This is a genomic window from Pseudomonas fildesensis, from assembly GCF_001050345.1.
GTDB lineage: Bacteria > Pseudomonadota > Gammaproteobacteria > Pseudomonadales > Pseudomonadaceae > Aquipseudomonas > Aquipseudomonas fildesensis.
The window spans coordinates 1-57028 of the sequence record NZ_LFMW01000004.1 but is presented as its reverse complement, the minus strand read 5'-3'; the positions used below and the strand labels follow the sequence as shown (position 1 = coordinate 57028).

At 60.2% G+C, this 57028-nt stretch carries 51 protein-coding genes and 1 tRNA gene (1 of these 52 cut by a window edge); 24 read left to right on the top strand and 28 right to left on the bottom strand.

From position 1 onward, the window contains the following. From ACR52_RS06665 to rpsU, 6 genes are all read right to left on the bottom strand, one after another. Positions 1–377, bottom strand: the 5' portion of a protein-coding gene (locus ACR52_RS06665) for an Lrp/AsnC family transcriptional regulator (RefSeq protein ID WP_048722099.1). 70 nt of this gene lie to the left of the window's left edge; the window shows 377 of its 447 coding nt (coding positions 1–377); it begins with the start codon at positions 375–377; its stop codon lies beyond the left edge, outside the window. Positions 378–527: 150 nt separating this feature from the next. After that, positions 528–604, bottom strand: a tRNA-Ile gene (locus ACR52_RS06660). A 15-nt stretch (positions 605–619) separates the two neighbouring features. Beyond that, the gene (locus ACR52_RS06655) at positions 620–4363 is read right to left on the bottom strand and encodes a bifunctional diguanylate cyclase/phosphodiesterase (protein WP_048722096.1); all 3744 of its coding nucleotides are present in this window, start codon (positions 4361–4363) and stop codon (positions 620–622) included. Positions 4364–4497: 134 nt separating this feature from the next. After that, entirely contained in the window at positions 4498–6348 is a 1851-nt protein-coding gene (rpoD, locus tag ACR52_RS06650) for an RNA polymerase sigma factor RpoD (protein ID WP_048722094.1), read from the bottom strand. 67 nt (positions 6349–6415) lie between these two features. Continuing rightward, positions 6416–8386, bottom strand: a complete 1971-nt coding sequence (gene dnaG / locus ACR52_RS06645) for a DNA primase (RefSeq protein ID WP_048722090.1) — start codon at positions 8384–8386, stop codon at positions 6416–6418. Positions 8387–8830: 444 nt separating this feature from the next. Beyond that, positions 8831–9046, bottom strand: a complete 216-nt coding sequence (gene rpsU / locus ACR52_RS29200) for a 30S ribosomal protein S21 (RefSeq protein ID WP_002551877.1) — start codon at positions 9044–9046, stop codon at positions 8831–8833. 203 nt (positions 9047–9249) lie between these two features. Between rpsU and tsaD the strand changes: the two genes are divergently transcribed. Then, positions 9250–10275 (top strand): tRNA (adenosine(37)-N6)-threonylcarbamoyltransferase complex transferase subunit TsaD, encoded by a 1026-nt coding sequence (tsaD, locus tag ACR52_RS06635; RefSeq protein WP_048722084.1) that lies wholly within the window; start codon positions 9250–9252, stop codon positions 10273–10275. Positions 10276–10308: 33 nt separating this feature from the next. Here the strand turns inward: tsaD and plsY are convergent, their stop codons facing one another. Further along, positions 10309–10878 (bottom strand): glycerol-3-phosphate 1-O-acyltransferase PlsY, encoded by a 570-nt coding sequence (plsY, locus tag ACR52_RS06630; RefSeq protein WP_048722082.1) that lies wholly within the window; start codon positions 10876–10878, stop codon positions 10309–10311. A 74-nt stretch (positions 10879–10952) separates the two neighbouring features. Here plsY and folB point away from each other — a divergent pair, with 74 nt between their 5' ends. Together folB and folK are read left to right on the top strand one after the other, a co-directional pair. Next, entirely contained in the window at positions 10953–11306 is a 354-nt protein-coding gene (folB, locus tag ACR52_RS06625; RefSeq protein WP_048722079.1) for a dihydroneopterin aldolase, read from the top strand. After that, complete coding sequence (gene folK / locus ACR52_RS06620) at positions 11297–11815, top strand: 2-amino-4-hydroxy-6-hydroxymethyldihydropteridine diphosphokinase (RefSeq protein WP_048722078.1); 519 nt, start codon at positions 11297–11299, stop codon at positions 11813–11815. The genes folB and folK overlap by 10 nt, the downstream gene beginning before the upstream one ends. Before the next feature lie 158 nt (positions 11816–11973). On the opposite strand, the gene ACR52_RS06615 is transcribed toward folK, so the two are convergent. From ACR52_RS06615 to ACR52_RS06565, 11 genes are all read right to left on the bottom strand, one after another. Further along, a complete protein-coding gene (locus tag ACR52_RS06615) occupies positions 11974–13203 on the bottom strand; it encodes a multifunctional CCA addition/repair protein (protein WP_048722075.1) in 1230 nt (409 codons plus the stop codon). Between the two features lie 63 nt (positions 13204–13266). Beyond that, positions 13267–14832, bottom strand: a complete 1566-nt coding sequence (locus tag ACR52_RS06610) for a SpoVR family protein (protein WP_048722073.1) — start codon at positions 14830–14832, stop codon at positions 13267–13269. Next, positions 14829–16100 (bottom strand): YeaH/YhbH family protein, encoded by a 1272-nt coding sequence (locus ACR52_RS06605; protein WP_015886179.1) that lies wholly within the window; start codon positions 16098–16100, stop codon positions 14829–14831. Before ACR52_RS06605 ends, ACR52_RS06610 begins: the two co-directional genes overlap by 4 nt. Before the next feature lie 113 nt (positions 16101–16213). Continuing rightward, positions 16214–18136, bottom strand: coding sequence for a PrkA family serine protein kinase (locus tag ACR52_RS06600; protein ID WP_048722062.1), 1923 nt, complete (start codon positions 18134–18136; stop codon positions 16214–16216). Positions 18137–18421: 285 nt separating this feature from the next. After that, positions 18422–18751: a thiosulfate sulfurtransferase GlpE gene (gene glpE, locus ACR52_RS06595; protein WP_048722058.1), complete on the bottom strand. Its 330-nt coding sequence runs from the start codon at positions 18749–18751 to the stop codon at positions 18422–18424. A 32-nt stretch (positions 18752–18783) separates the two neighbouring features. After that, the gene (locus tag ACR52_RS06590; RefSeq protein WP_048722056.1) at positions 18784–19635 is read right to left on the bottom strand and encodes a symmetrical bis(5'-nucleosyl)-tetraphosphatase; all 852 of its coding nucleotides are present in this window, start codon (positions 19633–19635) and stop codon (positions 18784–18786) included. Continuing rightward, the gene (apaG, locus tag ACR52_RS06585) at positions 19635–20015 is read right to left on the bottom strand and encodes a Co2+/Mg2+ efflux protein ApaG (protein ID WP_048722054.1); all 381 of its coding nucleotides are present in this window, start codon (positions 20013–20015) and stop codon (positions 19635–19637) included. Before apaG ends, ACR52_RS06590 begins: the two co-directional genes overlap by 1 nt. 175 nt (positions 20016–20190) lie before the next feature. After that, entirely contained in the window at positions 20191–21003 is an 813-nt protein-coding gene (gene rsmA / locus ACR52_RS06580) for a 16S rRNA (adenine(1518)-N(6)/adenine(1519)-N(6))-dimethyltransferase RsmA (protein ID WP_048722052.1), read from the bottom strand. Next, positions 21000–21989, bottom strand: coding sequence for a 4-hydroxythreonine-4-phosphate dehydrogenase PdxA (pdxA, locus tag ACR52_RS06575; protein ID WP_048722049.1), 990 nt, complete (start codon positions 21987–21989; stop codon positions 21000–21002). The genes rsmA and pdxA overlap by 4 nt, the downstream gene beginning before the upstream one ends. Then, entirely contained in the window at positions 21986–23326 is a 1341-nt protein-coding gene (locus ACR52_RS06570; RefSeq protein ID WP_048722046.1) for a peptidylprolyl isomerase, read from the bottom strand. The genes pdxA and ACR52_RS06570 overlap by 4 nt, the downstream gene beginning before the upstream one ends. Beyond that, on the bottom strand, positions 23301–26075 hold the full coding sequence (locus ACR52_RS06565) for an LPS-assembly protein LptD (RefSeq protein ID WP_048722044.1): 2775 nt from the start codon (positions 26073–26075) through the stop codon (positions 23301–23303). Before ACR52_RS06565 ends, ACR52_RS06570 begins: the two co-directional genes overlap by 26 nt. Positions 26076–26205: 130 nt before the next feature. Here ACR52_RS06565 and ACR52_RS06560 point away from each other — a divergent pair, with 130 nt between their 5' ends. Genes ACR52_RS06560 through ACR52_RS06550 form a run of 3 tightly spaced genes read left to right on the top strand, consistent with a single transcriptional unit; the run spans position 26206 to position 28671 of the window. Continuing rightward, positions 26206–27231 (top strand): aminoglycoside phosphotransferase family protein, encoded by a 1026-nt coding sequence (locus ACR52_RS06560; RefSeq protein ID WP_048722042.1) that lies wholly within the window; start codon positions 26206–26208, stop codon positions 27229–27231. Beyond that, entirely contained in the window at positions 27228–27902 is a 675-nt protein-coding gene (gene murU / locus ACR52_RS06555) for an N-acetylmuramate alpha-1-phosphate uridylyltransferase MurU (protein WP_048722039.1), read from the top strand. Before ACR52_RS06560 ends, murU begins: the two co-directional genes overlap by 4 nt. Position 27903: 1 nt before the next feature. Continuing rightward, the gene (locus ACR52_RS06550; RefSeq protein WP_048722036.1) at positions 27904–28671 is read left to right on the top strand and encodes a TerB family tellurite resistance protein; all 768 of its coding nucleotides are present in this window, start codon (positions 27904–27906) and stop codon (positions 28669–28671) included. Between the two features lie 119 nt (positions 28672–28790). On the opposite strand, the gene ACR52_RS06545 is transcribed toward ACR52_RS06550, so the two are convergent. Then, positions 28791–29765 (bottom strand): alpha/beta hydrolase family protein, encoded by a 975-nt coding sequence (locus tag ACR52_RS06545; RefSeq protein ID WP_048722034.1) that lies wholly within the window; start codon positions 29763–29765, stop codon positions 28791–28793. Positions 29766–29842: 77 nt separating this feature from the next. Between ACR52_RS06545 and ACR52_RS06540 the strand changes: the two genes are divergently transcribed. The 14 genes from ACR52_RS06540 to ACR52_RS06475 all read left to right on the top strand — a co-directional run bounded on the left by ACR52_RS06540 (position 29843) and on the right by ACR52_RS06475 (position 45301). Beyond that, positions 29843–31837 (top strand): sensor histidine kinase, encoded by a 1995-nt coding sequence (locus ACR52_RS06540; protein ID WP_048722031.1) that lies wholly within the window; start codon positions 29843–29845, stop codon positions 31835–31837. Positions 31838–31855: 18 nt separating this feature from the next. After that, a complete protein-coding gene (locus tag ACR52_RS06535) occupies positions 31856–32485 on the top strand; it encodes a response regulator (RefSeq protein WP_048722028.1) in 630 nt (209 codons plus the stop codon). Between the two features lie 335 nt (positions 32486–32820). Continuing rightward, positions 32821–33933 (top strand): ABC transporter ATP-binding protein, encoded by a 1113-nt coding sequence (locus tag ACR52_RS06530; RefSeq protein ID WP_048722026.1) that lies wholly within the window; start codon positions 32821–32823, stop codon positions 33931–33933. A 45-nt stretch (positions 33934–33978) separates the two neighbouring features. Next, positions 33979–35019 (top strand): ABC transporter substrate-binding protein, encoded by a 1041-nt coding sequence (locus ACR52_RS06525; protein ID WP_048722025.1) that lies wholly within the window; start codon positions 33979–33981, stop codon positions 35017–35019. A gap of 373 nt (positions 35020–35392) precedes the next feature. Next, entirely contained in the window at positions 35393–36640 is a 1248-nt protein-coding gene (locus ACR52_RS06520; protein ID WP_048722022.1) for an ABC transporter permease, read from the top strand. Positions 36641–36652: 12 nt separating this feature from the next. Continuing rightward, complete coding sequence (locus tag ACR52_RS06515; protein WP_017739612.1) at positions 36653–37477, top strand: ABC transporter permease; 825 nt, start codon at positions 36653–36655, stop codon at positions 37475–37477. A gap of 185 nt (positions 37478–37662) precedes the next feature. Continuing rightward, complete coding sequence (locus ACR52_RS06510; RefSeq protein WP_048722019.1) at positions 37663–38811, top strand: iron-containing alcohol dehydrogenase; 1149 nt, start codon at positions 37663–37665, stop codon at positions 38809–38811. 73 nt (positions 38812–38884) lie between these two features. After that, the gene (gene rpe / locus ACR52_RS06505) at positions 38885–39559 is read left to right on the top strand and encodes a ribulose-phosphate 3-epimerase (protein ID WP_048722017.1); all 675 of its coding nucleotides are present in this window, start codon (positions 38885–38887) and stop codon (positions 39557–39559) included. Continuing rightward, positions 39556–40374 carry a phosphoglycolate phosphatase gene (locus tag ACR52_RS06500; RefSeq protein WP_048722013.1) on the top strand — a complete coding sequence of 273 codons (819 nt, stop codon included), beginning with the start codon at positions 39556–39558 and terminating at the stop codon, positions 40372–40374. The genes rpe and ACR52_RS06500 overlap by 4 nt, the downstream gene beginning before the upstream one ends. Before the next feature lie 70 nt (positions 40375–40444). Continuing rightward, positions 40445–41926, top strand: a complete 1482-nt coding sequence (trpE, locus tag ACR52_RS06495) for an anthranilate synthase component I (RefSeq protein WP_048722011.1) — start codon at positions 40445–40447, stop codon at positions 41924–41926. Between the two features lie 19 nt (positions 41927–41945). Next, positions 41946–42539: an aminodeoxychorismate/anthranilate synthase component II gene (locus ACR52_RS06490; RefSeq protein ID WP_048722008.1), complete on the top strand. Its 594-nt coding sequence runs from the start codon at positions 41946–41948 to the stop codon at positions 42537–42539. Between the two features lie 9 nt (positions 42540–42548). Continuing rightward, positions 42549–43598 (top strand): anthranilate phosphoribosyltransferase, encoded by a 1050-nt coding sequence (gene trpD / locus ACR52_RS06485; protein WP_048722006.1) that lies wholly within the window; start codon positions 42549–42551, stop codon positions 43596–43598. Next, on the top strand, positions 43595–44431 hold the full coding sequence (trpC, locus tag ACR52_RS06480; protein ID WP_048722004.1) for an indole-3-glycerol phosphate synthase TrpC: 837 nt from the start codon (positions 43595–43597) through the stop codon (positions 44429–44431). Before trpD ends, trpC begins: the two co-directional genes overlap by 4 nt. A gap of 174 nt (positions 44432–44605) precedes the next feature. Further along, positions 44606–45301, top strand: coding sequence for a lipoate--protein ligase family protein (locus ACR52_RS06475; protein ID WP_048722002.1), 696 nt, complete (start codon positions 44606–44608; stop codon positions 45299–45301). Here ACR52_RS06475 and crp read toward each other — a convergent pair. Then, positions 45298–45942, bottom strand: a complete 645-nt coding sequence (crp, locus tag ACR52_RS06470; RefSeq protein ID WP_048722989.1) for a cAMP-activated global transcriptional regulator CRP — start codon at positions 45940–45942, stop codon at positions 45298–45300. The genes ACR52_RS06475 and crp overlap by 4 nt on opposite strands. A 247-nt stretch (positions 45943–46189) precedes the next feature. Between crp and ACR52_RS06465 the strand changes: the two genes are divergently transcribed. Further along, positions 46190–46612 carry an OsmC family protein gene (locus ACR52_RS06465; RefSeq protein ID WP_005792019.1) on the top strand — a complete coding sequence of 141 codons (423 nt, stop codon included), beginning with the start codon at positions 46190–46192 and terminating at the stop codon, positions 46610–46612. A gap of 82 nt (positions 46613–46694) precedes the next feature. Here the strand turns inward: ACR52_RS06465 and coq7 are convergent, their stop codons facing one another. The 6 genes from coq7 to hemJ all read right to left on the bottom strand — a co-directional run bounded on the left by coq7 (position 46695) and on the right by hemJ (position 51174). Next, positions 46695–47342, bottom strand: a complete 648-nt coding sequence (gene coq7, locus ACR52_RS06460; RefSeq protein ID WP_048721995.1) for a 2-polyprenyl-3-methyl-6-methoxy-1,4-benzoquinone monooxygenase — start codon at positions 47340–47342, stop codon at positions 46695–46697. Between the two features lie 146 nt (positions 47343–47488). Beyond that, the gene (locus ACR52_RS06455; protein WP_048721993.1) at positions 47489–47827 is read right to left on the bottom strand and encodes a histidine triad nucleotide-binding protein; all 339 of its coding nucleotides are present in this window, start codon (positions 47825–47827) and stop codon (positions 47489–47491) included. 46 nt (positions 47828–47873) lie between these two features. After that, entirely contained in the window at positions 47874–48662 is a 789-nt protein-coding gene (locus tag ACR52_RS06450) for an SDR family NAD(P)-dependent oxidoreductase (RefSeq protein WP_048721991.1), read from the bottom strand. Positions 48663–48726: 64 nt separating this feature from the next. Beyond that, complete coding sequence (locus ACR52_RS06445; RefSeq protein ID WP_048721989.1) at positions 48727–49689, bottom strand: DUF805 domain-containing protein; 963 nt, start codon at positions 49687–49689, stop codon at positions 48727–48729. 69 nt (positions 49690–49758) lie between these two features. After that, positions 49759–50721 carry an NAD(P)H-dependent flavin oxidoreductase gene (locus ACR52_RS06440; RefSeq protein ID WP_048721986.1) on the bottom strand — a complete coding sequence of 321 codons (963 nt, stop codon included), beginning with the start codon at positions 50719–50721 and terminating at the stop codon, positions 49759–49761. Positions 50722–50745: 24 nt separating this feature from the next. Next, on the bottom strand, positions 50746–51174 hold the full coding sequence (gene hemJ / locus ACR52_RS06435) for a protoporphyrinogen oxidase HemJ (RefSeq protein WP_048721984.1): 429 nt from the start codon (positions 51172–51174) through the stop codon (positions 50746–50748). Positions 51175–51310: 136 nt separating this feature from the next. Between hemJ and argC the strand changes: the two genes are divergently transcribed. Together argC and erpA are read left to right on the top strand one after the other, a co-directional pair. Then, the gene (gene argC / locus ACR52_RS06430) at positions 51311–52345 is read left to right on the top strand and encodes an N-acetyl-gamma-glutamyl-phosphate reductase (protein ID WP_010206935.1); all 1035 of its coding nucleotides are present in this window, start codon (positions 51311–51313) and stop codon (positions 52343–52345) included. Positions 52346–52499: 154 nt separating this feature from the next. After that, the gene (gene erpA, locus ACR52_RS06425) at positions 52500–52850 is read left to right on the top strand and encodes an iron-sulfur cluster insertion protein ErpA (protein ID WP_020292766.1); all 351 of its coding nucleotides are present in this window, start codon (positions 52500–52502) and stop codon (positions 52848–52850) included. Between the two features lie 65 nt (positions 52851–52915). Here the strand turns inward: erpA and ACR52_RS06420 are convergent, their stop codons facing one another. Together ACR52_RS06420 and ACR52_RS06415 are read right to left on the bottom strand one after the other, a co-directional pair. Further along, positions 52916–54007, bottom strand: coding sequence for an anhydro-N-acetylmuramic acid kinase (locus ACR52_RS06420; RefSeq protein ID WP_048721981.1), 1092 nt, complete (start codon positions 54005–54007; stop codon positions 52916–52918). Positions 54008–54010: 3 nt separating this feature from the next. Further along, on the bottom strand, positions 54011–55429 hold the full coding sequence (locus ACR52_RS06415) for a peptidoglycan DD-metalloendopeptidase family protein (protein WP_048721977.1): 1419 nt from the start codon (positions 55427–55429) through the stop codon (positions 54011–54013). A 210-nt stretch (positions 55430–55639) separates the two neighbouring features. Here ACR52_RS06415 and tyrS point away from each other — a divergent pair, with 210 nt between their 5' ends. Further along, the gene (gene tyrS, locus ACR52_RS06410) at positions 55640–56845 is read left to right on the top strand and encodes a tyrosine--tRNA ligase (RefSeq protein ID WP_048721975.1); all 1206 of its coding nucleotides are present in this window, start codon (positions 55640–55642) and stop codon (positions 56843–56845) included. Positions 56846–57028: the final 183 nt, after the last annotated feature.

Sequence of the window (57028 nt, the reverse complement as noted above, 5' to 3'; positions counted from 1 at the left end):
ACGCTGCCGATCTGGTCCAGCAGTTGGTCCAGTTGCTCCGGCGAATCGGTGCGCAGCCAGGCCACGTAATCGAACTCGCCGCTCACCGCGCACAACTGTTGCACCTGCGCCATGGCGCTCAGCCTGCGCAGCACCTCTTTGCCCGAGCGGGGTTGCACGGTGATCCCCACATACGCCTGCAAACCGCCATCCGCCACACGTTGGCCCAAGCGTACGCCGTAACCGGTGATCACCTGGGTTTTCTCCAAACGCGCCAGACGCGACGTGACTGTAGTGCGCGCGATACCCAACTGCCGGGCGAGCATGGCCACACTTTCGCGGGCGTTGATCTGCAGCGCGGCGATCAGTTGGCGATCGATTTCATCGAGGGCGGGCAAGGGCTACTCCGGTACAGGCGGTGATGGGGGCATGTTACAGGTTTGCGTTGGCGACGAGGGTGTGGACGTTTTGTGGACGCCCTTATCGTTTTATTGGGCGGGAGTAATACGCCAGATACACAAAAGCCGCGCAATGCGCGGCTTTCAAGTTGGTGGGCCCAGTAGGACTCGAACCTACGACCAAGGGATTATGAGTCCCCTGCTCTAACCAACTGAGCTATAGGCCCTCAGTAGGTCGCGGATTATAGCGATGGTTTCTCCGCTGTGCTATCCGAAAAATCCTCAATCCTCATACGAAGGAAGGTCGAGGCAAAAAGCGCCGGCGGCAAGGGCAGGCTGACGATGTAGCCTTGCATTTGTTCGCAACCTTCGGCAGCCAGGAAGGCTTGTTGTGCGGCGTTTTCCACGCCTTCGGCAATGATGGTGAATTGCATGCTGTGGCCCAGGGCGATGATGGCGCGCACGATGGCGGCGTCGTGGGGGTCGTCGGGCAGGCCGCGGACGAAGGATTGGTCGATCTTCAGGAAGTCCAGCGGCAGCCGCTTGAGGTAACTGAGGGACGAGTAGCCGGTACCGAAGTCGTCAATTGCCAGCTGTACGCCCAGGCGCTTGAGCTGGTGCAGCACTTCCAGCGCTTCTTCGGCCTGGCTCATGATGAAGTTCTCGGTGATCTCCAGTTGCAGGCAGCCAGGTTCCAGGCGGTAGTCGCGCAGCAACTGTTCGATGCGAGCCAGCAAGCCGGGGTGACGCAGTTGTGCGCCGGCGAGGTTGACCGACAGCGGGCCGAAATCCTCAAAGGAGCCTTGCCAGGCGTGCAGTTGCTGGCAGGCTTGTTCAAGTACCCAATCGCCAATCTGCAGGATCATGCCGTTCTCTTCGGCGAGGGCGATGAAGTGTTCGGGCGGCACGTCGCCGAAGGTGGGGTGATGCCAGCGGAGTAGGGCTTCGGCACCGATCAGTTCTTGGGTCACCAGGCTGAGTTTTGGCTGGTAATACAGGCTCAGCTCTTCACGTTCGATGGCGCGGCGCAGTTCGTGCTCCAGTGCCACGCGCTCCTTGGCCTGGGTGGTGAGGTCGTGGGTGTAGCTTTCGACCCGGTTACGGCCTTTGGCCTTGGAACGGTACATCGCGGCGTCGGCGTTTTTGACCAGGGTTGCGACGTCGGTGCCGTCCTGGGGGTACAGGCTGGTGCCGATGCTGGCGCTGATAAAGAACTCGTGTTCGCCGGCCTGGAACGGCGGGGTGAAGCAGGCCAGCAGTTTATTGGCCAGATATTGGGCATCACTGGCGTGTTGAAGGCCGGGCAGCAGGATGATGAATTCATCACCGCCCAGGCGGGCGACGGTATCGATGTCGCGCAGTTGTTCCTTGAGGCGTACTGCGATGTCTTTGAGCAGCAGGTCGCCGATGGGGTGGCCGAGGCTGTCGTTGATGTGTTTGAAACGGTCCAGGTCGAGAAACAGCACCGCGCCCTGTTTGCCGGTTTCCTGATGGCCGTTGAGGGCGGCCTGTAATCGACTTTCGAACAGTGTCCGGTTGGGCAGGCCGGTCAGTGGGTCGTGGTGCGCCTGGTAGTCGAGGCGGGCCTGGGCCAGCTTGAGGCTGGAGATGTCGGCAAACACGGCGACGAAGTGCGTGATCAACTGATCACGGTTGCGCACGGCGCTGATGGTCAGCCAGCTGGGGTACAACTCGCCATTCTTGCGGCGGTTGGAGATCTCGCCCTGCCAGTGACCTTGTGCGGTCAATTGGTGCCACATGGCGGCATAGAACGCGCTGTCATGCAGGCCGGAGGCGAGCAGGCGCGGGGTATGGCCGAGGGCTTCGGCTTCGCTGTAACCGGTGATCTCGCTGAAGGCGCGGTTGACGGCGCTGATGTTCTGCCGGGTGTCGGTGATCAACACTCCTTCGGCGGTGCTTTCGAAGACGGTGGCGGCCTGTTGCAGTTTTTCCTGCATCAGATGGCGCTCGGTGATGTCCCGGGCGATGGTCAACATGCAGTCTTCATCGCCGATGGGCAGTGGGCGGCTAGACACTTCACAAAGCCGAATCTGCCCGTCGCTGCGGCGTATATGGCACATGAAGTCGCGCACGAACCCGTCACGTTGCAGTAACTCCAGCATGTGCTTGCGTTCGTTAAGGTCGACCCAGATGCCCAGGTCCAGGGTCGACTGGTCGAGAGAGGTGGCGCTGGCAAAGCCGGTAATGCGGGTGAAACCCTCGTTCACCTCGATCAGCAAGCCATCGCGCTGACGGCTCAGCAGCAAACCATCGGGTGACGCATGGAAAGCCTTGGCAAATTTTTCTTCGGAGGTTTGCAACTGCTGCTGGGTTTCCTTGAGCTGGGTGATATCACGCACCACCACCACCAGGGCTTCGGTGGTGTCGAGTTGGAATGGCTCGGCGGAAATCAGCCCGGTAAACGCTTGGCCATTGCTGCGCAGAAAAGGCATCTCCAGGTTGCGAATGCTGGTGGTCTGTACCCGTTGCAGCAAGTCCGGGCCGATGCCTGGGATGCCCCAGATATTCAGTGCGCTGGCGGTTTTGCCGATCACGTCTTCAGCCTTGAGGCCCACTTGGTCTTCGAACGCTTTGTTGACCTCCAGCAGGCAACCGTCCGACAGCCGCGCGATAACCAATATGTCAGGGCACTGCTGGAACACGGAGGCAAACTTCTGCTCGGAGAGTTGCAGCGCTTCTTCCGTGCGTTTGGCTTCGCTGATATCGATCATCAGACCGCGCAGAACGGGCTCCTGGCCGTGCTCGATCAGGCTGACAATGTCACGTACCCACAGGCACCGGCCGTCGGCTGTGATTACACGGTAATCGACGCTGTGATCGCGGTTCGCACGGGTTTCGCGATAGCAGTACGCTTCTGTTCGTGTCAGGTCTGCGGGGTGGATGATGTTGCGCCAGAAACCCGGAATCAGCCAATGGGCACGGGGATAACCCAGTAGATCCTCGGCATGTGGCGACACGTAGCTGTAGGTGAAATCGGCGACGCTGGCCTCCCAGGCGATGGCGGACAGGCTCTCCACCAAGCCGCGATAGTGGTATTCGCTGCTGCGCAGTTCTTGTTCGAGGGCCACGCGGCGGGCAATTTCCGAGCTGAGCCGGCGATTGATCCTGATCACGATGGCCAATACGGTGCTTAGCAGCAGTGCGGCGGGCAGGCCGTACATCAACAGGTCTGCCCAAAATGTGTGGTGATCGGTGAGGCTGCCGACCCAGCGTTGCTGGATGGCTTCGGTCTCCTCGGGGCTGAGGTCGGCCAGGACCTTGTCGAGGATAGCCACCAGCATTTTGTTATCGCGAGGCACGCCCATCGCCAGTTGGTAGCGATAAGGCGTTTCGCCACTGACGTACAGACCGTCGAGCTTGAGCTGGCGTAGGCTCCAGACGCTTGAGGCCAGATCGCCGACCACCGCATCCACTGCGTCGGTGGCCAATGCTTGCAGAGTCGAACTGACGTTTGGCATCGCCACCAGGTTGAGATCGGGGTGGTGGGTGCGCAGCAATTCGTGGGGAGCGTAATTTTCCACCACGGCGATCTTCAGCCCATAAAGGTCTTTAAGGTTGCGCGGTTGGGCGCCTCCTTCGTGGGCAAGGATGACGATGGGGAAGTCCAGATAGGGGCGCGTGAACGCCATGAAACTCTGGCGCTCGGGGGTGGACATGATGCCAGGCAGCAGGTCTAGCTGGTTGCTCCGGGCCAGCTCCAGTACGGCGCTCCAGTTAACCGGCTCGATCAGCTTAATCCTGACGCCCAGACGGTCCTGGATCAGGCGTACATAGTCCGCTGCCAGACCTTGGTAACGGCCGTCCTCATCACGGTATTCGAAGGGTGGCCATGACGCGTCCACCCCCAGGCGCAGCTCCTGATGGTCCGCCAACCAGCCACGCTCGTCATCAGTAAGCGTCAACGCGCCAGCCGTTGCGGTCCAGGTCAGCAGCGACAGCAGTATCACGGTCGGCAATCTGGGCATAACGGTCTCGTTATGGCACGGGGAATGTCTCGAGTGTAGACGGGCATTGCGGGGGTGGGGTTTTGCGGGGCAGTTAATCTATAGAAAGAAATCTATAGAAAGCAAAACCCCCGGCCTGGGCCGGGGGTTCTGGGTCACTCGTCGAGGAAGGAGCGTAGATGCTCGCTTCGCGTCGGGTGGCGCAACTTGCGCAGCGCCTTGGCTTCGATCTGACGGATCCGCTCACGCGTCACGTCAAACTGCTTACCGACTTCCTCAAGGGTGTGGTCGGTATTCATGTCGATGCCGAAACGCATGCGCAGTACCTTGGCTTCACGGGCAGTGAGGCCGGACAGTACGTCGCGAGTCGCTTCTTTCAAGCTCTCAACGGTGGCGACATCGATTGGCGACTGCATCGTCGAGTCTTCGATGAAGTCACCCAGATGGGAGTCTTCGTCATCACCGATCGGGGTTTCCATGGAGATCGGCTCTTTAGCGATCTTCAATACCTTGCGGATTTTATCCTCAGGCATTTCCATGCGTTCGCCCAGCTCTTCCGGGGTCGGTTCGCGACCCATTTCCTGCAACATCTGCCGGGAAATACGGTTGAGCTTGTTGATCGTCTCGATCATGTGCACCGGAATACGGATGGTGCGGGCCTGGTCGGCAATCGAGCGAGTGATCGCCTGACGGATCCACCAGGTGGCATAAGTCGAGAACTTGTAACCGCGACGGTATTCGAACTTGTCCACAGCCTTCATCAAGCCGATGTTGCCTTCCTGGATCAGATCGAGGAATTGCAGGCCACGGTTGGTGTACTTCTTGGCGATGGAGATCACCAGACGCAAGTTCGCTTCAACCATCTCTTTCTTCGCGCGGCGGGCCTTGGCCTCACCGATCGACATGCGACGGTTGATGTCCTTGATCTCGGCAATCGTCAGACCGGTTTCGGTCTGCAGCGCGATCAGTTTCTGCTGGCAACGGATGATGTCGGGCTGCAGGCGACCAATGGCTTCAGCGTATTTCGCCTTGCCCTTGGCCAGTGCGTCGGTCCAGCTTTCGTCAACTTCGTTGCCCGGGAACTGGCGCAGGAAGTCGGTACGCGGCATGCGCGCATCACGAACGCAGAGCTGCATGATTGCACGCTCTTGTGCACGCAGACGCTCAAGGGCGCTACGAACACGCTCAACCAGGCCTTCGAATTGCTTCGGCACCAGCTTGATCGGCATGAACAGCTCGGCCAGCAGCACCAGCTCGGCAATCGCCAGCTTGTTGGAGCGACCGTGCTTTTTCAGGGCCTTGCGGGTGACTTCCATTTGATCGGAAACCGCACCGAAACGCTGGGCGGCGATGATCGGGTCTGGACCGCTTTCGACTTCATCTTCGTCATCGCTGCTGGCTTCAGCATCGTCGTCTTCGGCTTCGTCGTCCGCTTTCACGGCTTTCGGGTCGACAGGCGGCGGTACTTCGGCAGCGGGTGGCGCAATGCCGTCGTCCGGGTCGATATAACCGCTCAGGACGTCGGACAGGCGGCCACCTTCGGTGGTGACACGAGTGTACTCGGAGAGAATGTGGTCAACCGTGCCAGGGAAGTGCGCAATTGCGCCCATCACTTCACGGATACCCTCTTCAATACGCTTGGCGATTTCGATTTCGCCTTCGCGTGTCAGCAACTCGACGGTACCCATTTCACGCATATACATGCGCACAGGGTCAGTCGTGCGACCGATGTCGGTCTCCACCGCGGCCAACGCGGCAGCGGCTTCTTCAGCGGCTGCCTCGTCGGTATCGGCGTCGGCCAACATAAGGGCGTCCGCATCCGGAGCACTCTCGTGTACGGGGATCCCCATGTCATTAATCATGCGGATGATGTCTTCAACCTGCTCTGGATCTGAAATATCCTCAGGCAGGTGATCGTTGACCTCTGCGTAAGTCAGATACTTCTGCTCACGACCAAGGGTGATCAACTCTTTGATACGAGACTGCTGTTGCGCTTTTCCGGACATAACACCCTATCCACTGAAGGTCTTGGCGGGCAAAAAACAAGCCGAGGATTATACCCGAGCTATGACCTCACGCGCCAGCTGAGGTCGGGTTTGATGCGGAAACATTCTGTTTTAAGAGGTCGCGCATCTGTTTTGCTATCTGAATTTGCTCTTCAGCCGATAATCCCGGCTGCTTTGCTCTCTTGATGAGTTCATCGAGGGTCTGCGTGTGCTGGCCCGCGGATAACCTATTAATGGTGTCTAAAAACTGTTGTTCAAGGTTGTCGCCGTCAATTAGCCACTCCTTTTCCGCGAGTGCCTTCAATAAGCGACCCTGTTCTGTGCCATGCCAACGAGCCATCAACTGAATTGAGTTTAGCTTAGGATTTTTCTGCACGGCCCCGATCAGGGCTATCAGCACCTGGGCGTAGGTATTGCTCTCGTTGGCAAAATGATCGGCGCTTTCAACCTTTCCTGCCAATTGTGGGTGGTGGATCAGTGTGCGCAACGCAATCAGCGTTGGGGCTTCCACTGCCACGGGCGTACGCGGAGCGTAGGATTCATCGCGATCACCGCGCTTGCCGTTCTTGCTCCACGGTTTCTTGTCCCATTTCTTGCCGCCGGCGCCGGGCTTCTTCGGTGTCCACTCTTGCTGGGGCGTATACGCCTCCTGCGGCTGGTGGAAGTCGGAATAGTCCGGCATGGCGTCGTAGTCCATGCCTGGGTCGTAGGCGGGCGGCGCATCTTGCGGTGCGCTGTGCACCAGCTGGCTGACTGCTTCGCCACTCAATCCGGTAATTTCCAGCAGGCGCTGACGCATCAGGGTGCGCAGGTTGGCGCCCGGGACCTTGTCGATCAGCGGCGCCGCAAGGGTGGCCATGTGGGCTTTGCCTTCGAGGGAGCGTGGGTCGGCTTCTTCGGTCAATTGCTGGAAGAAGTAATCCGCCAGCGGCTGCGCGTGCTGGATGATGCGCGCGCGGAATGCGTCGGTGCCTTCGGAGCGGACCAGGGTGTCCGGGTCTTCGCCTTCGGGCAGGAACAGAAAGCGCGCACGACGCCCATCCTGCAGGCTCGACAGCGTGGCTTCGAGGGCGCGCCAGGCGGCGTTGCGGCCGGCCTGATCGCCGTCGAAACAGAACAGCACGCTGGGCACGACGCGGAACAGGCGTTTCAAGTGTTCTTCACTGGTGGCGGTGCCCAGGGTCGCCACGGCGTTACGCAGGCCTTGCTGGGCCAGGGCGATCACGTCCATATAGCCTTCAACCACGATGATCTCATCGAGGTTGCGGTTGTTCTTGCGCGCTTCGAACAGGCCGTAGAGTTCCTGGCCCTTGTGGAATACCGCGGTTTCCGGGGAGTTCAGGTACTTGGGCTTGTCGTCCCCGAGTACTCGGCCGCCAAAGGCGATGATCCGGCCACGGCTGTCGCGGATCGGGAACATCACGCGGTCGCGGAAGCGGTCATAGCGCTTGCCGGTCTCGGCGTTTTCCACCAGCAGCCCGGCGTCGATCATGGCTTTCTGCTGCAGGGTGTCGCTGCTCAGGTGCTTGTAGAGGTTGTCCCAGCCCGGCGGGGCGAAGCCGAGGCCGAAGTCCCGGGCGATTTCACCGGTGAGGCCGCGACCCTTGAGGTAATCGACGGCGGCCTTGCGCTGCGGATGGCTTTTAAGCGCCTGACGATAGAAGTCAGCGGCGGCCGTCAGCAGCGGGTACAGCGGCGAATCGGTGGGTTGCCGCGGTTTGTGCGGGCGACCACTTTCTTCGCGGGGGATTTCCATGCCGGCGGCTTTCGCCAGGTCCTCGATGGCCTGGGGGAAGTCCAGGTTATCGTGGTCCATGAGGAAGCCGAGGGCGTTGCCGCCCGCGCCGCAGCCGAAGCAGTAGTAGAACTGCTTATCGGGGCTGACGCTGAACGATGGGGTCTTTTCCTTGTGAAACGGGCAGCAGGCGGTGTAGTTCTTGCCGGCTTTTTTCAGTTGCACGCGCGAGCTGACAACATCGACGATGTCGGTGCGGTTCAGAAGGTCGTCAATAAAGCTCTGGGGAATCAGCCCGGCCATGGCGTTCTCGTCATCACTGCGTGTAAATGAGGGCCCGCGAAGCGTTCAAGCGCACGTGTTGTGTGGCTCGACCATCAATCGTCTGCTTGGGCTGCATGGAAGTGTATCTGCCGAACATTTACTGACGTTAGATTCTAATCAGTCTTTGGCGTGGAAATGTTGCCCTGACGTCCGGTCTTGGCCAATGGTAGGCCTCGGAAGCGCATCGGTGGGCACAGTCGACCTGTTGATCGCCTGTTTAAAAAATAAGTGTGCTCGTCAGTAGCCTTGTTAGGCTCGTCAGAAGAGACGTGCACCGCTGGCAAAAGAGCCAGTCCTGACGTTTGAAGCAGTGTCTCGGTCGCGTGTGCGGCGTCGACGGTGAAGCATCAAGCGATATCCGCAAATGCCAACAGCCCGGCTGAGGGCCGGGCTTGGCAGAAGCTTGCTACGAACGTCTGTGTATTAGTACAGACGAACGGCGCGGCGCTGCTCGCGCTGAACTTTCTTGGCGTGACGCTTAACAGCGGCTGCTGCCTTGCGCTTACGCTCAGAAGTTGGCTTCTCATAAAATTCGCGGCTACGAACTTCAGCCAGAACACCGGCTTTTTCGCAGGAGCGCTTGAAACGACGCAGAGCTACGTCGAAGGGTTCGTTCTCTTTTACTTTGACGGCTGGCATCCAGAGCTACCTTCTTTCATTACCGGGAATCAACGTTCTCGTCGCAAAAAATTCGCGGCTGAGGTCGTCGGTTTTTAAGGGTTGCGGATGTTAACCCCTCATTGTCCGGAATGCAAAGCCTCTGATCGAAAACCGCTAGTCGGGAGGGGGAGTGGCGACTATTATGCGCGCCTTCGAATTCAGCCTCTACAAGGCGCAAACCCATGCTAGTACTGGGACTTGAAACCTCCTGCGACGAAACCGGTGTCGCACTATACGACAGTGAACGCGGGCTCTTGGCCGATGCACTGTTCAGTCAGATCGACCTTCACCGTGCCTATGGCGGCGTGGTGCCGGAGCTTGCCAGTCGCGATCACGTCAAGCGCATGCTGCCGCTGATTCGCCAGGTGCTGGACGAGGCGGGTTGCGTGCCCACCGAGATCGATGCCATCGCCTACACCGCCGGCCCTGGATTGGTCGGAGCCCTGCTGGTTGGGGCCTCTTGCGCCCAGGCGCTGGCTTTTGCCTGGGGCATTCCAGCCCTGGGTGTGCATCATATGGAAGGCCATTTACTGGCCCCGATGCTGGAAAAAACACCGCCGCAGTTCCCGTTCGTCGCTTTGTTGGTTTCGGGTGGACATACGCAGCTGGTTCAGGTCGACGGGATCGGTCAATACACGCTGTTGGGTGAGTCCCTGGACGACGCCGCGGGAGAAGCGTTCGACAAGACCGCGAAGATGATGGGCCTCAATTACCCCGGCGGCCCGGAAATCGCTCGCCTCGCCGAAAAGGGCGTCGTCGGCCGCTTTACCTTCCCGCGTCCGATGTGCGATCGCCCAGGCTTGATGTTCAGCTTCAGCGGCTTGAAAACCTCCGCGTTGAACACCTGGCAGCAGAGCGTCAGCGCCGGGGACGACAGTGAGCAAGCCCGTTGCGACATCGCGCTGGCGTTCCAGCAGGCCGTGGTGGAGACTTTGACCATCAAGTGCAAGCGCGCCCTGAAACAATCGGGCATGAAGCGCCTGGTGATCGCAGGGGGCGTCAGCGCCAACAAGGCGTTGCGCACTTCGCTGGAAAAAATGCTCGGCGACATGAAGGGCGATGTGTTCTACGCCCGCCCTGAGTTCTGCACCGACAATGGTGCGATGATCGCCTATGCCGGTTGTCAGCGCCTGCAAGCCGGGCAGCACGAAAGCCTGGCTATCAGCGTGCAGGCACGCTGGCCGATGGAGCAGCTTTCACCGTTGTAAGTGCTCAATGTGAGCCGGGCTCATCGAGCGTATTTAAAAATGCCGTTCGCGCCCGGCAAACAGGTCGCGTAAATTGCCCCGGTGGCGCCAGACGATCAACAGTGTCAGCACGCTCATCGGCAGCAGCGCCGCTGGTTCCTGCCAGGCCAGCAAAGGCAGGGTGAGCGGGGTGGCGATCAACGCGGCCAATGAGCTGGTGCGGGTCAGGTAGAACGTCAGCAGCCAGGCGACAATGGCCAACAATGCCGCGGGTGGGTAAATCCCCAGCAGCATGCCGGCCGCCGTCGCGACACCTTTGCCACCGCGAAAGCGGAAGTACAACGGAAACAAATGGCCCAGGACGGCGCAGACGCCGATCCAGGCCTGTTGTTGCAGGGCAAGGCCGGCGAGGCTGGCGATCAGTACGGGCAACAGGCCCTTGCAGAGGTCGCCCAGCAGCGTCAATACGGCGAGCTTCTTGCCGGCCAGGCGCAACATGTTGGTGGCGCCGGCATTGCCTGAGCCACTCATTCGCGGGTCGGGATTTCCCGTCAGGCGGCTGAGCAATATGGCGAAGGACAGCGAGCCGAGCAGGTAGGCGAGAGTCGCCAGTAACCAAAACATGCTAACTATTCCGGGCGAGGACGCCCTGATTCTAACGGGGCATCGCGCCCTTGTCGTGCTGCGGAGAAGAGTGCTTGGACAGAGTGTTTATCGAAGGCCTGGAAGTCGACACCGTGATCGGGGCCTACGACTGGGAGCGCGGCATCCGACAATGCCTGCGCCTGGACCTGAGCTTCGCCTGGGACAACCGCCCGGCCGCCGCCGGTGACGACCTGACCTTGGCGCTGGATTACGCCAGCGTGTCCGCGCGCATTCAAGCCTTTGCCGAGCACGCCCAATTCCAGCTGGTGGAAACCTTCGCCGAGCGCCTGGCCGAAGTGCTCATGAGTGAATTCCAGATTCCCTGGTTGCACCTCAAGTTGACCAAGCCAGGTGCCGTGCCGGCTGCCAAGGGCGTGGGCGTGGAGATCGAGCGCGGATGTCGCTAACTCAGGTTTACCTTGGCCTTGGCAGCAATATCGAGCGCGAGACTCACCTGTGCGCCGGCCTCGACGCGCTGGCTGGCTTTTTGACGGACGTGCGCTGTTCGGCGGTGTTCGAGAGCCAGCCGGTGGGCATCAAGAGCGGGCCGTTCTTCAATCTGGTGGTGTCGGCGTATACCGACCTGCCGTTGATGGAGCTGGATCGTCGGTTGAAGTTTATCGAGGCGGACAACGGCCGCTATGCGCCAGATCGCAAGGGGCTGCCGTTGGATATCGACGTGCTGCTGTATGGCGAGTTGGTGGGTAACTTCGATGGTTTGATCCTGCCTCGGGCAGAGATCCTGAAAAATGCGTTTGTGCTGTGGCCGTTGTCGTTGATGGCGCCGCAACGCGTGCATCCTGAGGCGGGCAAAACCTTGGCGGCATTGTGGCGCGACGCGCAGATTGATCAAGTCCTGGCGCCTGTCAGTTTCGAATGGCAGGGCCAGCAACTCACCCCGGACGCGCTCTTGTAGGCGCCGAGCTTCTTGTGGCGAGGGAGCTTGCTCCCGCTGGGCTGCGAAGCGGCCCCAAATAAGAAGACCGCATTCTCCCTGCCAAGACTCAACAGTAGGGTTTAGGGCCGCTGCGCAGCCCAACGGGAGCAAGCTCCCTCGCCACAGGAGGGCAGCGTCTAGAGAATGGGCTGTTCTTTGTAGGCCTTCAGCGCTTTCAGGCGTTCGCGCTTGAGCGCTTCGCCAAGCTCGGGGCCTTTGAAGCCTTTCTCAAGCAACGGCGCCACTGGCACTTCACGTGCGGCCTTGGCTGCACCGCGCAAATAATCAGCCTGTGGATAACTTCGCTGCTCAAGCCCCTTGCGGCCCCGTGCGTCCATTTCGCATGCCGCCACAAATTCTTCAAAACGCTGCGGCCGCCGGTACACGTCAAAACTCTGCAGCAACTCCAACAATGTCGAAGCTTTCAGCTCCAGCGCACGATGGCCATGGGTATGGTATTGGCCCACCAACAGCGCCAGTTCCTGGCAATCCCTCGGCACCTTGAAGCGTTCGTTCACTGCCTTGATCAGCTTCAAACCCCGCTGTTCGTGGGCAATATGCTGTGGCAACTTATCCACAGGCGTCAGGCCCTTGCCCAGATCGTGCATCAGGCAGGCCCAGCGAACCGTCAACGGCTGGGCGTGCACAGCGGCCTGCTCCAGCACGCTCAGGGTGTGCACGCCGGTGTCGATCTCGGGGTGATGGGCTTCGGGTTGTGGCACGCCGAACAGTGCATCCACTTCCGGCATCAAGGTTTTCAGCGCGTCGCAGTTGCGCAGTACCTGGATAAACACTTGAGGTTGGTCTTCCATCAGCGCCCGGGAGATTTCTTTCCAGCTGCGCTCCGGGGTCAGGGCCTCCAGTTCGCCGGATTCGCTGAGCTGCCGCATCAGCGCCAAGGTTTCGGGAGCCACCGTGAAACCCAGGTGCGCATAGCGCGCGGCAAAACGCGCAACGCGTAGTACTCGCAGGGGGTCTTCGGCGAATGCGGGGGAAACGTGGCGCAAAATTCGCGCTTCCAGGTCGATCTGGCCGTGATACGGATCGGTCAGCGTTCCGTCATCGTCTTCCGCCATGGCGTTGATGGTCAGGTCGCGACGGATCAAGTCCTCTTCCAGCGTAACTTCAGGGCTGGCGTGAAACACAAAGCCGCCATACCCTCGGCCACTCTTGCGCTCGGTGCGAGCAAGGGCGTATTCGTCGCCGTTTTTAGGGTCCAGGAATACCGGGAAGTCAGCGCCCACGGGCTTGTAGCCTCTGGCGAGCATTTCTTCGGTGGTCGCGCCCACGACGACGCGGTCGATATCGGTGACTTTGATGCCCAGCAAGCGGTCGCGTACCGCGCCGCCGACTTTGTAGATTTTCATGAAAAAGCCTCCATTAGCGCCACAGGATACCGCCTGTGCCTGGCCAGTGGAGGCTTTGCTGCTTCAGAGGTGAACGACGGCCAGGTCCAGGCGGCCGTAGTCGTTGTCGTTGTGATCGCTACGCGGTGGGACATGGTGGGTCTTCATCACCTGATCGCCCTGCAGGGTTTCCAGATGGATATCAAAGCCCCACAGCCGATGCAGATGCTTGAGTACTTCCTCCGTGGATTCGCCCAAGGGTTTGCGGTCGTGCTGCTGGTGTCGCAGGGTCAGCGAGCGGTCGCCGCGCACATCGATGCTGTAGATCTGCACGTTGGGTTCGCGGTTGCCCAGGTTGTACTGCGCCGCCAGGGTTTCGCGGATGGTGCGGTAGCCGGGTTCATCGTGGATGGCTGGTACCAGCAGGTCATCCTTGAGGTCGTCGTCCATGATGCTGAACAGCTTGAGGTCACGAATTACCTGGGGTGACAGGTACTGCAGGATAAAACTCTCGTCCTTGAAGCTGCTCATGGCGAACTTGATGGTCGACAGCCAGTCGGTGCCGGCGATTTCCGGGAACCAGCGGCGGTCCTCTTCGGTCGGGTGTTCGCACATGCGCCGGATGTCGCGGTACATGGCAAAGCCCAGCGCATACGGGTTGATGCCGCCGTAATACGGGCTGTCGAAGCCGGGTTGGAACACCACGCTGGTGTGGGAGGTGAGGAACTCCATCATAAAACCGTCGGTGACCAGGCCTTCGTCGTACAGGTCGTTCATCAGCGTGTAGTGCCAGAACGTCGCCCAGCCTTCGTTCATCACTTGGGTCTGGCGCTGTGGATAAAAATACTGGGCGATCTTGCGCACGATACGCACGATTTCCCGTTGCCACGGCTCCAGCAGCGGCGCGTGTTTTTCCAGAAAATACAGGATGTTTTCCTGGGGTTCGGCGGGGAAGCGTGCGTTGTCCTTGTCGCTGTTTTTACCCGCGCGTTTGGGAATGGTGCGCCACAGGTCGTTGATCTGCTTCTGCAGGTGCTCCTCGCGTTCTTTCTGGCGCAGGCGTTCTTCTTCGGCGGAAATCGGATAAGGGCGTTTGTAACGGTCGACACCGTAGTTCATCAGGGCATGGCAGGAATCGAGCAGGTCCTCCACCGCATCGATGCCGTGGCGCTCCTCGCATTGCATGATGTACTGCTTGGCAAACACCAGGTAATCGATGATCGAGCTGGCATCGGTCCAGGTGCGGAACAGGTAGTTGCCCTTGAAAAAGCTGTTATGCCCATAGCAGGCGTGTGCCACCACCAGCGCCTGCATGCAGATGGTGTTCTCTTCCATCAAGTACGCGATGCACGGGTCGGAGTTGATGACGATCTCGTAGGCCAGGCCCATCTGGCCACGGCTGTAGGACTTCTCGGTGCTGAGGAAGTGTTTACCGTAGGACCAGTGGTGGTAACCCAGCGGCATGCCTACCGAGGCATACGCATCCATCATCTGTTCGGCGGTGATCACTTCTATCTGATTGGGATAGGTATCCAGGGCATAACCCGCCGCGATGCGGCTGATTTCCCGGTCATAGGCCTGGATCAGTTCAAAGGTCCACTCCGACCCTGTGGAGATGGGTTGACGCTTATTCTCTTTTTTGGCGGTCATGTCACTAACCTGCGCTGGAAGAGTTCACGGAAGACCGGGTAGATATCGCCGGCCGAGACCAGTTGCTGCTGGGCGAACGTATCGGCAAAGGCTTCGCCGATGCGCTCGTATTCGAACCACAGGGCCTGGTGCTCACGAGGGGTAATTTCAACGTAAGTGTAGTACTGCACAAACGGCATGATCTGGTTGATCAGGATGTCGCGGCAGATTGGCGAGTCGTCATTCCAGTTGTCCCCGTCAGAGGCCTGGGCCGCGTAGATGTTCCACTCGTTGGCCGGGTAGCGCTCGGCCATGATCTCCTGCATCAGCTTCAAGGCGCTGGAGACGATGGTGCCGCCAGTTTCCCGCGAGTAAAAGAACTCCTCTTCGTCCACTTCCCGGGCGCTGGTGTGGTGGCGGATAAACACCACGTCGATCTTGTCGTAGTTTCGCTTCAGGAACAGGTACAGCAGGATAAAGAAGCGCTTGGCGATGTCCTTGGTGGCCTGGGTCATGGAGCCGGACACGTCCATCAGGCAGAACATCACGGCCTTGGAGCTGGGGTTGGGTTGCTTGACCAGCAGGTTGTATTTCAAGTCGAAGGTGTCGAGGAACGGCACGCGATGAATCCGCGCGCTGAGTTTCTCGATTTCCGCCTCGATTTCCTGGATATCGCCGAAGTTGTCCGGTTCTTCGCGTTTCAAGCGTGCCAACTCTTCTTTGGCATCTCTCAACTTGGCGCGGCTGCTGCCCGACAAGGCGATTCGCCGCGCATGGGCTGAGCGCAGCGTGCGGATGATGTTGATGCGCGACGGATTGCCTTCGTTACTGATCCCCGCGCGCACCGTCTTGAAGGTGTCGGTGCCGGTGAGGTTGCGCTTGACCAGGTTGGGCAGCTCCAGATCCTCGAACATGAATTCGAGAAACTCTTCCTGGGTGATCTGGAACACGAACTCGTCCATGCCTTCGCCGGAGTTGCCCGCCTTGCCAGGGCCTTTGCCGCCGCCACCACCTTGGGGGCGCTGGATATGTTCGCCGGTGGTGAATTCCTTGTTGCCGGGGTGCACGACGGTCTGTTTACCGCCCCGGCCGTGGTGCAGCACCGGCTCGTCGATGTCCCGTCCGGGAATGCTGATTTGCTCGCCATGCTCCATGTCGGTAATGGAGCGGCGGCTGACGGCCTCTTCAACGGCCTTTTTGATGTGGTCACGGTAACGCCGCAGGAAACGCTGGCGGTTTACCGTGCTCTTGTTCTTGCCATTGAGGCGTCGGTCGATCACATAGCTCATGAGGAGCCCTCCGGGCAGCTTCACGTTACAAGCTTCAAGCCGCGAGCTGGAAGCTTAAGGACAAGCGGTCAGCTGCCAGGCCAAAAGCCTGGCAGTGCACGCTTGTCGCTGCCTTACTGCGATTTGCGAACCCGCAGGTACCACTCGGAGAGCAGTCGTACCTGTTTGTCGGTGTAGCCGCGTTCGACCATTCGAGTAACGAAGTCGTTGTGTTTTTGCTGATCCTCCTTGCTGGCCTTGGCGTTGAAGCTGATGACCGGCAGCAGATCCTCGGTGTTGGAGAACATTTTCTTCTCGATGACCACCCGCAGCTTCTCGTAGCTGAGCCAGGTAGGGTTCTTGCCATTGTTGTTGGCGCGGGCGCGCAGCACGAAGTTGACGATCTCGTTGCGGAAATCCTTCGGATTGCTGATGCCGGCAGGTTTCTCGATCTTTTCCAGTTCCTCGTTGAGGGCCACGCGATTGAGGATTTCGCCGGTTTCCGGGTCGCGGTATTCCTGGTCCTGGATCCAGAAGTCGGCGTACAGCACGTAGCGGTCGAAGATGTTCTGGCCGTATTCGCTGTAGGACTCCAGGTAAGCCGTCTGGATTTCCTTGCCGATAAACTCGATATAACGCGGTGCCAGGTATTCCTTGAGGAAGCGCAGGTAGCGTTCGCGGGTTTCCGCCTGGAATTGTTCCTGCTCGATTTGCTGTTCCAGTACATAGAGCAAGTGCACCGGGTTGGCGGCAATCTCATGGGGGTCGAAGTTGAAGACCTTGGACAGGATCTTGAACGCGAAGCGCGTTGATAGGCCGTTCATGCCCTCATCCACACCTGCGTTGTCGCGGTACTCCTGGATCGACTTGGCCTTGGGGTCGGTGTCCTTGAGGTTCTCGCCGTCATACACGCGCATTTTCGAATAGATATTCGAGTTTTCCGGCTCCTTGAGGCGCGACAGCACGGTGAACTGAGCGAGCATCTTCAGGGTGTCGGGCGCGCAGTGCGCCTTGGCCAGGGAGCTGTTGAACAGCAGCTTGTCGTAGATTTTGATTTCATCGCTGACTCGCAGGCAGTACGGCACCTTGACGATATAGATCCGGTCGATGAAGGCTTCGTTGTTCTTGTTGTTGCGGAAGGTGTGCCACTCCGATTCGTTGGAGTGGGCCAGCAGGATCCCGGTAAACGGGATCGCGCCCAGGCCTTCGGTGCTGTTGTAGTTGCCTTCCTGGGTGGCTGTGAGCAGTGGGTGCAGCACCTTGATCGGCGCCTTGAACATCTCCACGAACTCCATCAGGCCCTGGTTGGCCCGGCACAGTGCACCTGAGTAGCTGTAGGCGTCGGCGTCGTTCTGTGGGAATTCCTCCAGTTTGCGAATATCGACCTTGCCCACCAGCGCCGAAATGTCCTGGTTGTTCTCGTCGCCGGGCTCGGTCTTGGCCACGCCGATCTGGTTGAGGATCGACGGGTAGAGTTTCACCACGCGGAACTGGCTGATGTCGCCGCCGAACTCGGAAAGACGCTTGGTAGCCCAAGGCGACATGATGGTGTTGAGGTAGCGGCGCGGGATGCCGAAGTCTTCTTCGAGGATCGCGCCATCTTCCGTGGCGTTGAACAGGCCAAGCGGTGACTCGAACACCGGTGAGCCCTTGATCGCGTAGAAGGGCACCTTCTCGATCAATTGTTTGAGCTTTTCGGCCAGGGATGACTTGCCGCCGCCAACGGGGCCGAGCAGGTAGAGGATTTGTTTCTTCTCTTCCAGGCCTTGGGCGGCGTGGCGGAAGTAGGAGACGATCTGGTCAATGCATTCTTCCATTCCGTGGAAGTCTTCAAAGGCCGGATACCGGCGGATCACCTTGTTGGAGAATATTCGCGACAGGCGCGAATTGTTGGACGTGTCCACCAACTGCGGCTCGCCAATTGCCAGTAGCAGACGTTCGGCGGCAGACGCGTAGGTGCTGCGGTCCTTTTTGCACAGCTCAAGATACTCCTGAAGCGTGAGTTCTTCCTGCTGTGTGGACTCGAAGCGTTGTTGGAAGTGGCTAAAAATACTCATGACGTCGTCACCTCGCTCGATACGTGGAGCCGACGCCGGATCAATCAGTCGATGCTGGCAGCCATTGGTGATCGCCAATGGCTGTTTTCCCCCCAGAACACCCTGAAACGCTACCGATGACCCGTACGCCGGTGTACCGGCTCTCCCCTGATTCGGATGGCCTGCGCTTAAGGATAGTTCGGAATCCGGGAGATCAAGGCGCGATGCGCAATTAGTTTGGGCGCGCCGTTCGTCAGAATCGGCGCGAGCCCAAGCGTCACGCGGGGTAGCGGGGTGTGAAAAAATTTATTGCGAATCGCCGGAGGCAATTTCGGCAGGATAGGTCGTGCGCCACAGCTCAAAGCCGCCGTCCAGGCTATAGACGTCACAGAAGCCCTGGCTGATCAGATAGGCCGCTGCGCTCTGGCTGGAGTTGCCGTGGTAGCAGGCCACGATCACCGGCGCGTCAAGGTCGGCGGCGCGGATGAAGTCGGCGATGTTGACGTTGTCCAGGTGCTGGGCGCCGGTGATGTGGGCGGCTGCATAGGTAGGCTGGTCACGGATATCGACAACGACCGCGCCTTGTTCGCGCAGGGCCTGGGCTTGTTCGGGTGGGATACGTTTGAATTCGCTCATGGCGGGCTCCTTGGCTTGGTTGCAGGCGGCGTCTAGTGCTTGGCGACAGCCGGCAGTGTAACGGGAAGAGGGGACTCGCACTGGCAGCTCAGGCGCTCGCCGGTGTCGATGTTCATCAGGGTCATGGCACCGCCCCACACGCAACCGGTGTCGAGGGCGAACACGCCGGGCTCATCGCACTTGCCTTCAAGGGCTGCCCAATGACCGAAGATGATCTTCGTGTCACGGGTCTTGCGTTCCTTGTGGGCGAACCATGGCTTATAGCCGGGCAGTGCGGTGTCGGCGCCTTCCTTGCTCTTGAGGTCCAGCTTGCCTTCGGCGGTGCAGAAGCGCATGCGCGTGAAGTAGTTGGTGATCACGCGCAGGCGGGCGACGCCGGTGAGGTCGTTGTCCCACTTCACGGGCTCGTTGCCGTACATGCCGTCGAGGTAGGCGGTGTACAGGCTGTCGTCGGCCAGGGCGGTTTCGACTTCGGCAGCGCACTTGAGGGCTTTCTTCAGCGTCCACTGGGGTGGAATGCCGGCGTGGACCAGAGCCATGTTGCGGCCTTCGTCGTAATGCATGATTTTCTGCTGGCGCAGCCAGTCAAGCAATTCGGCGCGGTCTGGCGCTTCGAGGATTTCCCGCAGGGTGTCGCCCTTTTTCAGGCGCTCGATGTTATTGCCGGCCGCGAGCAGGTGCAGGTCGTGGTTGCCCAGTACGCATACCAGGGAATCACGCAGGCTATATAAGTAGCGCAAGGTCTCCAGGGACTCGGGGCCACGATTGACCAGGTCGCCCACCAGCCACAGACGATCGTTCACCGGGTCGAAGGCCACGCGTTCGAGCAGGCACTTGAGGGGTTCCAGGCAGCCTTGCAGGTCGCCGACGGCGTACGTCGCCATCAGTGCAGGGCTCCGGGCACGGCTAGGCGGAAGGGCGCGATGATGGCGTCGAAATGCTTGCCGTCGTCAGCGAGCATCTGGTAGCTGCCCTGCATGTTGCCGACGCGGGAGGTCATGACAGTGCCGCTGCTGTAGGTGTGGCTTTTGCCGGGGCCGATCAGCGGTTGTTGGCCGACCACGCCGGCACCCCGTACTTCCTCGACCTGGCCGTCACCATCGGTGATCACCCAGTGGCGCGACAGCAGCTTGGCGGGGAGTTCGCCGTTGTTTTGCACGGTTACGGTGTAGGCGAACGCAAAACGGTTCTGGTCAGGTTGCGATTGTTCCGCCAGGAAGCGGGTGACGACGCTGACGTCGATCTGGTAGCGAGGATCGGACATACAAGAGGCCTTAAAAGCAAAAGCGGAGGACAGCAGATGCGGGTCAGTCTAGGCCATGAGGCGGGCACTAGGCCAGACATGCTGTCCGGCCTCTGTAGGAGTAGGCTTGCCAGCGATGGCGATAATGAGGATGCCATCGCCGGCAAGAGCTAGGCGTCCTCCCAGCTCCTACAGTTTACTCCGGAGCCGGAGTAGGCTGGATGGCGAGCTGGTCGGCCAGGCGCACGAACGCCGCCAGGTCCAACTGCTCGGGGCGCAAGCTGCCGTCGACGCCGGCGGCTTCGATTTCGGCGTTGCTCAGCAGCGCCTTGAGCGTGTTACGCAGGGTCTTGCGGCGTTGGTTGAACGCTTCGCGCACCACGCGCTCCAGCAATTTGTGATCCTTGGCCGGGTGAGGCAGCACGGCGTGCGGCACCAGGCGCACGATGGCCGAGTCGACCTTCGGCGGTGGGTTGAACGCGCCCGGTCCGACGTTGAACAGGTGTTCCACGCGGCAGTGGTACTGGACCATGATCGACAAACGACCCCAATCACCACCGCCAGGACCGGCCGCCAGGCGCTCCACCACTTCCTTTTGCAGCATGAAGTGCATGTCGCGGATGATCCCTGCGTTGTTCAGCAGGTGGAAAATCAGCGGGGTAGAGATGTTGTACGGCAGGTTGCCGACCACTCGCAGGCTATTAGGCGCAGCGTTAAGGGTGTTGAAGTCGAACTTCAGCGCATCGCCCTGATGCAGGTTGAAGTTGGGCATGCCGGCGAACTGCTGGTTGAGGATCGGGATCAGGTCCTTGTCCAACTCAACCACGTCCAACTGGCCGCCGCTGTTCAGCAGGCCTTGGGTCAGTGCGCCCTGGCCCGGGCCGATTTCCAGCAGACGGTCTTCGGGTTTCGCGTGGATGGAGCGCAGGATGCGGTCGATCACGCCAGCGTCGTGCAGGAAGTTTTGCCCGAAGCGCTTGCGCGCCCGGTGTTGGTAATGCTCGGTCATATACGGGTCTCGGCCATCTGATAGGCGGTTTCCAGGGCCACGTGCAGGCTGCCGGTATCGATCTTGCCGCTGCCCGCCAGGTCCAGGGCGGTGCCATGGTCGACGGAGGTGCGGATGATCGGCAAGCCAAGTGTCACGTTGACTGCGGCGCCGAAGCCTTTGTATTTCAGCACCGGCAGCCCCTGGTCATGGTACATCGCCAGCACTGCGTCGCAGTGCTCCAGATATTTGGGGGTAAACAGAGTATCTGCAGGCAGTGGGCCACGCAGGTCCATGCCTTCTTGGCGCAGACGCTCCAGGGTTGGTTCGATGATGTCGATTTCTTCATGGCCCAGGTGGCCGCCTTCGCCGGCGTGGGGGTTAAGCCCACAGACCAGGATGCGCGGCTGGGCAATACCGAATTTCTGTTGCAGGTCGGCGTGCAGGATGCGTGTGACACGCTCCAGGCGCTCGACGGTGATGGCATCGGCAATATCGCGTAGCGGCAGGTGCGTGGTCACTAGGGCGACACGCAGGCCGCGCGTGGCCAGCATCATCACCACTTGGGCAGTGTGGGTCAGCTCGGCGAGGAATTCGGTATGCCCGGAAAAGGCGATGCCGGACTCGTTGATCACGCCCTTGTGCACCGGCGCGGTGATCATCCCGGCGAAGTCGCCGTCGATGCAGCCTTGCCCGGCGCGGGTCAGGGTTTCCAGCACAAAGGCCGCGTTGGCCTTGTTCAGTTGCCCTGCAACCACCTTGGCCTGCAGTGGGGTATCCCACACATACAGGCTGCCCGCCGGTGCCGGCACGTCAGGCCAGTGACCCGGCGCAACATCCAGCAGGGTGACGACCACGCCCAGTTGCGCGGCCCGCTCAAGGAGCAGGTCGCGGCTGGTAATGGCGATCAGGGGGTGTGGCTGGGGTTGCGAGGCGAGCAGCAGGCACAGGTCTGGACCAATGCCGGCCGGCTCGCCGGGTGTCACCGCGAAACGCTGGGGTTTCACTGAGTTGCCTGGTCGGTGCCTGTTTGCTCGGCGCCTGGCAGCTTGTTTTCCACGTAGGCTTCGTCACGGATCTGACGCAACCAGGTTTGCAGCTCTTCGTCGTACTTGCGGTTACGCAGCACGGTCAACGCTTGTTGCTCGCGGGCCTGGCTGGTGTTGTCGGTGGCGCGACGGCCAAGGACTTCCAGGACATGCCAGCCGTATTGAGTCTTGAACGGCTTGGACAGAACGCCTTGCGGAGTCTCTGCCATCACTTGCTGGAACTCAGGCACCAAGGCTTTCGGGTCGATCCAGTTCAGGTCGCCGCCGTTGAGGGCGGAACCCGGGTCTTCCGAGAAGCTTTTGGCCAGGGTGGCAAAGTCTTCACCGCTTTCGATGCGGTCATAGATCTTCTGGGCCAGTTCCTTGGTTTGCGCTTCGGTGCGGATTTCGCTTGGTTTGACCAGAATATGACGAACATGTACTTCGTCTTTCAGCGAGGTCTCGCCGCCGCGTTTTTCCAGCAGCTTGAGGATGATGAAACCCCCTGGCGTGCGGGCTGGCTGGGTAATGCCTCCCACTTCCATGGCGCTCAGCTCACGGTCAAACGGAGGTGGCAATTGAGCGGCTTTACGCCAGCCCATGTCACCGCCTTCGAGGGCGTTGTCGCTGCCGGACTGGGCGATTGCCATTTGGGCGAAATCGGCACCGGCCTTGAGGCGATCATAGACAGCCTGGGTTTTTGCTGCGGCGGCATTGAGCTGCTCGGCGTTGGCGCTGTCCGGGGTCGGGATCAGGATATTGGCCAGGTGCAGTTCTTCGGAAAGCTGCATCTTGCCCAGGTCCGAGGCCAGGAAGTTTTTCACTTCCTGTTCGGACACCTGAACCCGCTCGGCCACACGGCGCTGACGCACACGGCTGATGATCATTTCGCGGCGGATCTGGTCACGCGCGTCCTCATAGGACAGGCCGTCGCGTGCAAGGGCGGCGCGGAACTGGTCAACGCTCATGTTGTTGCGCTGAGCGATGGTGCCAACCGCCTGGTTCAGTTCTTCGTCCGAAATACGGATGCCGGAACGATCGCCGATCTGCAGTTGCAGGTTTTCAACGATCAGGCGCTCCAGCACCTGTTGGTCCAGGACGCTGGTAGGTGGCACGCCGCCGCCACGTTTGGCGATGGTCTGCTGAACTTCCTTGACCCGTTGGTCCAGTTGGCTCTGCATGATCACGTCGCTATCGACGATGGCCACGACCTTGTCCAGCGGTTGAACCGCAGCGTGTGCCGATGCGGTACCCAGGAACAGCGCGCCCAGCATCAGCGGGCGCAGACAATCAGAAAGCTTGATCTTCACGTTCACGATAACCTTGAATGCCTTTGTCGAGGAAGCTCTCTACCTTGGCGCCGGTCAGGCCGCCGAGTCCTTTGAGGACGACTTGGAAGAAGAGCCCGTGGTCACCCTTTTCGTTAAGCGGGGCGATCTGGCTGTATTCGTCGTTGGAAACCCAGTAACGGTTGATAACGCGCAGTTTCCAGCAGCAGTTGTCGTACTCGAAACCACCGAAGGCTTCCAGCGTACGGTTGCGGGCATAGTCATACTGCCAGCGGGTGATCAGGTTCCACTGAGGAATGATCGGCCACATCATCGAGAAGTCGTGTTGTTGGATTTTGTAGTAATCCTTCACGAAGTTCGGTTGACCTTCAGTGCCGTAGTCACCACCGAACTGCCATTTGCCGGTCAGCTGGTTGTACACCACCTGGTCGTTGCGATAGCGGTAACCGACGTTGATAACCTTGTTCGGGTTGTCTTCCGGCTGGTAGTGGAACATTGCGCTGCCGGAACGTGGGGCGTGGCTCTCGGTGTCCCAGTTGTAGTCGGCAGTGGCGCGCCAGTCGCGGTTGAAGCGGAACTCGTAGTCCAGGGCGATAGGCGATACATCGGTCTGGGCGTCGGCGCGGTCTGCGGCCACGATGCCTGGCAACTGAACCTCGCGGTCCTTGAAATACAGGGCCTGGCCGACGCTTACGCGCTGGCGTTCGAAGCCGTTTTCTTCGATCCAGCGGCTGGTGACACCCAGGGACAGCTTGTTCTCGTCGCCGATACGGTCAGAGCCGCTGAAGCGGTTGTCGCGGAACAGTGAGGAGTAGCTGAAGGAGGTCTCGCTGGTATCAAAGACTGGAATGTCACTTTGGTCTTTATTCGGTACGTAAAGGTAGAACGCACGCGGTTCCAAGGTTTGGTTATAGTCTTTTCCAAACCAATTGGTCTTGCGGTCGAAGTAAAGGCCGCTGTCTACGCTGGCGATTGGAACGGCGCGGTCTTGTGAACTCTTGAACGTTTGCCCCGCCGAGGCCATTTGCGACTTGCCTGTGCCATCAAGATCAAGGTCATACTTGGTATAAACGTACTTGAGCTTCGGCGTAACAAAGCCGTAGGTCCAGTTCATCGGGTAATCGACAGCTGGTGCGGCGTTCAAGCGAGTACCGTTGGCCCGGGTCAGGCCATTAACGTAAGTATCCAGCCGACGCGACTCCAGGCCGTTCTCATCGGTAAACATGCCGTTTTCGAGACTACGCTCAAACCGAACAGCTTCAGTCTCGTAGGTAAAGTTCAGCCCGCCCGGATGGTATGGCAGCGCACCATTAAAGGTGATCTGCGGCAACCGGTCATACGGGGTGATCTGGGAAATCGTCGCCAGCTGGTAAGCCTGGACATTCAAGCGCGCCTGATAGGAGTCGCCTCGATAGGTCACAGAACCTTGCTGATTAAGAGCGTCCTGGCTCTCAACCCCTTCCTCAAACGACTTCAAATCCTGGAAGTAGTAAGGATCGCTGATCCGGGTGTAATCCACCTGGGTCGTCAAACGCGAATCGAGCCCACCCCGATGCTGCCAATTGAGCATGTAGCGGGTTTTTTCGTAATCGGTCTGCTTGCTGCGTTCGTTGTTGTCGTCGTTCAGGTACGCGCCGCCGAACTGGCCTTCGCTGGATTTGGTGAGGTAGCGGAATTCGCCTTCCATCAGCAAGCCGCGCTTGGTCATGTATTGCGGGTACAACGTGGCGTCGTAGTTCGGTGCCAGGTTGAAGTAGTACGGCGTGACCAGGGTAAAGCCGGTTTCGCTGCCAGTACTGAAGCTCGGCGGCAGGAAGCCGGATTGACGACGATCGTCGATCGGGAAATAGATGTAAGGGGTGTAGAGGATCGGGATGTTCTTGATCCGCAACGTCGCGTTGGTGGCCGTACCGAAACCGGTGGCCGGGTTCAACGTGATGTTGTTGCCCTTGAGCTGCCAGGCGTTGCTGTCTGGCTCGCAGGTGGTGTACGTACCGTCCTTGAGACGGATGATCGCGTTCTCGGCACGCTTGGCGTACAGCGCGTTACCGCGGATGCGTGATTTGTGCATCACGTATTCGGCGTTGTCGATTTGTGCTGCACCGGTATCGAGCTGGACCTGGGCATGGTCGCCCACGATCAGGGCGCCGTTGTCGCGCAGACGGACGTTGCCGTTCAGCTCGCCACGGTTCTCGGCCTGATACAGGCTGGCTTCTTCCGACTCCAGCTGCATGCTGCCCTGGCGCATGACGACGTCACCGGCCAGGGTCGCGATCTGTTGTTCCTGCTCGTAACGAGAGACCTTGGCACCGATAAAGGTGGGCGCATCGCTCTTGTTCGTCTTGTCGTTCATGCCAGGACGAATCGGCTCGATGTACGCACCGCCACAGTAAGGACCGGTTTCGGCCAGCTGGGCTGCGGTCAGCTTATCGCGAGGCACCCAGTCCAGGTGGCTGTAGTCGGCACTGCGCGAACGCAGGCCACGGCCCTTGGATTCGGTGACCAGTGCGGTCTGAGGCACAGCTTCGGTGCTGCCGGCTTCACCTTGCGGCGTACCATTGGCAGAGGTGACGGCTGCACCGTCATGCACCGGGCGTGGTGGTAACGGGGCTGCGGCGGTTTTCGGCGCGCAATCCCAGGCACCCGAAGCAGAGACTGAGCAGTCATACTGTTCCGCGGCGACCACGAATGAGGTGGCGAAGGGTTGCATGGCCAGCAGACTGCCGGTTACCAGCAACGGAAATTTTCTACGAAACGCGGGGGATTTCAATGCCATCTTATTAGTCCGGGCTTCCTGCGTGCCATCTGCCCGCGGTGTGGGCCGCACGCCTCTCGATGGTCTGAAAAAGATGCGTGATAATAAAGCATGACCCGCTTGACGGCTAGCGCCGTCGGAGACCCTTGTAATGCCCGAGCAAGATCTACGTTTACAACAGCTGAAAGTCTGGCTGGATGAGCAGTTGCCGATCCTTTTCAACGCTCAAGGCTGGGGTGCCGTACCCCCGGCCACATTGACCGCAGCCAGCAGCGACGCGAGTTTCAGGCGCTACTTCCGTTGGGAAGGCGGTGCACAAACTTTCGTGGTGATGGACGCTCCACCCCCCCAGGAAAACTGCAAACCTTTCGTCGATATCGCCGATTTGTTGGCGAAGTCGGGCATAAATGTTCCAAAAATTTACGCAGAAGATTTGCCGCGCGGCTTTCTTTTGCTCAATGACCTGGGCAGAAAAACCTTCCTGGACGTGATTGACGAGCAAAATGCTGATCAATTGTTTGCCGACGCCATCGACGCCTTGCTGGCTTTCCAGCAGTTGCCGATGGACGCGCCGCTGCCCAGTTATGACGTGGCCTTGCTGCGCCGTGAGCTGGAATTGTTCCCCGAGTGGTACGTGCGCCGCCACTTAGGTGTCGAGTTCGACGCTCAGCAGCAGGCGCTCTGGCAGCGTGTCAGTGAACACCTGATCGACAGCGCCCTGGCCCAGCCCAAGGTGTTGGTGCACCGCGACTACATGCCGCGCAACCTGATGATCAGCGAGCCGAACCCCGGCGTGCTGGATTTCCAGGACGCGGTCTATGGCCCGGTGACCTACGACATCACCTGCCTGTTCAAGGATGCTTTTCTCAGCTGGCCCCAGGCCCGCGTGCGTGAATGGCAACGCGGTTACTGGGAGCGTGCCGGCAAACTGGGCATCCCGGTGCAGGCGGATTTCGAAGACTTCCTGCGCGCCAGCGACCTGATGGGCGTGCAGCGCCACCTCAAGGTCATCGGTATCTTTGCGCGTATTTGCCACCGCGACGGCAAGCCGCGTTACCTGGCGGACGTGCCGCGCTTCTTTGCTTATATAGAAGCCGTGCTCGCCGACCGCCCTGAGCTGGGTGAGCTGGGTGAATTGCTTGCCAGCCTGCGCCAGCCCGCCGAGGCAAGCGTATGAAGGCCATGATCCTGGCCGCCGGCAAAGGCGAGCGGATGCGTCCGCTCACCTTGCACACGCCAAAACCGCTGGTGCAGGCCGGCGGCAAACGCCTGATCGAGTATCACCTGGAGGCGCTGGCCAAGGCCGGCTTCACCGATATCGTGATCAACCACGCCTGGCTCGGCGAGCAGATTGAGAGCTACCTGGGCGCCGGCGCGCAGTATGGCGTGCGCATCTGCTATTCGCCTGAGGGCGAACCGCTGGAAACCGGCGGCGGGATTTTTCAGGCGTTGCCGTTGCTGGGGGATGAGCCCTTTCTGGTGGTCAATGGCGATATCTGGACCGACTACGATTTCACCCAGCTACAGCGACCGCTCCAGGGCCAGGCCCATTTGGTGATGGTCGACAACCCGGCGCATCACCCCTCGGGCGGTGATTTTTATCTGAAGCAGGACGTGCTTCATGATGCGGCGCCCGGTGCCGATAACCTGACCTTCAGTGGCATTTCAGTGCTCGACCCCAAATTGTTCGCGGGTTGCAGCGCCGGTGCCTTCAAGTTGGCGCCGCTATTGCGGGCGGCCATGGCGAAAGGTCTGGTCACGGGGGAACACATGAAGGGACGCTGGATAGATGTCGGCACGCTGGAACGCCTGGCGCAAGTCGAAACCCTGCTGACAGCGGGGCACTAGGATGTTGTGGCCAGGGACGCTGATCGGCGCCGGGGCTGGCTTTGCCATTGCCAGTATTCCGGGGGCCTTGTTGGGTGCGTTGTTGGGGCAGGCACTGGATCGCCGCCTGCACCTTCAAAGCTGGGCACAGTTGCGTGAGCGCCTGGGCGGGCGCCCGGCGTTACGCAATGACGAACTGCTGTTTGTGTTGCTCGGTCGCCTGGCCAAAAGCAATGGTCGGGTGGTGGATGGGCATATCCAGCAGGCGCGGCAGGAAATGCGCTCGCTGGACATGACCGAGTCAGCCCAGCGCCGGGCGATTGCGGCCTTCAATCGTGGCAAGGCCGGCTCCGACCGGGTGCGCAGCTACCTGCGCGTGCTCAAGGCACAGCCCCATGCGGCGGAGGGTGTGTTGCGCGCCTGCTGGCGGATGGTCTGGGCGGACGGCAAGGCGAGTGACGCCGAGCGCGACCTGATCGACCGTTGGGGAAAATGGCTGGGCTGGACGCCGCAACAACTCCAGGCGCTGGCCTCCGATTACGCGCCGGAGCGCAAGCCGGTGGCCAATCGTAGTGGCGCCTATCAGGAAGCGTTGCGGATTCTGGGTGTGACGCCAACCACTGAACCGACGGTGATCAAGCGCGCGTATCGGCGCCTGCTCAGCCGTCACCATCCGGACAAGATCGCCGGCAGTGGCGCCAGCCCCGCGCAAGTGCGTGAGGCCACCGAGCGAACCCGCGAACTGCATAACGCCTACGCGTTGATCCGCGAGCGGCGCGATTTTCGCTGACGAATGGAAAGTGAACAGCTGTAGGCGCTGGCTTACCGGCGGTAGCGCGGGGTCAGCAACGCAGATGTGGCTGGACGTCCGCCATCGCCGGCAAGCCGGCTCCTACACTGATCGGGTGTTCAGTCTCGAGTCGGCTGCGGACTCAGCCAACCGCGAATCCGCCGATATAATTGCTCGTGCTCGGCTGCACTGTTGCCGGGCAAGGTCTTGAGCGACACCTGCTTGTAGCCGTCATTCTTCGCACGCTTGGCGGCCTGGACCCGCTCCAGTGCGTTTTTGCGATCCTGGGCGCCGTCTTGATAGAACACATCCGCCGTGGGCAGTTTCAAGGTCGGGGCCAGTTGTTGCAGGTCCGGCTGGCGACCCGGGGGTGTCTTGCCCGCTACCATGACCAGCTTCTGCACCTGGGCCGGTTGTTTCTCGCTCACGTAACGCGCGGCCCACCAGGCGCCGGTGCCATGGCCGAGCACTACCACGCTGCGGGCGCTCTGGGTCTGGGCGAAGGCAACGGCGGCGTCGATACGGTCGAAGATGCGCTTGGCGTCAGTCTTGTCCTGTTCATCCGCACCCGGCACTACTGCCGGGTCGGTGCCTTCGGCTTCGGCGCTGGCGGCCTGTTCGATCGGTTTGGCGGCGGTGCTGCCTTCTTTGCTGCTGGTGTCGACGGCAGCTTTCGGTGCCTCAATCACCCGTGGTGGCAAGGTGTCAACACTCACGTCGGGTAGCGACAGGCTGAGGGTGCCCCAGTTAGCGTCCGGTAATTTGCGCCGTAAAGGCGCAATTGCTTGCGGCCAGTCAGCACTTTCCCCTGCGCCCGGTACGATAATCACCACACCTTCGGGTTCGGCGGTGTTGGCCGGTTTCCACAGGGCCAGGAATGAATCGCTGCCGGCCTGCAACTGTTGCTGTTCTTCTCGTGGGATTTGCCGTTGCAGAGCGTCGGCGTCTTCCTGGCTACGCTCAGGCAAGGGTTGGCGTTCAGCCGGTTTTTCGGTGGCCGGCGCGGGGGCGTCGGCGGCCTGGACAGAAAAGGCGCTGGTAAATAGCAGCGACAGGCACAATGCTGGCAGTGCCGAACGGTTTCGATGGGGCATCGTTAATTCCCGGCCAGAAGTGATTCCAGCAGCCTAATGGGTTGGTCAGTATTTGTCAGTGATGTGAGACGTGGATCATGGTTTTTCGCTGTCTGCTGGTTATCGGCTGCTTGTGCTTTGCCTTGATGGCGAGCGCTGCGCCCACGGCTGTCGCTGTGCAAGCACAACTTGATGTGCGGCAGCGTGAGTGGCTCGCCCAACACCCGGAGCTGCGCGTGGGCCTGGTGTTGCAGGCGCCGTATGCGCAATACGATCGTCGCCTGCAGCGCTTGTCCGGGGCGAATGTCGAGTTGATGAAGTGGTTGGCCAAGGCGCTGAACATCGAGCTGACGTGGCGTAACTTTCCCAACCAGGAACAATTGGAAGCCGCCGTGCGCGACGGCGAGGTCGACATCGCACCCGGCCTGCAACAAACCCCGGCTGGCCTGCGCCTATGGTTGTTCTCCGACCCATATATGCGCGTGCCCCAGCACATCGTCGGTATCCGTGACGGTGGCGGCGCCGTTGAGCTGGAAAAGCTCGATGACCAATCCCGCGTCGCCGTGCGCATGCCCAGCGCGGTGGCCGATTACCTGCGCAGCAATTATCCCGGCCTCAACCTGCAAGGCGTGCCCATGGAGCGCCAGGCCCTGCAATTGCTGGTGAGCCAGCAGGCGCGTTATGCCGTGGTGGACGAGGCGCAGTTGAGCCGGTTGTCGGGCGAGGCGGAATTCGCCGGGCTGGCGGTGGTAGGCGATATCGGCCTGCCGCAACTGCTGCGGGTGGCGACTCGCCGCGAATGGCCGGAACTGGCGGGCATCATGCAAAGCGCCCTGCGCGCCATTCCCGCCCGCGACCTGGACCAACTGCACAGCCGTTGGCTGCAACCCAAATACCCGCGTTTATCCCAATCCCCCGGTTTGTGGCAAAACCTCAGCCTGTTGTTGGGGCTGTTCCTGCTCGCCAGCCTGGCGGTGGTGTTCTGGCAACGCCGCCACCAACGCGTGCTTGAACACAGCCTGCTGGCCGCCCGCGAAGAAAGTGCAGCGCGCGCCGCCGATGCCGAGGCCTTGCGGCTGACGCAGTTCTCTATCGATCAAAGCACCGTCGGCATCCTCTGGGTGAACTGGGACAGCCACGTGCGCTACGCCAACCTGGCCGCCGAAACCATGCTCGGCTATGACCCCGGCGCCTTGATCGAGCGGCCGCTGATCGATTTCGACCCGAGCCTGACCATGGACCGCTGGCTCAACCTGTGGAAGCGTGCGCGCGCCAGCGAAGAAGGCCCGCAAAACTTTGCCGCCGATTGCCTGCGCGCAGACGGCAGTATCCTGCCTGCCGATGTGTCCTTGAGCTTCCTGCGGTTTGCCGAGGCCGAATACCTGGTGGTCTACCTCAACGACGTCACCGAGCGTCGTCGCTATGTGGCCGCGTTGCTGCAAAGCGAAGCGCAACTGCGAGAACTGTCCGCTCACCTGGAAACCGTGCGCGAAGAAGAAAAGGCGCGCATCGCCCGCGAAGTGCACGACGAGCTTGGGCAAATGCTCACCGTGCTCAAGCTGGAAACCTCGATGTGCGAGCTGTCTTACGCGCAACTCGATCCAGGCTTGAACGAGCGCCTGAACAGCATGAAGCGCCTGATCGCCCAACTGTTCCAACTGGTGCGCGACGTCGCCACCGCACTGCGCCCGCCGATTCTCGACGCCGGGATCGCCTCAGCCATCGAATGGCAGGCGCGACGCTTCGAGGCTCGCACGCAAATCCCTTGCCTGGTGCAGGTCCCGGAGAACCTGCCGGCCCTGAGCGATGCCAAGGCCATCGGCCTGTTCCGTATTCTTCAAGAGGCGCTGACCAATGTGATGCGCCATGCCCAGGCGCATACTGTCGAGCTGACCCTGGCGGTGGAAGGCGCGCACTTGCGGCTGACCATCAGCGACGACGGCGTCGGGTTCGTCCAGGCCCAGGGCCGCCCGGTATCGTTTGGCCTGGTCGGCATGCGCGAGCGGGTGTTGATTATGGGCGGGAAGCTGACCCTGGACAGCGAATTGGGGGAGGGCACCACCCTGAGTGTCACGGTGCCGTTGGATGCATAACGATAAGAGGAAGCCCCTGTGATCCGTGTACTGGTAGCCGAAGACCACACTATCGTGCGTGAAGGCATCAAGCAATTGATCGGCCTGGCCAAGGACCTGCTGGTAGTGGGGGAGGCGAGCAATGGCGAGCAGTTGCTGGAGACCTTGCGCCATGTGGCGTGTGAGGTGGTGTTGCTGGACATCTCGATGCCTGGCGTGAACGGCCTGGAAGCCATCGCGCGGATCCGTGCGCTGAACCATCCCCCGGCGATCCTGGTGCTGTCGATGCATGACGAAGCGCAAATGGCTGCGCGTGCCTTGAAGGTGGGCGCGGCGGGCTATGCCACCAAAGACAGCGACCCGGCGCTGCTGCTGACGGCCATTCGCAAGGTCGCGGCGGGCGGGCGCTATATCGACCCGGACCTGGCCGACCGCATGGTCTTCGAGGTCGGCCTGACCGATTCCCGGCCCCTGCATTCGCTGCTTTCAGAGCGTGAGTTCTCGGTATTCGAGCGCCTGGCCCAGGGCGCCAACGTCAACGACATCGCCCAGCAACTGGCGCTGAGCAGCAAGACCATCAGCACCCACAAGGCGCGGCTGATGCAAAAGCTCAATATCACTTCCCTGGCTGAATTGGTGAAGTACGCCATGGAGCACAAGCTTCTATAGATCGTTCCCACGCGCTGCGTGGGAATGCCTCTTGTGACGCTCTGCGTCAGGCTTTGGGGCGCAGAGCGTCCTTGGCTGCATTCCTGTGCTGCGCGTGGGAGCGATCATAACGACATACCTGTTTGCGACACGGCACGGACGCCGTCGCGCCCATTCTTGCTGCTTGCAGCTCACCCCTTGCAGCGGCTCTGTCCCATCCCCGCCATCGCTGTAGGGCGATCCCTACCCACAACCTTCCATTCTGCTGATGTGATTCTCTCCTGGCTCCCGATTTCCGGGGCCTCGCGCCTGGACTACGCTTGTGCCACAGCAGTCCAAAACACAAAGGTGCGGGTATGAGCGAGGTGGATTCAAATGATGTGCTGGTCAGCTTTCGTGGCGTGCAGAAGAGCTACGACGGCGAGAACCTGATCGTCAAAGACCTCAACCTGGAGATTCGCAAGGGCGAATTCCTGACTCTGCTCGGGCCGTCCGGTTCGGGCAAGACCACTAGCCTGATGATGCTCGCCGGCTTCGAAACGCCGACCGCCGGTGAAATCCTGCTGGCCGGCCGCTCCATCAACAACGTGCCGCCGCACAAGCGTGACATCGGCATGGTGTTCCAGAACTACGCGCTGTTCCCGCACATGACCGTCGCCGAGAACCTGGCGTTTCCGCTGTCGGTGCGCGGTTTGAGCAAGACTGATATCAGTGAACGGGTCAAGCGCGTGTTGAGCATGGTCCAGCTTGATGCCTTCGCCCAGCGCTATCCGGCGCAACTGTCCGGCGGCCAGCAACAGCGGGTGGCCCTGGCCCGTGCGCTGGTGTTCGAACCGCAGCTGGTGCTGATGGACGAACCCCTCGGCGCCCTCGACAAGCAACTGCGCGAACACATGCAGATGGAGATCAAGCACTTGCACCAGCGCCTCGGCGTGACCGTGGTGTATGTGACCCATGACCAGGGCGAAGCCTTGACCATGTCCGACCGCGTGGCGGTGTTCCATCAGGGCGAGATCCAGCAGATCGCCGCGCCGCGCACCCTGTATGAAGAGCCGAAGAATACGTTTGTCGCCAACTTCATCGGCGAAAACAACCGCCTCAATGGCCGCCTGCACAGCCACACCGGCGACCGTTGCGTGGTGGAGCTGGCGCGGGGCGAGAAGGTCGAGGCGCTGGCGGTGAACGTCGGCCAGATCGGCGGGCCGGTGACGTTGTCCGTGCGTCCGGAGCGAGTCAGCCTCAATGGCTCCAGCGAGAGCTGCGTCAACCGTTTCTCCGGGCGGGTGGAGGAATTTATCTACCTGGGCGACCACGTGCGCGTGCGCCTGGAAGTCTGCGGCAAGGCCGATTTTTTTGTGAAACAACCGATCGCCGAGCTGGACACGGCACTGGCGGTCGGCGACGTGGTACCGATTGGCTGGCAAGTCGAGCACGTTCGCGCACTCGACCCACTTTTAGAGGCGAATTAATCGCCCCCATGGCTTCACCAACCCCTGCACGTGGAGAGAACAACAATGTTGAGATCCCTGAAATATTCCGCCCTGGCTTTAGGCTTGATGGGCGCGACACAGGCCATGGCAGGCCCGGACCTGACGGTCGTGTCCTTTGGTGGCGCGAACAAGGCGGCCCAGGTCAAGGCCTTCTACGCGCCGTGGGAAAGTGCGGGCAACGGCAAGATCGTCGCCGGTGAGTACAACGGTGAGATGGCCAAGGTGAAAGCCATGGTCGACACCAAGAGCGTGTCCTGGGACCTGGTGGAAGTGGAGTCGCCGGAACTGTCCCGTGGCTGCGACGAAGATATGTTTGAGCCGCTGGACCCGAAACTGTTCGGCAACACCGCGGACTACGTGAAGGGCGCGATCCAGCCGTGCGGTGTGGGCTTCTTCGTGTGGTCGACCGTGTTGGCCTACAACGCCGACAAACTGACCAGCGCGCCGACCAGCTGGGTAGATTTCTGGGATACCAAGAAATTCCCGGGCAAACGCGGCCTGCGCAAGGGCGCCAAGTACACCCTGGAATTCGCCTTGATGGCTGACGGCGTGGCGCCGAAGGATGTGTACAAAGTGCTGGCCGGCAAAGATGGCCAGGACCGTGCGTTCAAGAAGCTGGATGAACTCAAGCCGTCGATCCAATGGTGGGAAGCTGGCGCACAACCGCCGCAGTACCTCGCTTCGGGCGACGTGGTGATGAGCTCCGCCTATAACGGCCGCATCGCCGCTGTGCAAAAAGAAAGCAACCTGAAAGTAGTCTGGAACGGCGGCATCTACGACTTCGACGCCTGGGCCATTCCAAAAGGCCTGGCCAAGGACCGTGCTGAAGCGGCGAAGAAATTCATCGCTTTCTCGGTGCAGCCGCAGCAGCAGAAGATCTACTCGGAAAACATCGCCTACGGCCCGGCCAACACCCAAGCCGTACCGCTGCTGGCCAAGGACATCCTGAAGGATATGCCGACCACCCCGGAAAACATCGCCAACCAGGTGCAGATCGATGTGAGCTTTTGGGCGGATAACGGCGAGCAACTCGAGCAGCGCTTCAATTCCTGGGCGGCTAAATAGCCCTGTAGGAGCAGGCTTGCTTTGGCAAGTGGGCTTGCTGTGAGCAGCGGGCCTGTTGTAGCAAATGGGTCTTTGGTGGCGAGTGGGTCTGTTGTGGCAAGCAGGCCTGTGGTGGCGAGCGGGCTTGCCCCGCGTTGGGCTGCGAAGCAGCCCCAATGAAAACGCTGAGTTCCTTCTGAAAGAACTCAGCGTGTGGTTTTAGGGCCGCTTCGCAGCCCAACGCGGGGCAAGCCCGCTCGCCACCACAGACTCGCTCGCCACTACAAGCCTGCTTGCCACCACAGACCCGCTTGCCACAACAAGCCCGGCCGCCACAGAGTTAGGTCCAAGCCCCCACAGGTTTGTCGTCATTTTCAGTATTCCGGAGTCAGCCATGGCCATTGCCGTTCCCTCGAACGAGGTCAACAGCCCCACCCTCAAGCAGCGCCTGGCGCGTGCCGAGCGGCTTAATCGCTGGAAGGCCCAGGCCTTGATTGCGCCGCTGGTGCTGTTTTTGCTGCTCGTGTTCCTGGTGCCGATCGTCGCGCTGCTCTACAAAAGCGTCGGCAACCCGGAAGTGGTGGGCGGTTTGCCGCGCACTGTGGTGGCGGTGAAGGCCTGGGACGGCCGTGGCTTGCCCGGCGAACCGGTGTACCAGGCGCTCAGTGAAGACCTGGGCGAAGCGCGTAAAAACCAAACGTTGGGCGATTTGTCGAAACGCTTGAACATGGAACTGGCCGGCTATCGCAGCCTGCTGACCAAAACCGCGCGGGCGCTACCGTTTACCGAAGCGCCTGCCTCTTATAAAGCTGCGCTGGAAGCCCTCGACGAACGCTGGGGCGACCCGGCGTACTGGCAGGCGATCCGGCGCAATACCAGCAGCCTTACGCCTTATTACCTGCTGGCGGCCGTCGATCATCGCATCGACGACCTCGGCGAAGTGGCCCCGGCCACACCGGACCAGGCGATCTACCTGGACATCTTCGCCCGCACCTTCTGGATGGGCCTGGTGATCACGGCCATCTGTCTGTTGCTGGCCTATCCCCTTGCGTACCTGCTGGCCAACCTGCCAGCGCGTAAAAGCAACCTGCTGATGATTCTGGTGCTGCTGCCGTTCTGGACCTCGATCCTGGTGCGGGTGGCCGCGTGGATCGTGCTGCTGCAGTCCGGCGGCCTGATCAACAGCGCACTGATGGGCATGGGCCTGATCGATAAGCCGCTGGAGCTGGTGTTCAACCGCACCGGGGTCTACATCTCCATGGTGCATATCCTGCTGCCGTTCATGATTCTGCCGATCTACAGCGTGATGAAGGGCATCTCGCCTACCTATATGCGCGCGGCGATTTCCCTGGGCTGCCACCCGTTCGCCAGCTTCTGGCGCGTGTACTTCCCGCAGACCTACGCCGGTGTCGGCGCCGGTTGCCTGCTGGTGTTCATCCTGGCGATTGGTTACTACATCACCCCGGCGCTGCTGGGCAGCCCGAACGACCAGATGGTCAGCTACTTCGTGGCCTTCTACACCAACACCAGTATCAACTGGGGCATGGCGACGGCGTTGGGCGGCTTGTTGCTGCTGGCGACTGTGGTGCTGTACCTGATCTACAACTGGCTGGTAGGCGCCAGCCGCCTGCGCCTGAGCTGAGGAGACCTTGCGATGCTGAGCCCTTATATGTCACCGGTGGAACGGGTGTGGTTCTACAGCTTGCGGATCCTCTGCGGCTTGATCCTGTTGTTCCTGATATTGCCCGTGCTGGTGATCATCCCGCTGTCGTTCAACAGCGGTAGTTTCCTGGTGTACCCGCTGCAAGGCTTTTCGCTGCATTGGTACCAGGACTTTTTCGCCTCGGCCGAATGGATGCGTGCGTTGAAGAACAGCATCATCGTCGCCCCTGCGGCCACGGTGCTGGCGATGGTGTTCGGCACCCTGGCCGCGATTGGCCTGACGCGAGGCAATTTCCCCGGCAAGGCGTTGGTGATGGCGCTGGTGATTTCGCCGATGGTGGTGCCGGTGGTGATTATCGGTGTAGCGAGTTATCTGTTCTTCGCGCCGCTGGGCCTGGGTAACAGCTTTTTCTCGCTGATCGTGGTGCATGCGGTGTTGGGTGTGCCGTTTGTGATCATCACCGTGTCGGCGACCTTGCAGGGTTTCAACCATAACCTGGTGCGGGCGGCGGCCAGCCTCGGCGCTTCGCCGTTGACCGCCTTTCGTCGGGTGACCCTGCCGCTGATCGCACCGGGGGTGATTTCCGGGGCGCTGTTCGCTTTCGCCACCTCGTTCGATGAAGTGGTGGTGACACTGTTCCTCGCCGGCCCCGAACAAGCGACCCTGCCGCGCCAGATGTTCAGCGGTATCCGCGAAAACCTCAGCCCCACCATTGCCGCCGCGGCGACCTTGCTGATTGCCTTCTCGGTGTTGCTGTTGCTGACCCTGGAATGGCTGCGTGGGCGCAGCGAAAAACTGCGTACCGCCCAGGTCTAAATGTGGGAGGGGGCTTGCTCCCGATAGCGGTGTGTCAGGCAATAGATGTGTTGGCTGAACCACCGCCATCGGGAGCAAGCCCCCTCCCACATGGGTTTTGTGACCATTCAGCGGCTGAATGGAAGACAACCTGTTTCGGTCAGCTACTCTTGTGCCAGCCCATCTATTAATAAGAGGCCGCGCACATGAGTACTTCCTCATTCACGATCGCCCACAAACTGCTCACCGGCGCTGGTGCCATCGAACAACTGGCCGCCGAACTCACACGCCTGGATGTGGATAACCCGCTGATCGTTACCGATGCCGCGCTGGTCAAATCTGGCACCGTGGCGCTGGCGCTGGAGCATCTGGGCGAGCGCACCTACGAAATTTTCGACCGCGTGCTACCCGACCCGGAAATCGCCATCGTTGAAGACTGCATGCGCGCGTACCGCGAGGGCGGGCATGACGGCTTGATCGGCCTGGGCGGCGGCAGCGCCATCGATATCGCCAAAAGCGTCGCCGCCTATGCCGGTTACCACGGCGCGCTGGCGGACTTGTTCGGTGTCGACCAGGTACCGCGTAAAGGCCCGCCGCTGATCGCCATCCCCACCACGGCCGGCACCGGCTCGGAGGTGACCAATGTGGCAATCCTCTCCGACAAGGCCGCGCAGCTGAAAAAAGGTATCGTCAGCGACTTCCTGCTGCCGGATGTCGCGCTGATCAGCCCGCAAATGACCCTCACTTGCCCGCGCAGCGTGACCGCCGCCAGTGGCGTGGATGCGCTGGTGCATGCCATTGAGTCCTACCTGTCGCTGAATGCCTCGCCGATTACCGATGCCCTGGCCATTGGCGCAATCAAGCTGATTGCCAAGGCACTGCCCAAGGCCTACGCCAACCCGGCCCACCTGCAGGCCCGCGACGACATGGCCACCGCCAGCCTGATGGCCGGCATGGCGTTCGGAAACGCCGGCGTGGGCGCGGTACATGCGTTGGCGTACCCGTTGGGCGGGCGGTTCAATATTGCACATGGCGTAAGCAACGCGCTGTTGCTGCCCTATGTGATGCACTGGAACAAACTGGCCTGTGTCGAGCGTATGCAAGACATTGCGCAGGCCATGGGCGTGAACGTCACCGGCCTGAGTGTCAACGATGCCGCCGATCAAGCGGTTGAAGCGATGACGCGCCTGTGTGCCGCCGTGGAAATTCCGTCGGGCCTGCGCAGCTTCGGCGTTCCCGAGGACGCGATCCCGGCCATGGCCACCGAAGCGGCGGGTATCGAGCGCCTGATGCGCAACAACCCGCGCAAGCTCAGTGCGGCTGATATCGAGAAAATCTACCGGGCTGCTTACTAGGGTCACGGTGCGCGGGGCAAAGCATGAGGTATACAATGCGCGCCATCGTGATTTAGCTCAAAAAAGGTGCGTCATGCAGCCCTTCGTTATTGCTCCATCGATTCTCTCCGCCGATTTCGCCCGCCTGGGTGAGGAAGTGGACAAGGTGTTGGCCGCCGGTGCCGACTTCGTGCACTTCGATGTCATGGACAACCATTACGTGCCCAACCTGACCATCGGTCCGATGGTTTGCGCCGCGCTACGCAAGTACGGCATTACTGCGCCGATCGATGCGCACCTGATGGTCAGCCCGGTAGACCGGATCATCGGTGACTTCGTTGAAGCCGGTGCGACCTACATCACCTTCCACCCGGAAGCCTCGCTGCACGTCGACCGCACCCTACAACTGATCCGTGAAGGCGGCTGCAAGGCGGGCCTGGTATTTAACCCCGCCACCCCGTTGGACGTGCTCAAGTACGTGATGGACAAGGTCGATATGGTCTTGCTGATGAGCGTCAACCCAGGCTTCGGTGGGCAGAAGTTCATCCCTGGCACCCTCGACAAGCTGCGCGAAGCCCGTGCGCTGATCGATGCCTCGGGCCGGGACATCCGCCTGGAAATCGACGGCGGGGTCAACGTCAACAACATCCGTGAGATCGCTGCTGCTGGCGCCGACACGTTTGTGGCGGGCTCGGCGATCTTCAACGCCCCGAACTATCAGGAAGTGATCGACAAGATGCGTGCCGAACTGGCGCTGGCGCGTCCATGAGCGGTTTCGAGCAGTTGTTCCCCGGCAAACTGCCACGGCTGGTGATGTTCGATCTGGACGGTACGTTGATCGACTCGGTGCCAGACCTGGCGGCGGCGGTGGACGAGATGCTGCTCAAGCTGGGGCGTAAGCCGGCGGGGATCGAGTCGGTACGCGAATGGGTCGGCAACGGTGTACAGATGCTGGTGCGCCGGGCCCTGGCCAATCATATTGACGCTCAAGGTGTCGATGATGTTGAGGCCGAGCGGGCCCTGGAATTGTTCAACGCCGCCTATGAAGACGGCCACGAACTGACCGTGGTGTACCCCGGCGTACGCGACACGCTCAAATGGCTGCACAAGCAGGGCGTGGAAATGGCCCTGATCACCAACAAGCCGGAGCGCTTCGTCGCGCCGCTGTTGGACCAGATGAAAATTGGCCGTTATTTCCGCTGGATCATCGGCGGCGATACCCTGCCGCAGAAGAAGCCTGACCCAGCGGCGCTGTTTTTCGTAATGAAAATGGCCAATATCCCGGCCTCCCAGTCGTTGTTTGTCGGCGATTCGCGCAGTGATGTGCAGGCCGCAAAAGCGGCGGGCGTGCAATGTGTGGCCCTGAGTTACGGCTATAACCATGGCCGGCCGATCGCCGAAGAGTCGCCGGCGCTGGTGATTGATGACCTGCGACTGCTAATCCCGGGTTGCTTGGGAGCGGGCGCTGAGATAACGTTGCCCGATATCGATCCGTCCCCTTCTGGAAATTCCATCGTGGTGGTCACTCGCAAACTCTGGATGAAAGTCATCAAGGCCCTGGCCCGCTGGCGTTGGCGCGCCTGACTGATCCTGGCCGCGCCCTGCGGCACATTTGCATACCTGACTGTTAGACCCTCACACCACGAGGCACCTCATGAACCGCGAAGAATTCCTGCGTTTGGCCGCTGCCGGCTATAACCGTATCCCCCTGGCCTGCGAAACCCTGGCCGACTTCGATACGCCGCTGTCGATCTACCTGAAACTGGCTGACGAGCCCAACTCCTACCTGCTGGAATCGGTACAGGGTGGCGAGAAGTGGGGCCGTTACTCGATCATCGGCCTGCCGTGCCGCACCGTCATGCGCGTTCACGATCATCACGTGAGCATCACCCATGATGGCGTCGAGATCGAAAGCCACGACGTCGAAGACCCGCTGTCCTTCGTCGAAGCGTTCAAGGCGCGCTACAACGTGCCGACCATCCCTGGCCTGCCGCGTTTCAACGGTGGCCTGGTGGGGTATTTCGGCTACGACTGCGTGCGTTACGTGGAAAAACGCCTGGGCAAATGTCCGAACCCCGATCCCTTGGGCGTGCCGGACATTCTGCTGATGGTCTCTGATGCGGTAGTGGTGTTCGACAACCTTGCCGGCAAAATGCACGCGATTGTGCTCGCCGATCCCGCACAGGCAGACGCCTTCGAGCAAGGCCAGGCCAGCCTCGAAGCCCTGCTGGAAAAACTGCGCCAGCCGATCACCCCGCGTCGCGGCCTGGACCTCAGCCGCCCACCGGCAGCCGACCCGGTGTTCCGCTCCAGCTTTACCCAGTCTGACTACGAACGCGCGGTCGATACCATCAAGGAATACATCCTCGCCGGTGACTGCATGCAGGTGGTGCCGTCGCAACGCATGTCCATCGACTTCAAGGCCGCGCCGATCGATCTGTACCGTGCGCTGCGCTGCTTCAACCCGACGCCGTACATGTACTTCTTCAACTTTGGCGACTTCCACGTGGTGGGCAGTTCGCCGGAAGTACTGGTTCGGGTTGAAGACAACCTGATCACCGTGCGCCCGATTGCCGGCACCCGCCCGCGTGGTGCGACCGAAGAAGCGGACCTGGCGCTGGAAGAAGACCTGCTGAGCGACGACAAGGAAATCGCCGAGCACTTGATGCTGATCGACCTGGGCCGCAATGACACCGGGCGTGTATCGGAAATCGGTTCGGTGAAGCTGACCGAGAAGATGGTTATCGAACGTTATTCCAACGTGATGCACATCGTGTCCAACGTCACCGGCGAGTTGAAAGCCGGTTTGACCGCGATGGACGCGCTGCGGGCGATTCTGCCGGCGGGCACCTTGTCGGGTGCGCCGAAGATTCGCGCGATGGAAATCATTGATGAGCTGGAGCCGGTCAAGCGTGGCGTCTACGGCGGCGCCGTGGGGTATTTCGCCTGGAACGGCAACATGGACACCGCCATTGCGATTCGCACGGCGGTGATCAAGGACGGCGAACTGCATGTGCAGGCGGGGGGCGGGATTGTCGCCGACTCGGTACCGGCCCTCGAATGGGAAGAAACCCTGAACAAGCGCCGCGCCATGTTCCGCGCAGTGGCGTTGGCTGAACAGACCCCCCAGCGCTAAGAATTCTTGAGGTTTCCCCATGTTGCTGATGATTGATAACTACGATTCCTTTACCTACAACGTTGTGCAGTACCTGGGCGAACTCGGTGCCGAGGTCAAGGTGGTGCGCAATGACGAACTGACTGTGGCCGAAATCGCTGCTCTGAACCCTGAGCGCATCGTGGTCTCGCCTGGTCCTTGCACGCCGACTGAAGCCGGCGTGTCCCTTGAGGCGATCAAATATTTTGCCGGAAAGCTGCCGATCCTCGGCGTGTGCCTGGGTCATCAGTCCATCGGCCAGGCCTTTGGCGGTGACGTGGTGCGCGCGCGCCAGGTGATGCACGGCAAGACCAGCCCGGTGTTCCACAATAATATGGGCGTGTTCCACGGCCTGAACCTGCCGGTGACGGTGACCCGTTACCACTCGCTGGTGGTCAAGCGCGAAACCTTGCCCGAATGCCTTGAGCTGACTGCGTGGACCCAGCTGGAAGACGGATCGGTCGACGAGATCATGGGCCTGCGCCACAAAACACTGAACATCGAAGGGGTGCAATTTCACCCTGAATCGATCCTGACCGAGCAGGGTTACGAGCTGTTCGCCAACTTTCTCAAGCAGAGCGGCGGCTCGCGCTAAGGACTTTCCATGGATATCAAGACTGCCCTTGGCCGTATCGTCGGCCACCTGGACCTGAGCACCGCTGAAATGAGCGATGTGATGCGCGAGATCATGACCGGCCAATGCACGGACGCGCAGATCGGCGCGTTCATGATGGCGATGCGCATGAAGAGCGAGAGCATCGACGAGATCGTTGGCGCCGTGTCGGTGATGCGCGAGTTGGCGGACAAGGTTGAGCTCAAGACCCTCGACGGCGTGGTCGACGTGGTCGGCACCGGCGGTGACGGGGCGAATATTTTCAACGTGTCGACGGCGTCTTCCTTCGTGGTAGCGGCTGCTGGCTGCACCGTGGCCAAACACGGTAACCGTGCGGTGTCCGGCAAGAGCGGCAGCGCCGACTTGCTGGAAGCGGCCGGGATCTACCTGAACCTGACGCCGGTGCAAGTGGCGCGTTGCATTGAGAACGTCGGCATCGGCTTCATGTTTGCCCAGTCTCACCATGGGGCGATGAAACACGCGGCCGGCCCACGCAAAGATCTCGGCCTGCGCACCCTGTTCAACATGCTCGGCCCGCTTACGAATCCGGCCGGTGTGAAGCACCAGGTGGTGGGCGTGTTCAGCCAGGCGCTGTGCCGGCCACTGGCCGAAGTCTTGCAACGTCTGGGCAGCAAGCATGTGCTGGTGGTGCATTCGAAAGATGGCCTGGATGAATTCAGCCTGGCGGCGCCGACCTTTGTGGCGGAGCTAAAGAATGACCAAATCACCGAATACTGGGTCGAACCTGAAGACTTGGGCATGAAAAGCCAGAGCCTGCACGGCCTGGCGGTGGAAAGCCCAGCCGCTTCCCTGGAATTGATTCGCGATGCCTTGGGGCGTCGCAAGACCGAAAACGGCCAGAAAGCCGCAGAAATGATTGTGCTCAATGCGGGTGCGGCGCTGTATGCCGCCGATCACGCCTACAGTCTTAAAGAGGGCGTAGCCCTTGCGCATGATGCGTTGCACACCGGGCTCGCGCGCGAAAAGCTGGAAGAGTTGGGTGCCTTTACTGCGGTGTTCAAGATGGAGAATGAAGGATGAGTGTGCCGACCGTTCTGGAAAAGATCCTGGCCCGCAAAGCCGAAGAAGTCGCTGAGCGCCGTGCCCGTGTCAGCCTCGCCGAACTGGAAGGTTTGGCGAAAAGTGCCGATGCGCCGCGTGGTTTTGCCAATGCCTTGATCGCCCAGGCCAAGCTCAAGCAGCCGGCCGTGATTGCTGAAATCAAGAAAGCTTCGCCGAGCAAAGGCGTGATTCGCGAAAATTTCGTACCGGCAGATATCGCTGTCAGCTACGAGAAGGGTGGGGCGACTTGCCTGTCGGTGCTGACTGATATCGACTACTTTCAGGGCGCCGACCTGTTTCTGCAGCAGGCCCGCGCTGTGTGTAAGTTGCCGGTGATCCGCAAGGACTTCATGGTCGACCCGTACCAAATCGTCGAAGCCCGTGCACTGGGCGCCGATTGCGTGTTGCTGATCGTCTCCGCACTGGATGACGTAAAAATGGCCGAACTGGCCGCTGTGGCCAAAAGTGTCGGCCTCGACGTGTTGGTCGAAGTGCACGACGGCGATGAGCTGGAGCGCGCACTGAAAACCCTCGACACACCGCTGGTGGGGGTCAACAACCGTAACCTGCACACCTTCGAAGTCAGCCTGGAAAACACCCTCGACCTGCTGCCGCGTATTCCGCGCGACCGTCTGGTGATCACCGAGAGTGGCATCGTCAATCGCGCCGACGTGGAACTGATGGAAATCAGCGGTGTGTATTCGTTCCTGGTCGGCGAGACGTTCATGCGCGCTGAAAACCCGGGGGCGGAACTGCAACGCCTGTTCTTCCCGGAGCGTGGCGTGGCGGTCAGCGGTTCGACCCTGGACTGATTTGAAACGCGATCAAAATGTGAGAGGGGCGGTGCGACGATTCGGCTTGCTCCCGATAGCATTCTGTCAGTTGAAGAATAAGTCGACAGACACTCCGCTATCGGGAGCAAATCGAATCGTCGCACCGCCCCTCCCACATTAAGTTTTGTGTCTGTTCACAGAGGTAGGTGTTCGATGACTCAGCCCGTGATGATGACCGTTGAAGCAGGTCTTGCTGCCGAGCAAGACCTACTGGCCGCCGTTTGCGCGGGTGAGCAGGAATTTGGGCTGTTGTTCTGGCAGCCCTGTGATCAGGCATTGGTGATGCCACGCCGCTTAAGCCGATTGCCAGCGTTCGATAGCGCCAGCCGTGTGTCCGCGGATGCCGGTTGGCCGGTGTTGCTGCGGGAAACCGGTGGTGAGCCGGTGCCGCAATCGAGCGCCACGGTGAATATCGCGCTGGTGTACGCACCGCCGCGCAGCGAAGGCGATCAGGGCCGGATCGAAACCGGTTACCAGCGGTTGTGCCAACCGATCTGTGACCTGTTGATCCAATTGGGCGGCGATGCCACGGTCGGTGAGATTGACGGTGCATTCTGCGACGGCCGCTATAACGTCAACCTCAACGGCCGCAAAATGGTCGGCACCGCCCAGCGCTGGCGCCAAAGCGGCGGCCGTCCAGTGGGGTTGGTGCACGGCGCGTTGTTGCTGGATAACGATCGCGAAGAGCTGATTGCGGCGGTCAACCGGTTCAATGAGGCCTGCGGCCTGGAGCAACGGGTTCGCGCCGACAGCCATATCGCCCTGCACGAAGCCTTCCCTGCGCCGGATGCGATCAGCCGACTCGACACCTTGTACCGCCAGATGCTGGCCAGCTTCCTGCCGGGTTAACGGGTACCAAACACCACCATCGTCTTGCCTTTGACGTGCACCAGGTTGCGCTCTTCCAGGTCCTTGAGCACGCGGCCGACCATCTCTCGTGAACAGCCGACAATGCGCCCGATCTCCTGGCGCGTGACTTTGATCTGCATGCCGTCGGGGTGGGTCATGGCGTCTGGCTGCTTGCACAGTTCCAGCAGGCAGCGAGCCACCCGGCCGGTGACGTCAAAAAACGCCAGGTCGCCGACTTTGCGCGTGGTGTCGCGCAGGCGCTGGGCAATCTGCCCGCTCAAGGCGTAGAGAATGTCGGGGTCCTGCTGGGCTAATTCGCGAAATTTCGCGTAGCTGATCTCGGCGACTTCGCATTCGATCTTGGCGCGTACCCAGGCGCTGCGTTCCTGCTCTTTACCGGCGGGTTCAAACAGCCCCAGTTCGCCAAAAAAATCACCGGTATTGAGGTAGGCGATGATCATCTCGCGGCCGTCCTCATCCTCGATCAGGATGGTGACCGAGCCTTTGATAATGAAGAACAGCGTTTCGGAGCGCTCGCCTGCGCAGATGATGTTGTGTTTGGCGGGGTAGCGCCGACGCTGGCAATGCATCAACAGTTTGTCGAGATTCTTGATCTTGGGTATGGGCGTAAGAGCAACCATGGTTGTATCCCGAAAAGACTGCACGGTGTTGTTGGAGTTGTTTTTATCCAGCGATGTCGGCATTGATACACGCTGTACAAGGGATGGCAATGCGCCAGTCCGTTGGCGCCAGCTTAACAGACACATTCTGACTCGATTAGCGAATTTAACGGCCAAACGCTGATGTCGATCGCTTTCGTGAGAATCGCAGCCGCTGGCGGGCGCTGTGCTAAGCTGGCGACCCTTTTTTAGCAGTGGAGTCTGGGCGATGAAGGCACGCATCCAATGGGCGGGCGAAGCCATGTTCCTCGGTGAGTCGGGCAGTGGCCATGTAGTGGTCATGGACGGCCCGCCGGAAGCCGGTGGCCGTAACCTGGGTGTACGCCCGATGGAAATGCTCCTGCTGGGTGTAGGCGGTTGCAGCAATTTCGATGTCGTCAGCATCCTGAAGAAATCCCGCCAGGCCGTGGAAAGCTGTGAAGCCTTCCTGGAAGCCGAGCGCGCCACGGAAGATCCCAAGGTCTTTACCAAGATCCATATGCATTTTGTGGTGAAGGGCCGGGCGCTGAAAGAAGCCCAGGTCAAGCGCGCCATTGAGCTGTCGGCCGAGAAGTATTGCTCTGCTTCGATCATGCTGGGGGCGGCCGGTGTGGCCATCACCCATGATTATGAAATCATCGAGTTGGGGTGATCGCAGGATCGGCTGAAAAAAAGGGCGCTTTGAAAGCGCCCTTTTTTGCAGGTTAGATTCGATGTGCTTAGATTCGACGCACTTAGATTCGATAGGTGCTTTTGGTCATGACCTTGGCCAGCACGCTCATGCCAAACCTTACCGGCGCCGGGAAGCGGAAACCGCCGGCATCCAGTGCGCTTTCCGCATGATGTTCTTCATCAATACGCATCTGCTCAAGAATCGCCCGGGACTTTTCGTCCTCGGCCGGCAATTGCTCCAAGTGTTCATCCAGGTGTTTGCATACCTGATGTTCGGTGGCTGCGACAAAACCGAGGCTGACTTTGTCGCTGATCAAGCCGGCTGCAGCGCCTATACCGAACGACAGTCCATAAAACAGCGGGTTCAGCACGCTGGGGTGACTGCCCAGTTGGCGAATGCGTTGTTCGCACCAGGCCAGGTGGTCGATTTCTTCCTCGGCCGCATGCTCCATGGCCGCACGCACTTGCGGCAGCTTGGCGGTCAGGGCCTGGCCTTGGTACAGCGCCTGGGCACAGACTTCGCCGGTATGGTTGATGCGCATCAGGCCGGCGACATGGCGGGTGTCGATCTCGCTCATCTGCGCATCGGGCTGCACGATGGCGGGAGACGGACGGTACGGTTGGCCACTGAAGGGCAGCAGCGTGCGCATGGCCATGTCGGCTTGCAGCAACAGACGGTCAATCGGCGAGTAGTGACGTTGGGTAGTCATGCTGACCTCCGGGAAGAATCTCGGCGGCCAGTTTACCGCAAGAGAGGGCGAAGCGTTTGCGCTGAGTCAATTTGCCCCCGTTGCGAGGGAGCTTGTCGCACCGTCCCGTTCGACTGCGCAGCGGTCGCAAGCTCCCCGCAATGAACTCAGCCCGGCGGCCAGTTCATTTGGCGCTGACCCAGAACGTGCATGTGGATGTGGTAAACGGTTTGCCCGCCATCTTCGTTGCAGTTCATCACTACGCGAAAACCCTTTTCGCAGCCTTGTTCCACAGCCAGTCGCTGGGCGGTGAATAAAATGTGGCCGGCCAGGGCTTTATCGTCTTCCGTGAGGTCATTGAGGGTGCGGATCGGCTTTTTCGGGATTACCAGGAAATGCACGGGCGCCATTGGGGCGATATCGTGGAAGGCGAGGACTTGATCGTCTTCGTAGATGATCTTCGCGGGTATTTCTCGGTTGATGATCTTGGTGAACAGAGTATCCACAGCTGTTTCTCCATGGTGAAAGTGCAGAGTGAGTGTACGCACGCGGTCAGCGCGGGCAATAGGCCTTGTTGATGGCACCGGCGATCTTGCGGGTCAGCCAGCGCGGGCTGAAACGGGGGCTGAACGCCAGCCAGCGGTTGCGGCGACCGGGGATGATGATGGCTTTGTTTTTTTCCAGTGCACGCACAGTGTGGAGCGCTACTTCTTCCGGGCTCATGAGCTGTTGGCTGCGATCGAGCTTGGCAGTGTCCATTTGCGCAGTCCCGAAGAATGCGGTGCGCGTTGGGCCAGGGCACAGTACCGAAACCTTGATGCCGCAGCTCTTCAGTTCTTCGCGCAAACCTTCGGAGAAGTGCAGCACATACGCCTTGCTCGCGTAGTAAGTGCTCATCCACGGGCCGGGTTGGAACGCGGCGATTGAGGCAACGTTGAGAATTTGCCCGCCACCGTTCAGGGCCATGGCATTGCCGAGGGCGTGACACATACGCGTCAGGGCGAGGATGTTGACTTCGATCAGGTCCTGCTCGGTCATCCAGTCCTGGGCCAGGAACGGCCCACTGGTGCCAATACCGGCGCAGTTCACCAGCAAGTCGATTTGCCGCTCGCCTTCTTCGAGCTCCAGCAGGAACCCGGACAAACGCAGGGGTTCACCCAGGTCGCAGGCACGAAACAACACCTCGACGCCGAAGCGTTGAGTCAATTCGATTGCAATGCTTTCCAACTGATCACGCTGGCGGGCCACCAGAATCAAGCTGCGGCCACGACGGGCCAGTGCTTCAGCCAAGGCCATGCCGATGCCGCTGGAGGCACCGGTGATCAGAGCGTAACGGGTCATGCCTTTCTCCATCGCAACGCCGCCGGGCCTGTGACAGAGACATCACAGGCGGCGGGCGTTTCTTTTACTGTTCTGGAGAGTCTACAGGTTCGGCCGCTTCGTCAGCACTTTGCGTATCTTCTTCCTCGACGATCACGCTTTGATCGGTGTCATCGTCGGCGTTGATCGAGCTGCTTTCGTAGCTGCTGTCCACGTTGGCTTCGAGTTGGTCGAGGTAGCCGTTCATGCCCAGCGCCAACACAATGATGAGCATCAGCGGGATAAACGCCAGCCACAGGGAGGCCAGTACCTTCACCGCAGTGGAGTTGCGCGGTGGTGGCGCACCGTACTGGTTGGCGCCGGTATTACCCGGTAACACCAACAGCAGCAGCGGGAAAATGCTGTTCACGAACGGTACTAGGTTGAGCAAGTACAGCCAGCCGGACCAGCCCAGGTCGTGCAGGCGCTGCACGCCGATTTGTACGCTGACCCAGACAAGTGCAACGAACAGCGCGAAGCCCAGCAGCGAACCGAGGATGACGCCAGCCGTCGGCGAAGCGGTCGCCACGGCGAAGCTTGCGGTGGCGATGATGCCCGAGGCGACCAGCAACGCGACGGTCAATACCAGCGTCCAGGCCAGGTACCGCAGGCGGCCGATGCGCCCATGGATAGTGAATGCGTTGAGCGTGGCGAACTCCGGCAGGTCATCACCCACCGCCGCGCGCGGCGGTGCATACGGCGAAGCGGCAGGTCGGGAGAGGTCAGAGGCGCCCGAATCCGTCTCGTGGGCTTCGGCCAGGCTGAAGGCCACAGGCTGTTCGGATTCGATACGCGCGTCGACCCCGGCGTTCTTTAGCGCAGTGAGGTAGGTTTCGGCATCAGAACGGGACAGGTCGCGCTTAAGGGCGACTGGGCGGCCGGTGAAGAGCTTCTCGATTGCCTCGACGTCACTTTTGAACAATTCGGCGAGATTCAGTTTGGCGGTGGTGCTTTCGACACCCGGGAGCAGGGCTCCGTCAAACACAATCTTGAAACGGTTGTCGCTCATGCGGGCATCCTTGTCACGTAATAGGGAAGGGGGCAGGCCTGCTTCTATTGAGCAGGCCTGGCAAGTGTATCAGCGAGGCCATCGCAACTGTGTCGCCTTCTCGCGTGCGACGCGGTATTCGGCATCCAGGCGGGCAACGAGTTCATCGACGCTGGGCAAATCATTAATTTCACCGACGCCTTGGCCGGCCGACCAGACGGTCTTCCAGGCTTTGGCTTCGTCGCTTAACGGTTTGAGCTTGGAACCGAAATTGACTTCGCCTTTGCCTTGCAGGGCAGCGAGGTCGAAACCGGAGTTTTCCAAGCTCTGGCGCATAAAGCTGGCGGGCACGCCGGAGACCGCAGGAGTGTGCACGATGTCGGCGGCCCGCGATGTGAGCAGCATCTCTTTATACGCATCCGGGGCATGGCTTTCGGTGGTGCCGATAAAGCGCGTGCCGAAATACGCAAGGTCTGCACCAAGCAGTTGGGCGGCGAGAATTTCGTGCCCGTGGTTGAGGCAGCCGGCGAGCAGCAGGGTTTTGTCGAAGAACTGGCGGATTTCGGCAATCAGCGAGAAGGGGCTCCAAGTGCCGGCATGGCCCCCGGCGCCGGCCGCCACTGCGATCAAACCATCGACACCTGCTTCAGCGGCTTTTTCGGCATGGCGCCGCGTGGTGACATCGTGAAACACCAGGCCGCCGTAACTGTGCACGGTATCCACCAATTCCTTCACCGCCCCCAGGCTGGTGATGACGATTGGCACTTTGTGCTCGACGCAGATCGCCAGGTCAGCCTGCAGCCGTGGGTTGCTGTTGTGCACGATGAGGTTCACGGCGTAAGGCGCGGGGTTGTCCAGTTGAGCCAGGCCCGCTTCGATTTCTTCCAGCCAGGCCTTGAAGCCGCTGCTTTCGCGCTGGTTGAGCGCGGGGAAACTCCCGACCACCCCGTTGCGACAGCAGGCCAGGACCAGTTGCGGGTTGGAGATCAGAAACATCGGCGCAGCCACCACGGGCAGGCGCAGACGTTGTTCAAGCAAAGCGGGCAGCGACATTGGAAGTACCCCGAGTAATTGAAGTTAGAACGGTTTGACCACGACCAAAATTACGATAGCCAGCAATATCAGAACCGGGACTTCATTGAACCAGCGATAAAAGACATGGCTGCGGGTGTTTTCGCCACGGGCGAAGCGTTTTACCTGTGCGCCGCACATGTGGTGGTAGCCGATCAGGAACACCACCAGCGTGAGTTTGGCGTGTATCCAGGCGCCCGATTGAAATATGCCGGGGTTGAGCGCAATCAGCCAGATGCCGAATACCAGAGTGGCCAGCATCGACGGGCCCATGATGCCGCGGTACAGCTTGCGCTCCATGATGCTGAAGCGTTCCTTACTCACGGTGTCCTCGCTTTGTGCGTGGTAGACGAACAGGCGTGGCAGGTAGAACAACCCGGCAAACCAGCACACGATGGCGACGATATGGAAGGCTTTGACCCATAGATAAAGCATTTTTAGTTATTCCCAGGTTCACGGTAACTGAAGATAGTAGTGGCTCATGCGTCCATACGTCACGTTGGCGGTTGTCGCAGGGCGATACGGCCCCTATTATCGACGGCTTTCCAGTGGGTTCGTTGAGGGCAGGTTTATGGTCAAGGTCGGTATCGTCGGCGGCACGGGTTACACCGGTGTCGAATTGCTGCGTCTGTTGGCTCAGCATCCGCAGGCAGAGGTGGTGGTCATCACTTCCCGATCCGAGGCGGGCCTTGCCGTGGCCGATATGTACCCGAACCTGCGAGGCCACTACGACGGCCTGGCGTTCAGCGTTCCGGACATCAAGACTCTCGGCGCTTGTGACGTGGTGTTCTTTGCCACCCCTCATGGTGTTGCGCATGCGCTGGCCGGTGAGCTGCTGGCGGCCGGCACCAAGGTTATCGACCTGTCGGCCGATTTCCGCTTGCAGGACGCCGATGAATGGGCCAAGTGGTACGGCCAGCCTCACGGAGCTCCAGAGCTGCTGGAAGAGGCGGTCTACGGACTGCCGGAAGTCAATCGTGAGCAAATCAAGCAAGCGCGCCTGATCGCGGTGCCGGGTTGCTATCCGACCGCGACCCAACTGGGTTTCCTGCCATTGCTGGAAGCCGGCCTGGCCGATGCTTCGCGCCTGATCGCGGACTGCAAGTCGGGCGTCAGCGGTGCCGGTCGTGGCGCAGCTGTAGGTTCGCTGTACTCCGAGACGTCTGAAAGCATGAAGGCCTATGCGGTCAAAGGGCATCGCCACTTGCCGGAAATACGCCAAGGTCTGCGTCGCGCCGCCGGCAAAGACGTGGGCCTGACCTTCGTGCCGCACCTGACTCCGATGATCCGCGGGATTCACTCCACGTTGTATGCGACCGTCGTTGATCGCTCGGTGGATCTGCAGGCGTTGTTTGAAAAGCGCTACGCCAATGAGCCGTTCGTCGATGTGATGCCGGCGGGCAGCCACCCCGAAACCCGCAGCGTGCGCGGCGCCAACGTGTGCCGGATTGCGGTGCATCGTCCGCAGGATGGCGACCTCGTAGTCGTGCTCTCGGTCATCGATAACCTGGTCAAGGGCGCGTCGGGCCAGGCGGTACAGAACATGAACATCCTGTTCGGCCTGGATGAGAAGCTGGGTCTGTCCCATGCGGGCATGCTGCCTTAAGAGCAGCTGTAAGCTTCAAGTTGTCTGCGGCAAGCTTGAAGCTTAACGGCTTGAAGCTTGCCGCTGCTCCCATAATAGTTGACCGCTTTTCTAGGAGAAGCGGATAATGCCGACCATTACGCATATGGCGGCGCTACGCCGGGAGATTATCAGCATGAGCGTTGAATCCTTCACCCCCACGGCTTTGCAATTCACCCACGGTGCTGCGCACAAGGTGAAGAGCCTGGTCGATGAAGAGGGTAATGATCGCTTGAAGCTGCGCGTATTCGTTACGGGCGGCGGTTGTTCAGGGTTTCAGTACGGTTTTACCTTCGATGAAGATGTGGCCGATGATGACACCATCGTCGAGCGCGAGGGTGTGAGCCTGGTTGTGGATCCGATGAGCTTCCAGTACCTGGCAGGTGCAGAGGTGGACTATCAGGAAGGTCTGGAAGGCTCGCGTTTTGTGATCAAGAACCCTAACGCCAGCACTACGTGTGGTTGTGGGTCTTCGTTCTCGATCTGATCGATAGCTGACACAAAAACGCCGCTTGGCTTTGATCGGCCAAGCGGCGTTTTGCTGTCTGGGGATCAGGCCGGGTAGATCGCGCCCAATACCCGCAATCCGCGTGCGCCGGTAACGCTCGGGCGGTTGGCGGCGATGCCTTCCAGGCAGCAATGGGCCAGCCAGGCGAACGCCATGGCTTCCACCCAGTCAGGGTCCACGCCGTAGGCGCCGGTGCTGCTGACGTGGGTAGCAGGCAGAAGCGCGTCCAGGCGGTTCATCAGCGTGGTGTTGTGGGCGCCGCCGCCACAGACCAGTAGGGTTTCGGTCTGGGGTTGGGCGGTTTGCAGGGACTTGACGATGGTCAGGGCGGTCAACTCCAGCAGAGTGGCCTGGACATCCTCGGGTTGATACGCCGGTAGCCCGCCAAGGTGTTGTTGCAGCCACCCCAGATTGAAGACTTCACGCCCGGTGCTTTTCGGGCCCGTGGCCATAAAGAAGGGGTCGCTGAGCAGCGTCTTGAGTAGCTGCGGCTCGACCTTTCCACTGGCGGCCCATTGGCCGTCACGATCAAAATGGTCGCCGCGCTGCTGGTGAATCCAGGTATCCAGCAGGACATTGCCAGGGCCGCAGTCGAATCCGGCTACAGGCTTGCCAGTCTCGATCAGGCTGAGGTTGCTGAAACCGCCAACGTTCAATACGGCGCGGTTGCCGCTGTGCTGGCCAAACAGCGCTTCGTGAAACGCGGGAACTAGTGGCGCGCCTTGACCGCCGGCGGCGACGTCGCGGCTGCGGAAATCACTGACCACCGTGATGCCTGTCAGCTCAGTCAGTAGGGCAGGGTTGCCGATCTGCACGGTAAAGCCCCGCGCAGGTTCGTGGCGGATGGTCTGCCCATGGCTGCCAATCGCGTGTATGTCCTGGGGCTTCAGGTTGTGCTGATCCAGTAAGGCATGAATGCCTTGCGCGGCGAGTGTCACCCAGTGCTGCTGGGCAATTGCCGAACGGGCGATTTCATCCGGCCCGCTGGCGCACAAACTGAGCAGCTCGGTGCGCAGGGGGGCAGGCATGGGGATGTAGCGGGTGGCGATCAAATTGATCGCCGGGTCTTGTTCGATCAGGGCGATATCCAGGCCATCGAGGCTGGTCCCGGACATCACACCTATATAGAGTGGCATGCCTTAACGCTTCGCCGAGGCGAGCAAGGTGGAGCGCTCTTGATCCATGCGCGCCATCAACGGCTGGCTCTGTTGCATGAAGCGCGTGCGCTCAGCCTTGGCGATCGGGTCGGCCATCGGCAGCTTCTGGCCCAACGGATCTACGTGCACGCCATTGACCTGGAACTCGTAGTGCAAGTGCGGTCCGGTAGACAGGCCGGTGGTGCCGATATAACCGATCACTTGGCCCTGCTTCACGCTGCCCCCGGTCTGTACGCCTTTGGCGAAGCCTTGCATGTGGCCATACAGAGTGCGGTAGGTGTTGCCGTGCTGGATGATGACTGTATTGCCATAACCACCGCGACGCCCGGCCAACAGCACCTTGCCGTCACCGGCTGCCTTGATTGGCGTGCCGCGGGGGGCGGCATAGTCGACGCCTTTGTGGGCGCGGATTTTGTTCAGAATTGGATGCTTGCGACCCATGGAGAAACGCGAGCTAATACGAGCGAAGTCCACCGGCGTACGAATGAACGCCTTGCGCATGCTATTGCCATCAGCAGTGTAGTAGCTGCTGTTGCCTTGTTTGTTGGTGTACCGAACGGCGGTGTAGGTCTTGCCACGGTTGGTGAAGCGCGCCGAGAGAATGGCGCCGGTGCCGACCACTTTGCCGTTGGCGACCTTCTGCTCGTAGATCACGTCGAATTCGTCGCCCTGGCGGATGTCCTGGGCGAAGTCGATGTCGTAGCCAAACACACTGGCCATGTCCATGGTCATGCTGTGGGACAGGCCAGCGCGGGCGGCGGATTGCGACAGCGAGCTGTTGATCACGCCGTGCACATAGGCGGAGCGCATCACGGGCTTGGTGGTAATGCGATTGAAGGCAAAGCCCTTGGCGCCCTTGGTCAGGGTGATGCTTTCCAGGTCGCTGACGTTGCTGTGCAGGTTATTTAACTGACCGTCTGGCGTCAGTTCGAACTCGAGCTTCTGGCCGTGTTTGAGCTGGGTGAACTGCTTGGCTTGTTTGTCGCTGGCCAGCACTTCATTAACCGTAGCGGCGGGGAGGCCGACCTTTTCGAACAGCGTCGAAAGCGTATCGCCTTTCGCCACGATCACTTCGCGGTGTTGAGGGTTCTTGGCTGCATCTACCGTAGGGGCAGGCTGCTCTTGAGCGGCTTGCTTATTGTCCTCCGGGTTACCTTCTATCTGGGCAAACGGCGATTCGGCTGGCGCATTTGTGGCTTGTTGTGCGTCGGAAGCGTCTTGATCTTGTGTCAGTTGCTCAACCGGACTTTCCAAGTCAAGGCTCAGGGATGTTCGTTTGGCTTCTACGTCACTGGAAGGGAATACCAGGAGTGCCAGGCTGAGAAGAGCGGCGATACCACTTGCTGCGAGCAGGTGGGTCTTCGGGTAAAGCGGCGGCGCTTTAGACGGTTCTGTGGTCATAGGTAATTTTGACTTTGAAGATGAAATGGAAAAGATGAATGACATGATGAAGATGAAATAACTGTATAAAATATAACCAAATCATCTGTGGCGCAAGCTCGCGAACGCTGGGCTTGCTGAACGGTGTCCGTATGCAGGGCAAAACTTGTAATTAGTCCCTGATCTTGTATGGTTGGTTCCCCTTTTAAATCTGAGCCTTGCGGGTCTGTTATGAAGTCGGTTGAAGAGCAGCTAGCGCTGATAAAACGTGGTGCGGAAGAACTGTTGGTCGAAGCTGAGCTGATCGAAAAGCTCAAGCGTGGCCAGCCCCTGCGTATCAAGGCCGGCTTTGATCCGACGGCGCCGGATCTGCACTTGGGTCATACCGTGCTTATTAATAAGCTGCGTCAGTTCCAGGAGCTGGGGCATCAGGTCATCTTCCTTATAGGTGACTTCACCGGGATGATCGGTGATCCGAGTGGCAAGAGCGCAACGCGCCCGCCGCTGACCCGGGAGCAGGTTCTCGATAATGCCGAGACCTACAAGACTCAGGTGTTCAAGATTCTTGATCCGGCCAAGACCGAGGTGGCATTCAACTCCACTTGGATGGATCAGATGGGGCCGGCTGACTTCATTCGACTGACGTCCCAGTACACGGTTGCTCGCATGCTCGAGCGGGATGACTTTGACAAGCGCTACTCCACCAATCAGCCGATCGCTATTCACGAGTTTCTGTACCCGCTGGTTCAAGGGTACGACTCGGTGGCGTTGCGTGCGGACGTTGAGCTGGGTGGCACTGATCAGAAGTTCAACCTGCTGATGGGGCGTGAGCTGCAGCGCGCGTATGGCCAGGAAGCTCAGTGCATTCTGACCATGCCGTTGCTGGAGGGCTTGGATGGCGTCAAGAAGATGTCCAAGTCCTTGGGTAACTATGTTGGTATTCAGGAAGCGCCGGGTGTTATGTACGGCAAGCTGGTTTCGATCCCGGATGCGCTGATGTGGCGTTACTTCGAGCTGTTGAGCTTCCGTTCGATGGATGAGATCAATGCGCTGCGTGCTGATGTCGAGGCGGGCGCCAATCCGCGTGACGTGAAGATCAAACTGGCCGAAGAGATTGTTGCGCGCTTCCATGGAGAAGAAGCTGCGGCCAATGCTCACCGTGCGGCAGGCAATCGTATGAAGGATGGCGAACTGCCAGATGATCTGCCGGAGATCGAGTTGACTGCTGCAGAGGCGATGCCGATCGCAGCTGTCCTTAATAAGGCTGGGTTGGTGAAGAACTCGGCAGTGGCGCGTGACCTTTTAGGTTCTGGTGGTGTGCGTATAGATGGTGAGGTTGTGGATCGCACCTTTATATACGTACTGGGTGCTACCCATGTTTGTCAGGCTGGTAAGAAGGCCTTTGCGCGTATTACGCTCAAATCCGAACAAACCTGAAATTAACGCTTGACGGCAGATTCTGAAAGTCTATAATTCGCCCCACTTCCGGCGCAGTCGAAACGGAAAACTCCTTGGTAAACAAAGAGTTATGCGAGATTCGACAGCGGGTTGCTTCAGTTCATCGAAGCCCAGAAGGAGTTGATAGAGCGGTGTAGTTTGGCTCTATTAACGTTTCGATCC

What these genes read in the sequence shown, in the direction of transcription:
- ACR52_RS06550 (WP_048722036.1), top strand. Translation starts at nt 27,904, where the DNA reads ATGTTGTGGCCAGGGACGCTGATCGGCGCCGGGGCTGGCTTTGCCATT.
- rpe (WP_048722017.1), top strand. Translation starts at nt 38,885, where the DNA reads ATGCAGCCCTTCGTTATTGCTCCATCGATTCTCTCCGCCGATTTCGCC.
- ACR52_RS06510 (WP_048722019.1), top strand. Translation starts at nt 37,663, where the DNA reads ATGAGTACTTCCTCATTCACGATCGCCCACAAACTGCTCACCGGCGCT.
- tsaD (WP_048722084.1), top strand. Translation starts at nt 9,250, where the DNA reads ATGCTAGTACTGGGACTTGAAACCTCCTGCGACGAAACCGGTGTCGCA.
- coq7 (WP_048721995.1), bottom strand. Translation starts at nt 47,342, where the DNA reads ATGACTACCCAACGTCACTACTCGCCGATTGACCGTCTGTTGCTGCAA.
- folK (WP_048722078.1), top strand. Translation starts at nt 11,297, where the DNA reads ATGTCGCTAACTCAGGTTTACCTTGGCCTTGGCAGCAATATCGAGCGC.
- erpA (WP_020292766.1), top strand. Translation starts at nt 52,500, where the DNA reads ATGAGCGTTGAATCCTTCACCCCCACGGCTTTGCAATTCACCCACGGT.
- ACR52_RS06605 (WP_015886179.1), bottom strand. Translation starts at nt 16,100, where the DNA reads ATGAGCTATGTGATCGACCGACGCCTCAATGGCAAGAACAAGAGCACG.
- ACR52_RS06450 (WP_048721991.1), bottom strand. Translation starts at nt 48,662, where the DNA reads ATGACCCGTTACGCTCTGATCACCGGTGCCTCCAGCGGCATCGGCATG.
- ACR52_RS06615 (WP_048722075.1), bottom strand. Translation starts at nt 13,203, where the DNA reads ATGAAAATCTACAAAGTCGGCGGCGCGGTACGCGACCGCTTGCTGGGC.
- crp (WP_048722989.1), bottom strand. Translation starts at nt 45,942, where the DNA reads ATGGTTGCTCTTACGCCCATACCCAAGATCAAGAATCTCGACAAACTG.
- ACR52_RS06655 (WP_048722096.1), bottom strand. Translation starts at nt 4,363, where the DNA reads ATGCCCAGATTGCCGACCGTGATACTGCTGTCGCTGCTGACCTGGACC.
- ACR52_RS06445 (WP_048721989.1), bottom strand. Translation starts at nt 49,689, where the DNA reads ATGAGCGACAACCGTTTCAAGATTGTGTTTGACGGAGCCCTGCTCCCG.
- ACR52_RS06500 (WP_048722013.1), top strand. Translation starts at nt 39,556, where the DNA reads ATGAGCGGTTTCGAGCAGTTGTTCCCCGGCAAACTGCCACGGCTGGTG.
- rsmA (WP_048722052.1), bottom strand. Translation starts at nt 21,003, where the DNA reads ATGACCGAGCATTACCAACACCGGGCGCGCAAGCGCTTCGGGCAAAAC.
- plsY (WP_048722082.1), bottom strand. Translation starts at nt 10,878, where the DNA reads ATGTTTTGGTTACTGGCGACTCTCGCCTACCTGCTCGGCTCGCTGTCC.
- glpE (WP_048722058.1), bottom strand. Translation starts at nt 18,751, where the DNA reads ATGAGCGAATTCAAACGTATCCCACCCGAACAAGCCCAGGCCCTGCGC.
- argC (WP_010206935.1), top strand. Translation starts at nt 51,311, where the DNA reads ATGGTCAAGGTCGGTATCGTCGGCGGCACGGGTTACACCGGTGTCGAA.
- ACR52_RS06530 (WP_048722026.1), top strand. Translation starts at nt 32,821, where the DNA reads ATGAGCGAGGTGGATTCAAATGATGTGCTGGTCAGCTTTCGTGGCGTG.
- ACR52_RS06610 (WP_048722073.1), bottom strand. Translation starts at nt 14,832, where the DNA reads ATGACCGCCAAAAAAGAGAATAAGCGTCAACCCATCTCCACAGGGTCG.
- ACR52_RS06420 (WP_048721981.1), bottom strand. Translation starts at nt 54,007, where the DNA reads ATGCCACTCTATATAGGTGTGATGTCCGGGACCAGCCTCGATGGCCTG.
- trpD (WP_048722006.1), top strand. Translation starts at nt 42,549, where the DNA reads ATGGATATCAAGACTGCCCTTGGCCGTATCGTCGGCCACCTGGACCTG.
- trpE (WP_048722011.1), top strand. Translation starts at nt 40,445, where the DNA reads ATGAACCGCGAAGAATTCCTGCGTTTGGCCGCTGCCGGCTATAACCGT.
- ACR52_RS06545 (WP_048722034.1), bottom strand. Translation starts at nt 29,765, where the DNA reads ATGCCCCATCGAAACCGTTCGGCACTGCCAGCATTGTGCCTGTCGCTG.
- ACR52_RS06600 (WP_048722062.1), bottom strand. Translation starts at nt 18,136, where the DNA reads ATGAGTATTTTTAGCCACTTCCAACAACGCTTCGAGTCCACACAGCAG.
- ACR52_RS06590 (WP_048722056.1), bottom strand. Translation starts at nt 19,635, where the DNA reads ATGGCGACGTACGCCGTCGGCGACCTGCAAGGCTGCCTGGAACCCCTC.
- ACR52_RS06565 (WP_048722044.1), bottom strand. Translation starts at nt 26,075, where the DNA reads ATGGCATTGAAATCCCCCGCGTTTCGTAGAAAATTTCCGTTGCTGGTA.
- ACR52_RS06475 (WP_048722002.1), top strand. Translation starts at nt 44,606, where the DNA reads ATGACTCAGCCCGTGATGATGACCGTTGAAGCAGGTCTTGCTGCCGAG.
- trpC (WP_048722004.1), top strand. Translation starts at nt 43,595, where the DNA reads ATGAGTGTGCCGACCGTTCTGGAAAAGATCCTGGCCCGCAAAGCCGAA.
- ACR52_RS06520 (WP_048722022.1), top strand. Translation starts at nt 35,393, where the DNA reads ATGGCCATTGCCGTTCCCTCGAACGAGGTCAACAGCCCCACCCTCAAG.
- rpsU (WP_002551877.1), bottom strand. Translation starts at nt 9,046, where the DNA reads ATGCCAGCCGTCAAAGTAAAAGAGAACGAACCCTTCGACGTAGCTCTG.
- ACR52_RS06465 (WP_005792019.1), top strand. Translation starts at nt 46,190, where the DNA reads ATGAAGGCACGCATCCAATGGGCGGGCGAAGCCATGTTCCTCGGTGAG.
- dnaG (WP_048722090.1), bottom strand. Translation starts at nt 8,386, where the DNA reads ATGGCCGGGCTGATTCCCCAGAGCTTTATTGACGACCTTCTGAACCGC.
- ACR52_RS06560 (WP_048722042.1), top strand. Translation starts at nt 26,206, where the DNA reads ATGCCCGAGCAAGATCTACGTTTACAACAGCTGAAAGTCTGGCTGGAT.
- rpoD (WP_048722094.1), bottom strand. Translation starts at nt 6,348, where the DNA reads ATGTCCGGAAAAGCGCAACAGCAGTCTCGTATCAAAGAGTTGATCACC.
- ACR52_RS06525 (WP_048722025.1), top strand. Translation starts at nt 33,979, where the DNA reads ATGTTGAGATCCCTGAAATATTCCGCCCTGGCTTTAGGCTTGATGGGC.
- hemJ (WP_048721984.1), bottom strand. Translation starts at nt 51,174, where the DNA reads ATGCTTTATCTATGGGTCAAAGCCTTCCATATCGTCGCCATCGTGTGC.
- tyrS (WP_048721975.1), top strand. Translation starts at nt 55,640, where the DNA reads ATGAAGTCGGTTGAAGAGCAGCTAGCGCTGATAAAACGTGGTGCGGAA.
- ACR52_RS06415 (WP_048721977.1), bottom strand. Translation starts at nt 55,429, where the DNA reads ATGACCACAGAACCGTCTAAAGCGCCGCCGCTTTACCCGAAGACCCAC.
- ACR52_RS06440 (WP_048721986.1), bottom strand. Translation starts at nt 50,721, where the DNA reads ATGTCGCTGCCCGCTTTGCTTGAACAACGTCTGCGCCTGCCCGTGGTG.
- apaG (WP_048722054.1), bottom strand. Translation starts at nt 20,015, where the DNA reads ATGTCCGATCCTCGCTACCAGATCGACGTCAGCGTCGTCACCCGCTTC.
- ACR52_RS06515 (WP_017739612.1), top strand. Translation starts at nt 36,653, where the DNA reads ATGCTGAGCCCTTATATGTCACCGGTGGAACGGGTGTGGTTCTACAGC.
- ACR52_RS06490 (WP_048722008.1), top strand. Translation starts at nt 41,946, where the DNA reads ATGTTGCTGATGATTGATAACTACGATTCCTTTACCTACAACGTTGTG.
- murU (WP_048722039.1), top strand. Translation starts at nt 27,228, where the DNA reads ATGAAGGCCATGATCCTGGCCGCCGGCAAAGGCGAGCGGATGCGTCCG.
- ACR52_RS06540 (WP_048722031.1), top strand. Translation starts at nt 29,843, where the DNA reads ATGGTTTTTCGCTGTCTGCTGGTTATCGGCTGCTTGTGCTTTGCCTTG.